Source organism: Mycobacterium sp. RTGN5, from assembly GCF_033804465.1.
Lineage (GTDB): Bacteria > Actinomycetota > Actinomycetes > Mycobacteriales > Mycobacteriaceae > Mycobacterium.
This window is the reverse complement of record NZ_JAPZLA010000004.1, coordinates 1-56831: the sequence shown is the minus strand read 5'-3', so window position 1 is coordinate 56831 and position 56831 is coordinate 1. Positions and strand designations below refer to the sequence as shown.

The window sequence follows — 56831 nt, the reverse complement described above, 5'->3', positions numbered from 1 at the left end:
AGAGGCCTTCGATATCGTCGTCGGGGGTGATGCCGACCAGTTCCAACAGTGTCGGCAGCAGGTCCACGCCGCTGAACAGGTCGTCGTAGACAAGCGGGCTGCTCTGCAGGCGCCGTGGCGGGCGGATGATCGTCGCGATACCGGTGCCGGCGTCGTAAAGGGTGGACTTCGCGCGAGGGAATGCGGGGCCGTGGTCGGTGAGGAACACCACCCACGTGTTGTTGTCGAGCCCGGTGTCGGCGAGGGTGTCGAGTAATCGGCCCACCGCGGCGTCGGCTACGGCAATCGAGCCGTAGAACTCGGCGAGGTCGCCGCGTACTTCCGGGGTGTCGGGAAGGAAGTCGGGCACGTCGACGTCCGCGGTGGGTGCCGGTTCGTAGCGGTCGCGGGGATAGGGCCGGTGGGTTTCGAAGAAGCCTGCGGTCAGCAGGAAGGGAGTGCCCTGCTCGATTGGCGCGCTGTCGGTCAGCCACTCCTGCGCCCGTTCGACGACGTATTCGCAGTAGGAGTTGGACACGTCGAACTCGTCGTAGCCCAGCCTGGCCGGGAACGAGGTCTCGTGCTGCATGCCGAAAAGTGCTGAATACCAACCATGTTCGTGCAGGATATGAGGCAGCGTGCGGACCCCGGCGCGATACTCGAAGCCGTGGTGAGCCAGGCCGACCAGACCGTTGCTGTGCGGATAGCGACCGGTGAACAGTGAGCCGCGCGACGGCGAGCACAGCGGAGCGGTGGCATGAGAACGGGTGAAGACGATGCCCTCGGCGGCGAGTTGGTCCAGGCGTGGGCTCGTCACTCCTGGATATCCGTAGGCGCCCAGGCAACGGCCCAGGTCATGCCAGTGGACAATCAACAGGTTGTCGCGGTGCGGCTGGCTCACGCAGGATGCCTCCGTTCGGTTTCGTGGGGTCTAGCTTGCCCCGCCGTGTGACCGTGCCGACATCCGGTACACCGCACAAGGGTTATCAACAGCCGGAATCTACGGATTGTGTGGCACTTCGACTGCGCGGTAAACATATTCGGGTGGGACGTCAAATGCCAGCTGTCTGGACGGTAGTCGACTGAGTACATCCTCGGGAATGTCCACCTTGTACGTCAGCGAGAGCTGGCCGCTGAATTGCGGGTCGACAGTGGCCACATCGACTTCCAAACTGATTCCGCTGCCCGAGATTTGAACCTTCACCGCGCCGTGTTGCGGATCGTCCCACCGCACATCCATCGTGCGGCCGGCCACTTTGGGCACGCTCGAGAGCGTCGCGACCGCATGCTGCGACGTGAACACCAATGATCCGACGTAGCTCGCGAGACTTCCGCTGGCGCGCAGTCCTGGCACCTTGCCGGTGAACCGGCGGGTCACCGGAACGTACTCGGCGAGGAAGATGATGCCCTCACTCTCGAACTGCTCGCGCATCTCGCGCGGCAGCTTGCCGATTCCGAACAACCGCCGCAGGAATATGGCCACGCGCAAGATCGTGCCAGATCTCGTGGTACTGAAGTAGGGATGGCGTCGAGAAAATCATGGTTGATCGCGTCGGTTGTGGTCGCAGTGCTGGTCTACGCCGGGATGTGGGTCGGCTATGTCCAGAACTGGCCGTGGCTGGATGCCGCCGACACCCGGTTGTTGCAGACGTTCCACACCATCGGCGCCACACGCCCCGGATGGGTGTCGTTTTGGGTGGTGTTCTGCAGCGCGTTCGGGCCGAGTGGTTTTCGACTGATCGCGCTGGTGTTCGTGATCGTCGCGCTGGTTCGTCGCAAAGTGGCGACGGCGTTGTTCCTGGTGGTCAGCGTCGGACTAATGGGGGTTCTCACCGAGGGCGCCAAGTTCATTGCAGGCCGGCCGCGGCCGGCGACGGCCCTGGTCTACGGCTGGGGGACGTCGTTTCCGTCCGGGCATGCCCTGGGCGCGATGGTCGGGGTGTTGGCGCTGCTCACGGTGCTGTGGCCCAGCCTCACCCCCAGATGGCGCACGGCCCTGGCGGTTCTGGGCGGGGTGCTGGTCGTCCTGGTCGGCTCGGCGCGGGTGGTGCTCAACGTTCACCACCCGTCCGATGTGCTGGCCGGATGGGCGCTCGGGTACCTCTACTACCTGCTGTGCATGCGGCTGGTAGCGCCGCGCGGGATCACGGCAACGGCCGAAAGACGGGCAACGCCCGGTAGCGCGCAGTGAAACTCGCGCGGTCGTAGGTGTCGCCGACCTCCCCGTCGCGCGCCAGCGGCGTCGGTCCGTCGACCGCTTCGAACGAGAATTCCGGTACCTGCATCTCGTGGTAGAGCGGGCTGCGTTCCAGACGGCCCAGCACGAGTGCGGTGAGAATACGCAACCTGTTCCACCGTCGACCGGTTTCCAACATGCGGACATCGATGAGCCCGTCGTCCATGCGGGTACGGCGCGACGGCGCGAAACCCGAAGGGAGATAGACGGAATTGCCCAGAAAAAACAACGATGTCTCCAGGGTCTTGTTGTCGTAGCGGATGCGCACCGGCCTCTCGCGGCGCAGCGTGTGCAGCATGGCGTACATGCCGGCCAGCGGCTTGCCGATCTTGTGCTCGAGCTTCTCGCGGGTCCGCACGAACTGCGGGTAGGCGCCGATGCTGGCGGTGTTGATCACCATGTGGTCTTCGTTGAGGCAGACCAGGTCCACACACGATGCGCTGCCCGAGCGGATGGCCGAGACGGTGCGGTCGACGGTGTCGCAGCCGATGTCCTTGGCGAAGTGGTTGAACGTGCCGGCGGGGAAGACCGCCAGCGGCAGACCCGTAGACACGGCCACCGCGGCCGCGCATGCCACCGTGCCGTCGCCGCCGCCGATCCCGAGCACCTCGGCGCGCTCGGCAGCCGCCCGCAGGACGGTCTCGGGGTCGTCGTTTTCACCGAGCTCGACGATCTCGGCCTTGGGCAGCTTCGCGCGAACCTCGTCGATCACCCGAGCACCGGTCCCGCTGCCCGACGCCGGGTTGACGACCAGGACGACGCCCTCGCCCTCGGGGCGCTCGGGGGTCTCGATCAGCAGCGGCTCGGTCGTCGGCAACTTGGCCGCCACGATGGGGGGAACCAGCCGCCCGCCCAGCACCGCGATCGCGGCCCCGATGCCGAAGCCGGCGAACACGTCGCCGGGATAGTGCGCCCCGGTGGCCACCCTCGATAAGCCCACCAGGCCGGCCAGCAGCGCCAGGCCCAGGCCTAGCGGTGGGCTCTCCAGGCCGACACTGACGGCGAAGGCGGCGGCGCTAGCCGAATGTCCGGACGGAAACGAGTTCGATGTCGGCATTCTGCGTGCCCGTCGCACCAGGGGCACCAGGGTGCCCGTGGGCCGGGGGCGCTTCCACACCCGCTTGGCGACCTGATTGGTCACCAGGCTGGTTACGGCCAGCGTGACCACCCCACGGCCGGCGCCGCGGCGCGCCGAGGGTGATCCCGTCGCGGCCAGGCCGGCGGCGATGGCGAACCACAGCTTGGAATGGTCGGCGGCGCGGGTCAAGATCGGCATCGCCTTGTCGAGCAGTACGGTCGGTGACTCGGCGACCGCCTCGAACACCTCGCGGTCCAGCGTCCCCAGTCCGCCCGTGATCTGACGGATGCCCCGACCCTCGAGCAAGCTTCGCGATGTCATCAGCCCAACGTAGCGGGGTCAGGTCTTGGGGTCCCCGGCCGACTCGTCGTCGGGCTTGCTGGTGGGCAGCAGGATCCGTTTGGTGGCCACGGGCTTGCCGTCGACCTTCTTGGCGACCTGAGGACTCGGCGGCGGTGTGGTGATGCGGCCCTGAACCGGCGCGCCGTTCTTCACGGTCGGGACGGACACCCGTTTGGTGTCGGGCTTGGCATCCTTCTCCGACCCGCCGGCCCCGTGCATCGCGCCAGGCGGAATCATCGGCATACCGCCCATGCCGCCGGACGGAGCTGATGTTGGCGCGGCCATCCGTGGCGGCGGCGTCGCGGTGTTGGCTGACGACGGCGATGTGCCCGCCGACGGGACGGGAGGCGGTCCCAGCATCGCAGTCGGTGTGGTGCCCCCGCCGCCGGCACCCCCGCCGCCGGACCCACTGCCGCCGGCACCGAATTCGCCTGGAGTTTCACCGAATTCACCGAGGGGGTCCGACAGGCTGGCTTTGTCGAGCATTGCCGATTCGCCGCCACCCTTCATCATGCCCATACCGGCCTGCATGGCCTGCTGGGCACCCTGAGCAACCTGCTGCGGGATCTGGGCCAAGGGCTGCAGTGCGCCACCCATCGCGCCAGCCAAAGCGCCGGCCAGCTGGGAGGCCATCTGGGGGAGCTGCTGGGCCATTTGGTCGCCTTGACCTTGCCCGGCAACACCTTTCATCTCCGCGCCGGCCTGCTCGTCCTGGGCGGGGAACTTCGCGGCTGCCTCGGCGGTCTTGGAGTCGCGCTTGGCGTGTTCTTCGGCGCTTTCGGTGTTGTCTTTGGGGTCACCGAGATTGGCGCTAAGTCCGAGTACTCGCAGCAGCTGCTCGATGGGGGTCATGCCGGCGACGAGCGGATCGGAGCTGATGGGCGGCGGGGCCAGGTTCGTGCCGTTGGCCGCGAGATAGTCGCTCGCGTTTGCGCTGAGCTGTCCACCACTCATCGGTGCACCTCTCCCTTCAGTGCCAGGCTCAGAGCCTGGAACCACGCAAAGTGGTAATTGGCGGCGGTCTTTTCGTTCTTGATGAGCGCGTCGATGGTCGCCAGCAGCTGCCAGTTGCCGACCTTAGCGGCGTCAGAATGATCGGGGTAGTCACCCAGCACGTGGTTGGCGACGGTCGCGAGATGCTCGCGCAGCAGCTCGACTTCGGAGTCCAAATAGCCGGTGCGGGTTGATGCGGCTTTGGCCAGGGTGTGGGCCAGGCGCGGCAGTCCGTCACGCCATTTGGTGGCTTGGGCGAGTTCCCAGCCGAGTTCGTCGACCTCGTGGGTGTCGCGGGCGCGGATGGACATCTGTGGGGGTTCGGCGTCGTCGGCGGGCGGCAAGTATTGGCCGGGGGTGTACGTGGCGGTCAGGGTGGTCTCGCCGAGTAGCGCTTCGAGTGTGCGGCTGCGCAGGCGAGGGGCGAGCAGTTTGACGCCGGTGGGGATTTCGATGTGTTGCGGGATCCAGCCGCTGGCGAGGTCGGTGGTCAGGACGGTGGTGCCGTCTTCACGGTCGCCGATTGCCCAGCGCAGCTGGGGTTCTTGGCGGGCGACAGCGTCGAGGAGGCGCTGCAGGCGCTGCTGGGCTTGGGTCTGCGCGGCGCTGGCACCGGCGACTGCGCCGGTTCCGGTTGCAGCGACGGCACTTTCGGTGAGGCCGGTGGGCGCGTGGGCTACCGGTGTTGCGGCGGGCGTTTGGCGGACGACGGCGGGCTGGTTGAGCGGGCTGCCGCTCGACGGGTGGACGGGCGCCGACGCCGGAGCCGCCGCCGAGGGCATCGGTTGGGCTGCCGGCGCGGTCGCGGCAGGAGGGCGAAGGTCCGCGCCGTAGGCGGGCAGCGGACCAGCCGGTGCTGCAGGGGCGGCGGTTGACGGCATGACCGGTGCTTGGCTGGCTGGTGCGGCCATGTAGGTCTGGTTGGCGTCGGCCGGGGGAGCGACGGGGGCCTGGGCGGTGTCGAACGAGCTTGCGGCGTGGGCATTTTCGAATATTGGTGTGCCGGACGAGGGCGTTGTGTACGCCGGCGGCGCGGTCATGCCCTCGGGGTGGATCGGCGCCTGTGGCTGCATGGCGTGGGCCGCGCTGCTGGACAGTCCCTCGGTGCCAGCCGCCATCGGATTGCCAGTCTGCGCACCGGAATTGAAGTTCTGGGCGAAGCCTTCAGGGGAGAGGGCGTTTGTGGGGGCTGAAGTAGCAGAGGTCATAGGCGAGTTTGATGTGCCGGTTGGTGCAGGAGGTGAGATCGACGGTCCCGGCGGGGACGGGCTGACAAGATTGCTACTTGGATTTTGCAGAGTTCCGCTAGGAGGCAGAGTTGGTGGGGGTGGGGGTTGACTTTCAGTGCCAGACAAGAGCCGTGAGGGCGGTGGTGTACCGACCGTGGGATCCGGCTGTGAAACTTCGAGTGGCGTCCGATCGCCACCAGTGAGCAGCCCTCTTGCCGGTTGATCCGCTGCCGCGTCGGGTATCGGAGCCGAAGCCGGAGCCGGAGCCGGGGGCAGATCCGATTCGTGCGCTCCGAGCAGATTCGATTGGGAATGCGTATCGGATAGTAGCTTCGACGAACTTGGGGACTGATCAAGCATTTGGGTGACTTGGTGCTTGACCGCGTCCTGATTCGGTGACCGGAACGCTCCATCGAGGTCGACACCGTTGCCTTTGGCGAATTCACGTGCAGACTGACTCGAGCCCTGGCCATCGAGGATCTTCTGGATATCGTCGAAGATACGGTCACTGCAACTGGCAGCGCGGCTATTCGCCTGAGACTGTGCGTCCATGACAGCGTTGACAATTTTTCCCAATTTGATCGGGGCAGGGTCTTTCGACCGCTGGATTTCTTCAATCGCTGAGTTGCCGTGCTGTGCAATTTCACTCAGCTGTGTCCGGAGATGTTGAGTTGATCGATGCGCGGCGTCATACGAGTGCTGATTGACCGCATTCTTCTCCGAGACTGCCCTGGCCGATGTCTCGCCAGCCTGGAACGCGTCCCGAGTATCGTCAGCCGTCGCCCCCTCTTGTGGTGCCAGCGGCCCAGTTCGGATTGATTGCAAAATGTCTGCATAGCCGTCAAACGCTGTGCTGATCGAACCGCGGCTGGATGCCGCCAACGTGAGGGTCATGAGCGAATCGACTCCGGGCCATTGGTGGCCCACGAGCAATTCTGACCATTCACCAGGAGGCAAATCACTCATTTGCAAGTCTCTGTAATGCGAGATGCTGCTGCGTCGGCTGACTTATAAATCGGATCGAGCTTCGATTTGTCGGACTGAGCTATCTGAGCGAGAGTGGCTCGTTCATAGGCCGAGGCCAGTTCTCCGGCTGCTGCTGCCAGTTCAGCAGGTGCTGCAGGGTTTTCAGCAATCTGGCGGTACAAGTATTCACCACCCGCATGAGAGGCCAGCCGGCCATTAACGGATAAGACGAACTTCTGCATTACGTCATTGGGATCAGGCGGCGCTTGGTTTGAGCTCGCCTCTAACGTTGACTGGACGGTCTCGAAAGCATCGCAAATCTTTTGCTTCGCGTCTGCGACCTCCTGCTCGCTGTACGTCTTCGCCGCGGGAGTCTCGGGCTTAGGCGCCGGCCTGAACCACGCACCGATGGCGACGGCGACCGCGATCACCGCGATGACGATGGCGATGATCGTGGGCAACCGCGACGGGCCACCTGAAGGAGGCGGTCCCGCCCACGGAGCTGGTCCTGCAGTCCCGGGTCCGTATGGCACTTGCGACATGTCGAAAATGGTATCCCTTGCGTTTGCCGGAGCGCTATTCACCAACAGCAGCAATACCCACTCCGACCAGCACGTACACGCAGTTCACGCGCACCTAGGACTGGCGTCACGCCATCCCAGCCGTCCACACATCGTTAGCTGGCCCAGACACAACCGTGGCCCAACCTTGACTTGACCCGCATGAAGCCGGACAGACACCATGAGTCGATGCGCCGAATCGTCGTTTCGCTCAGTGCTGCCTTCAGCGCGGCACTGCTGGCGCTGTCTTCAGCCCCGCCCAGCCATGCCGAAACCCCGTGGTTTCAGGCCAACGTCGGCGACGCCACCCAGGTGCTCTCCGTCGTCAGCACCGGCGGTGCCACCGCCAAGATGGACGTCTGGCAGCGCGGCGCCAACGGCTGGCAGCCCGTCCTGGTCGGCGTCCCCACCCACGTCGGCGCCAACGGCATGGTCCCGCAATCTCACGACGGTGAATCGAAAACGCCGATGGGCATCTTCACCCTCGACTTCGCCTTCGGCACCAAACCCAACCCCGGCGGCGGCCTGAAGTACGTCCAGGTGACCCCGGACTACTGGTGGGACGGCGACATGAAGAGCCCGACCTACAACACCATGCAGGTCTGCAAGAAAGCAGACTGCGCCTTCGACACCAACCCAGCCAGCGGCACCGAGAACCTCGACATCCCGCAGTACGCCCACGCCATCGTCATGGGCGTCAACAAGGCTCGGGTGCCCGGCAACGGCGGTGCCTTCTTCGTCCACACCACCGACGGCGGTCCCACCGCGGGCTGCGTCTCGCTCGACGACGCCACCTTGGTCAAGATCATGCAGTGGCTGCAGCCCGGTGCGCTGATCGCCGTCGCGAAGTAACGCGCCGAGCGTGGGCGTTGTCGTTGACCCCGGAGAGGATCGTCACCGACAAGCCACACGCTCGACGGCGCACCACTAAGGAGAAAAAGTAGCGACGGCCTTGCCCGCGGTCGCCTTGAAGTTCAGGTTCTCCGTCGACTGCGTGATCTCGTACGTGCGGTCGTATCCGGTCTTGCTGATCTTCCAGCCGTCGGGCGTCTTGCGATAGCGGTCGCGGTAGAACCCGGCCCCCATCAGCATGAAGTTGTACTCCGGCACGATCACCCGGTCCTGCAAGTACCAGATGGCCTCGGCCTCGTCGCCGTCGACGGAGATCTCGGGATGCGTGACGCGATGCTCGGTGAGCACGCCGGCCGGCATCGACTTCTCCATGAAATCCACCAGATCCTTGCGGTTGGTGAAGTGGTGCTCCTCGCCCAGCGACGACCCGTAATCACCGATGATGTCCTCGGTCAGGGTGTCGGCGAAGTCGTCCCAATGCTTGGTGTCCAGCGCCCGCATGTAGCGGTACTTCACCTGTTTGATCGCTTCGATTGCATCCGCATCAGCCATGCCGGTCATTGCAGCACACCGAAAGTGTCGACGGACAGAGTTGTCCCGGTGACAATGTTGCAAGCCCGGAGGGCATGTCAACGATCAGGAGTCGCCAATGTCTGGACCGGATCAGCCCGAGGCCACGGACCCCGACGCCACCGTCCAACAATCCAATTTCATCGACGGCTTCCTACGATCGCCGTTCTCGGGCATCGCGCCCTGGATCCTCATGGCCATCATGTCGGGGCCTGGCCGCTTCGGGCAGTCCGCAGCCGCAGCACTGACCCTGACCCTCATCGTGATGTGGGCGAGCAGCCGACGCGGCATCAAGGTGCATTCCCTCGAAGTGTTTGGCGCGGTGGTCTTCGCGACCTTCGTCGCCTTGGGAATCGTGGGCTCCCCGACAATGGTCGGCTGGCTGGAACTGTGGGCCGGCGAGATCACCAACGGCGCGCTGGCTGCCTACGCACTGACCACGCTCATGATCCGTCGTCCGTTCACGATCTCCTACGCCCGCGACACGGTCGACCCCGAGCATTGGAACAGCCCACTATTCGTTCGCGTCAACTACGTACTGAGCGCAGTGTGGGCCGGTGCGTTCGTGATCAACACGGCCGTCGGCACGTTCGGCGATGCGGTGTTGCGCGACGGCGACAACTTCTGGACCGGCTGGATCGTTCAGCTGGCGGTCACCTTGGCTGCCGTCGCCATCACCGAGTTCTATCCCGATTACGCGCGGGCGAAATTTCTGGCCGCCACCGGCCAATCGTCCGATAGCCCACCGCCACTCGGGAAGCTGTTGGAGTGGCTGCCCGGCTTCGTCATCGGCGTCGGCATCGCCGGTTGGGTCAGCGATTCATTCTCCGCCGGGGTGGGCATCGCGCTGATCGCCGTCGGCATTGTCGCCGGTGCGGTCATGCAAAAGCTGTTTCCGGTGGAGGAAGGCGGTCAGTGACCGGCGTCTTCGTAGCGCTGGGCGATGGCTACGAGTTCCTCGCGAACCGTTGAGGGAGGCAACGCGTTGATGCGTGCATACAGACGGCGGCGGGTCATGTTCCGCTTCATATCGTTGCGAAACTGCGCAATCGACATTGTGTTCTCAACTCCTTGATCGCCCCTGGTTCAGCAGGGGCATATTTTGCTGTTTGACGTTCACCAATCAGGGATCGCCTGTCTGAGGAACCCCTTGATCGTTGTTGTTAATTTCAGGTAAATCAACTTTTGACCTGTGAGATTGCCTACAGCACAACGTTTTCCCAGCTCGGGTGCCGGCGGCGCTGTGACGCCTGACACTGCAGACGTACGGGTGTGACGAGGCTCGCTAGCTGTGCGGGACGCGCGGGCTCAGCCCTGCAGATACTTCGTGACCATGTCGACCAGTAGCTGACGTTCACGCTGCCACTCGAAGTGCGAATCGACGATCATCTCGACGAGGACCATGCCGCGCAGCGACGACCAAATCACCTCGGCCACAACCGGATCGTCGGAAATCAGCCGTCCTAGCTGATTGATCGCCGCGTTGATCTCCAGCAGATGCCGGGTGGCGCTGTCGCCGTGGGTGCCACGGGTGGCGCGCAGAATCTCGAAGGCTGCCAACGACGTCGGGCTGCTGTAACAGCGGAACGCGGTATCGACGACGACCTCGATCCGTTCCCGCAGCGCGAGGTCGGCGACGTCGGCCTCGCCGAGGCTTTTGAGCAGTCCGGCCACGCCCTCGTCGACCACCGCCATGAGCAGGCCGTTGCGGTCACCGAAGTGGTACTGGATCACGCCCCAGGTGACGCCGGCGCGCTCGGCGACGTGCTTGGCCGTCGCGGCGGGAAACCCTTCCTCGACCACGCAGCGGACCGTCTCGTCGATGATCAACGCCCGGGTGTCATCGCCCCGCTTGCGTGGCGACTGGGTTTGTCGCGTGGGAGCAGTGCCGGGCGCCTTCACATCGTTGACTTTATAACATTGACCCGACTATGTTTCGCATTATGAGCCAGCCCCTCAGCCGATACGCCCAGTTGTCCAGGGCAGAACTTGCCGTCCTTGTGCCCGAACTGCTGCTGATCGGCCAGATGATCGACCGCTCCGGCATGGCGTGGTGCATTCAGTCGTTCGGCCGACCCGAGATGCTCCAGATCGCCATCGAGGAATGGGCAGGTGCCAGCCCGCTCTATACCAAGCGCATGCAGAAGGCCCTCAAGTACGAGGGCACCGACATCTTCACCATCTTCAAAGGTCTGCAGCTCGACATCGGTGCCCCGCCGCAGTTCATGGACTTCCGCTACACCGTGCACGACCGCTGGCACGGCGAGTTCCACCTCGACCACTGCGGCGCCCTGATGGACGTCGAACCGATGGGCCCCGATTACGTCAAGGGCATGTGCCACGACATCGAGGACCCCACCTTCGACGCCACCGCTGTGGCCACCAACGCCAGGGCGCAGGTGCGCCCCATCCACCGCCCGCCGCGGATGCCCGCGGACCGCTCGCCGCACTGCGCGTGGACCGTCATCATCGACGAGTCCTACCCCGAGGTGACCAGCATCCCGGCGCTGGACATCGTGGCCCAAACCAAGGCCGCCAATTGGGAACTCGCGCCGATCGATCCGAATGATGAAGGTGAGCCGGACTATTCGGGCCCGCTGCTGTCCGACGTGGACTTCGGGGCGTTCTCGCACTCGGCCCTAGTGCGGATCGCCGACGAAGTCGTGCTGCAGATGCATCTGCTGAACCTGTCGTTCGGCATCGCGGTGCGGGCCCGGGCCGGCGACAACACCGAGCTGGCCACCGAAATCTGCACCAAGCAGCTCACCGGCATCGCCGGAGTGGCGACCGAACGGATCAAACGAGCTCTCAAGCTGCCCAACGACTTCGACGGGCTTGCCAAGGTTCTCGAGCTGCACCCGCTGTTCAACCCCGCCGGCTATGTCGTCGCCGAGGTCGAAGGCGGTCGCCTGCACGTGCACCCGTCGCCGTCGCACGACGACGCGTCCTGGGTGTCGCTGTGTTCGCCCGCGTCGCCGGCGCCGTTGCAGGCCATCGCCACTGCCGTCGACCCGCACATCGCGGTGCGGATCTCCGGAACCAGCGATGACTGGACCGCCGAATTCGAGAAGACCGACACAGCGGCCAAGGACTCGCCCGAGGTGGAGGTCACCAAGTTCAGCCAGGGTGTCACCTTCGAGTTCGAAGAGCGGCTTTCCCTTCCGCTGACGGTGGTGTAGCCGATGGCCTACCGCGTCGTGCAATGGGGCACCGGCGCGGTGGGCGTCGAAGCCATCCGCGGCATCCTCGGCCATCCGGACCTGGAATTGGTTGGGGTGAAGGTCTATTCGCAGGAGAAGGCCGGGACCGACGCCGGCGTGCTGGCCGGCGGTGAACCGATCGGGGTTGCCGCCGCCATCGAGGTCGACACCACCGACGTCGACGCCGTTCTCTACGCTCCGCGTCACCCGTCGGTCGACGAAGCTGCGGCCATCCTGGCGTCGGGCGCCAACCTGATCACCACCGCGTTCGCCTTCCATCCCGCCCGGATGGCACCCAGCGACCGTGAGCGACTGCGGCAGGCCTGCACCGACGGCAACAGCTCTCTGCACGGCACCGGACTGAACCCGGGAAACCTCGGCGTTGTCGTCCCGCTGGCGCTGACCGGAATGTCACGGACCATCGAGCACATCAAGGTCCAAGAACGTGCCGACTGGTCGGTGTACGACAGCGTGGAGATCACCTTCGACCAGATGCACTTCGGCAGCCCGCTGGACGAGGTCGATGCCAAGACCGACGGGCTGCGGTTCACCAGTCAGCTTTTCCAGGAACAGGTTTGGCTTCTGGGGGACGCCCTGGGCCTCGGCGTCGACGACGTCACCACCGACCTGGAGGTGATTCCGGCCAGTGCCGACTACGACGTGTGCGGCCGTACCCTGCGCGCCGGCACGGTCGCGGGTCAGCACTGGCGGTGGTCCGGTCTGCGCAACGGCGAGTCTGTCGTTGAGGTCGAAACCCTGTGGACCGTAGGCGAACCGCAACCGAAGCACTGGCCGAGGCCTCAGCACGGTTGGACCGTCACCATCGAAGGTACGCCATCGATGCAAGCACATCTGATGACACTGGCCAGCTTTCGTCGTGACGTTCCATTGGCCGAGCACGTCCGGTCAGCCAGCGTGGCGACCGCGATGCAAGCTGTGAACGCTACTACTGCGGTGTGCAACGCTGGCGCCGGTTTTGTCACCATGGCCGACCTGCCGCTGAGTCTTTACCGCCGCTGAAACCGGTTGCCCGGCTGCGGCTCTGATGTTGGTGATGGCGGTGTTGACCGCCGAGCTCACCTGGGTGCGCGCCACGTTGAGCGTCGAGCGAGCGGATTCCACCCCCGCCGATATTGCCGCGCGGACATCGTGGGTACTCGCCAGGGTGGTGGCCGTGGCGTTGGCGGATTGCACGACGCCCAGCAGAGCCGTTTCGAATGCCTGGAATGCCACCGCGGAGACGACGTTAATGGCCTCGACGGCGGCGACCTGCAGGAGGCCATGCGCCCCAACCGGAATCGTCGGCGTTCCCGGCGGCTGGTTGAGTGCCTGCAGGATGGTGTCGCGCGCGGCGCCAGGTGTCGTCTGGCCGGATGTCACGTTCATCAGCGCTACGACGGCGACCTCAAGAGTGTTCTGCGCCTTGGGCAGCACCAGATTCAGGTCGTTGCCGATGATGCCTTCGGCGGCCGCGTCGGCGGGGACCGTCACTGCGGAGGCTAACGCGCCGAGTGACCCCGCGAGATTGCCGGTCCGCAGCAAGGTTTGGAGGAAGGCGGCCGGCGCCTCGGCCACGCCGATCGGAACCGTCACCGCACCCTGCACGATGAACGGACAGATCAGGCTGCAGAACGTCAGCTGATTTCGCAGGAATGCCAGGGGTATCGCCCCGATCGGAGCGGCGGCCAATTCGATGTCTGGGGCGGTGACGGTGGCGATGCGGGCTTCGACCGGCGGCGCCAGGGGAGCAATAGAGAGCGCCACGATCGCGGTGGCCGCCGAGCTGCTGAGGAAACGAGTTCGCACGAAAGCAGACATGTTGGGGACACGGTTTCGCTGGCCGCGAAGTTCAACTTGTCGACGGGACCGCGAACTGCGAGCACACTGGCAGCTATGGAGAACAACGGACCGTTCGGGTTCGATCCCGACGATATCGATCGTGTGGTGCGGGAGGCCAGCGAAGGCGTTCGCGACGCCTTCGGGCGATTCCTGAACACCTCAGGAGGGGGCGCCGGATTCGGCGTGCTGTTCGACGAGTTCACCCGCCGTTCGCGGCCCCGTTCGCAGCCGGAGACGGCGGGGGAGGCCGGCGACGGGGTGTGGGCCGTCTACATCACCGACCCTTACGGCAAGGCGCGCGTCGAGCAGGTCTACCAGGGCGAGCTCGACGCGCTGCGTGCCAACAAGCGCAACACCGACACCAACCGCAGCGTGCGGTTCCTGCCCTACGGCATCGACGTCAGCGTCCTCGACGGACCCACCAATAGCGACGACGAGGCCGACGCAGCCGAGTAGCTACGTCGTGAGGACCATGCGATAGCGCGCCCGGCCCTCTTCCATCGCCGCGTAGGCCTCGGCGGCCTGGGCCAACGGCAGCTCCTGGATGCGGGCCCGCACCCCGGACAACAGCGCGAAATGCAGGGTGTCCTCCACATCGGCCGACGTGCCCGACGGATGCCCGACCACGCTGTAGTTCGCGAAAAGCAGATCACCCGGAGTGATCGGCAGCGGATCGAAGGTGGCCCCGACGAGCACCAGCTCGCCCTGAGGCGCCAGTCCGCCGAGAGTGGCCCCCATGGCCGCCGAGTTCGCCGCCGTGGCCAGCACCACCTGCGCGCCACCGAGTGCCTGCAGTGCCTCGGCGACGTCACTGGCGGTGGAGTCGATGTAGTGGTGGGCACCCAGCTCCTTGGCGTCGTTCGCCTTACCCGCCCCGCGGGCGATCGCGATGGTCTCGAAGCCCATCGCCCGGGCCCACTGCACACCAAGATGTCCGAGTCCGCCGATGCCCAAGACGGCGACGCGATCCCCGGGCAGCGCCTTCGTGTGGCGCAGTGCGTTGTAGGTGGTGACTCCCGCGCAGCCCATCGGGGCGGCTTCGGCGAACGACAACTCGTCGGGAATGCGGGCCAGCGCGGTGCGCGGCACAATCACCGACTCGGCGTAGCCGCCCGGGTAGTTCCAGCTGGGCACCTCGAGGTTCACGCATTGCATGAATTGGCCTCTGCGGCAGGGCAGACACTTGTTGCAATTGCCGCCGAACCAGCCCACGGCCACCCGGTCACCGACCGCGAATCCGTCTACGCCCTCGCCCAATTCGGCGATCGTGCCGGCGATCTCGTGTCCGGGGGTGACGGGAAAACTCAGGTTGGGCAGACCGCCGTTGACGATGGCGTGGTCGGTGCCGCACACTCCGCAGGCCTTGACGGTGATGCGCACATGATCCGCGGGCGGCGACGTCGTTTCAACCTCCGCCAGTTCGAGTGACGCTCCGGGTGATTCCACATGTACCGCGCGGTGGGTCGGCATCGCTCTCCTCGGTTGGGCCTGGGTCTGATCAGCTTAACTCAGATCCGCGGGCAGATAATCTTCAATCGAGGATGCGCCGGGCGACGTTGGTGCTCACCAAGTCCAGCAACTCGTCGGCCCGGCCGGCCAGGATGGTGCGGATCGCGTACAGCGTGAATCCCTTGGCCTGTTCGGCGGATATCGCTGGCGGAATGGACAATTCCTGACGCGCGACGACCACGTCGACCAAGGCAGGGCCGTCGTGGGCCAGTGCGTCGGCCACCGCCTGCTCCAGATCCGCGGGATGCTCGACCCGGCGTCCGAACAATCCGATGGCCTGCGCGACAGCTCCGAAGTCCGGGTTCTTGAGCTCCGTGCCGAAGTTGACCACCCCGGCTGCCTTCATCTCCAGCTCGACGAAGTTCAGCGACGAATTGTTGAAGACGATCACCTTCACCGGCAGGTTGTTCTGCACGAGGGTGAGCAACTCCCCGAACAACATCGTCAGCCCGCCGTCACCGGCCAGTGCGATCACCTGTCGTCCCGGGTAGGCGGTCTGCGCGCCGATCGCATGCGGTAGCGCGCAGGCCATCGTCCCGTGGGTGAACGATCCGCTGATTCGTCGCTTGCCGTTCATCGTCAGATACCGTGCGGCCCAGATGGTCGGCGAGCCGACGTCGAAGGTGAAGACCGTGTCGTCAGCGGCGAGCCGATTTGCCACTCCGGCAACATATTCCGGACGGATCGGGGTGCGGTCGCGATCGTTGACCGCCAGCGCGTCCAGCGATTTGCGCGTGCGCTGATAGTGGTTGAGGGACTTGTCCAGATGCGTTCGATCCAGCTTGCGCGACAGGAGCGGCAGCAGCGCGTCGATCGTGTCCTTGACCGAACCGACCAAACCCAGATCGACGGGAGTGCGACGCCCGAGGTGGCTACCCCGAATATCCACCTGGATGACCTGAGCGTCGTCGGGATAGAACTGCGAGTACGGGAAGTCGGTGCCCAGCATCAGCAGGACGTCGGCTTCCTTGATGGCCTTGTACCCGGAGGCAAAACCCAGCAGTCCCGTCATTCCGACGTCGAACGGGTTGTCGTATTCGATGTGGTCCTTGCCGCGGAAGGAGTGCACGACCGGTGAATTCAGCGTGTCGGCAAGCCGGATCAATTCGGCATGCGCGCCTGCGGTTCCCGCGCCGCCGAGGATGGTCACCCGCGAACCCGCATTGAGAATGTCTGCGGCCCGGCGCAGCGACTCGTCGTCGGGCCGCAGTACCGAGCGAGTCGGCAGCACCGGTCCGGTGTTCCATGCGTGGTCGGGCATCTTGGCCAGGAACACCTCGCCCGGAATCACCAGTACCGCAACGCCATTCTCCTCGACAGCGGTCCGCATCGCGATCTCGATCAGGCGCGGGGCCATCTCCGGCGTGCTGACCAACTCGCAGTACACGCTGCACTCGCGGAACAACTCCTGCGGATGCGTCTCCTGGAAATAGCCGGTGCCAACCTCGTTGAGTGGAATGTGGGCGGCGATCGCCAGCACCGGCACGCGCGTGCGTTGCGCGTCGTAGAGGCCGTTGATCAGATGCGTATTGCCGGGCCCGCAGCTGCCGGCGCAGACCGCCAGCCGACCGGTCAGTGCCGCATCGGCGGTCGCGGCGAAGGCTGCTGTTTCTTCGTGGCGCACGTGCTCCCAGGTAACTCCTTCGGAGCGCCGGATCGCATCGGTGAACCCGTTGAGACTGTCGCCGGGCAGTCCGTACACCCGGCTGACACCACTGGACTTCAACGCCGACAGGATGTGCTGTGCGACGGTCGGCATGTTAGATCTCGGCGGTATTGGTCAACGCTGCTTCCGAGCGCCGACGGTCGGCGACGAAGCAGAGCAGGCTGGCCAGAAAGGCGACGACGGTAACGGTCGCCGCCACACCCGAAGCGCCAGGGTTGGTGGCCCCCAACGTGCTCAGGAACAGCGCGAACGCCACGATTGCGGCGAGATTCAGCACGAGTCCCAGCGTACGGAGAACTTCGCCCGCAGCGCTATCCTCACCGTCCATCGATTCCCCCGTGTGTCGAGTTGTGCCGACTTGATACCCCACCGAACGGCCCGTCGAAACGTATTACCTGCTACCTGCAACAGCCGGTTGGGGGTCAGCTCCAATGACGCTGACAGCGCCGCGGCGGATAACTGGAGGTAGCACGCAGTTCGCGTGGACGAAGGAAGTCGATCATGAGGATATCCGTCATCGTTGTGACCATCGCCGGAGCCCTGACGATGGGGCTGGGTTCGGTCGGCGTTGCCGAAGCCGCCGACACGTCACCGTCGTGCCCGACGGCGTATCAGTGCTACCAAGACGGCACCGACCCCCAGGTGCCCTCCGGCACCGACCCGTCCGTCCCCTATGGCGTCGGGAACTGGAACAACCCAGTCCCGTTCGGGCACGGCTCCAGTTCATACACGGGCGGTGCCTCCTGAGTTCGCTTGAACTCAGGCGGTTTTCAGGCCCGAGTGGCCCGGCACGTGCAGGTAGCCGTGGGGGTCAGCCTCGTCCCACACCTCGGCGTAGATCGCTGCCTTGAGGGCCTGTCCTTGGTCTTCGACGTTCAGCAGATCGGCAAGCTGGTCGAAGCCGTAGTACAGGATTGACAACGCCGTCGTGGCCAACAGCACATTGTTGATCGCAACCTGCGCGGTCTCCCGGTGGCCGAGTGCGGCCTGGTAAAGGGCGGGCAGCAGTTTGGCGATCGGGATCACGGCGCTCAGGCCGGGGACCATCTGCTGTACCCGCCAGCTGGCTTCGTAAAGCTCGCGTACGTACGGTCGCGACTCGGCGGGAAACAGTGCAACCAAACCCTTTTCGGTGTTCCACACCGCGGTGGGCATTCCGAGCGGCTTGGGATCATCGGCCCGGAAGGGGTCCGGCGCATCGGGCACGTCGATGGGCGGCAACGCGGCGGCGCTGGCCGACGGCGTCACCGCGGCGGCGAGCGTGGTGGTGGCCGCAGCCTCTTCAGTTACCTGATCCGGCGGTGGGGTGGTCGTCGAGAGCGGCAGCCCGGCCTCGCCGCGGACATGCAGTAAGGCGAACGGGTCGAAGAGGTTCCACAACGAGGAGATGAACCAGGTCTGCAGCTGCAGGGCCGGTGCTTCCAGGTTGAGGACGTCGGCGACCTCGTTGTAGCCGTAGTACAAGATCGCGATCGGGTTGATCGTGACGATCAGGTTGTTGATGACGCGCTGCGCGGCCGCCTTGTCGCCCGCCAACGCGTCGGGAAGTTCGGTGATGATGTTCGTGAACGGGATGATGATGTTGACCCATGGGATCGTCTGGGTGAGACGGTAGCCAAGCTCGAATCCTTCACGGGCAACGGCCTTGATCTGGTTGGGGAACACGGCCATGAAGGACTGTTCGAGGGTCCAGATCGGGCCCGGCATGTCCTGCGGCGCGGGCTCGGGCGGCATCCAGCGGAACGGGTTCCAGAACGCCGTCGCGGGATTGATGGTGGCGGCGGCGGTCGCCGCGGCGGTGCTGCTCGCCGTGGCGTCGGTGCTCTCGGTGGCTGCAGCGGCTGCGGAGGGCTTCGCCGCCGCCGGGCCGGCGAACAAGCCTTTGAGCTTCTTGACCTGGGTGGCCTCGAACTCGACCGCGGAGGCCTTGGCGCTCGTCGCCGTCAGGGCGACGGACTTGGTGTCGGAAGCGGCTGCGCTGCTGGGCTTGTCATTCGCCTTGGCTGCCGGCTTGGCGTGCTTGGCGTTGCCGGTCGCGGACTTCTTCGGACCCGCATCGGACTTTGCCGAGTTGGACGCGCTCGATGAATCGGATTTGCCGGTGTCAGCGCTTGCTACGCCTTGGCCTGCAGCGGCGACAGCCGCGCCCACTCCGACCGCAACAGCGACCCCGCCGACGTAACCGACGTACTTATTCGACCCCATTTGCTGCCCCTTCGCTGGTTCATGGGCATAGTAGACGAGGGGGCAGGTCAGGACCACCCCAAACGGTGAATGGCGCGCTTCTGAATGCTTGCCCTCATCCGACGAGCTGGTTACTTGGCGCCGTCACAGGGAGTCGCGGCAGCCCGCTGATCTGGCGTAGAGCCCGAGGTCACCGCGTGTTTGCGCGGGCCTTGGCGGGCGACGTCGCGATTGTGCGAAACCACGACACGGAATGACGCAGCGATCGGACGCCTGCGGCGTGGCGCCGTCGCGACACAGCACAGCTCTTTGCTAGCTGGCAGGGTGGCCCCCGGGGAGATGTTTGCACAGCTCAGCGAGCCTTTTGGTGGACGTTGAACAGACGGTTAACGGCAAAGGTGACTTCGCCACGCACCCAGGTACAGCTGCTCCGGGGATTCGCCTCTATGGTTTACCGGTGCCTGATATTGATCGCCGAAGTCTGATGCTGATGGCGGGATTCGGAGCAGTCGCCGCTGCCCTGCCCATGCCGATCGCGGGAGCCACGCCGACCCGCCCGCAAGCACCGCCGGCCAACGCCGCGGCCCCGCCCTACCTGTTCCATGACGAGTTCGACGGTCCGGCCGGCTCGGCCCCCGACGGCGCAAAGTGGCACATCGCTCAGAGGCGCGAACTCATCAAGAACCCGGTGTTCTGGGACCGGCCCGAAAACATGGGGCAGTACCGCGACGATCGCCAGCACGTCTTCCTGGACGGCAAGTCGAACCTCGTCATCCGCGCGACTCGCGACAACAACAAGTACGTCAGCGGCAAGGTCGTCGGAAACTGGTGGGGCGGAATCGGAACCACCTGGGAAGCTCGGATCAAGTTCAACTGCCTGACCGCGGGCGCCTGGCCGGCCTGGTGGCTGATGAACGACCACCCTGAAGTGGGCGGTGAGGTCGACCTCGTCGAGTGGTACGGCAACGGTGAATGGCCTTCGGGGTCAACCGTTCACGCCCGTCTGGATGGCACGTCGTTCGCCACTCAGCCCCACGGGGTGGACGGCAACTGGCACACCTGGCGGGTCACCTGGAACGACTCCGGGATGTACTTCTGGCAGGACTACGTCGACGGCGCCGAGCCGTACTTCACCGTTCCGGCGAACTCCCTCGACGACTGGCCCTTCAATTTCCCCGACTACCGGATGTTCCCGGTGCTGAACCTGGCCGTGAGCGGCTCGGGCGGCGGGGATCCGGGGCCGGGTACCTATCCGGCCGAGATGCTCGTCGACTACGTGCGGGTCTGGTAACGCGACGCTGCGCGTAGGGCTCGCCGGTTAGTTCATCCCCGCCGAGATCGCCTGATCTACTTCGAGGGCCCGGCTGGCCATCTCGGCGTGCGCCTGGTCCAGCGACTCGGCCTGATCTTCATCGGCCTTCATCAGTGCCTCGATGTCGAAGCCGCCCATTTCCAGAACGCCCATGTCCGAGAACGCCTTCTGCACTTTGTCGCCCCACAGCCCGATGTCCTTGACGATCGGCACGATGCGACTGAACAAGTGCGAGCGGAACTGGATCATCAGCGGTGACGTGTCGACCCACTCGGCGCACTCCTTGACGTTCAGGCCGAGCGTCTCGAAGACCTCCTCGCCGCGGAACCGGTCGCGCATGAGGTAGCACGCCTCCACGACGAACTCCTCTCGCTCGTTGCGCTCGGAATCGGTCAGTGCGGAGTAGTAGTCCTTCAAGGAGATTCGGCCGAAGGCGACGTGCCGGGCTTCGTCCTGCATGACGTAGGCGAGTAGTTGCTTGGCCAGCGAACCTTCGGGCGCCAGATCACGCTGAACGCCGAAGGCGGCAAGGGCGAGTCCTTCGATCAACACCTGCATCCCGAGGTAAGGCATGTCCCAGCGCGAGTCGCTCAGGGTGTCTTCCAGGAGGGAGGTCAGGTGCTTGTTGATCGGATAAACCAGACCGATCTTTTCTTGGAGGAACCGCGAGAACACCTCGACGTGCCGGGCCTCGTCCATCGTCTGGGTAGCCGCGTAGAACTTCGCATCCATGTCCGGGACGACCTCGACGATCTTGGCGGCGCACACCATCGCCCCCTGCTCGCCGTGCAGGAACTGCGAGAAGTTCCAGGCCTGATTGTGCTGGCGCATCTCGGATCGCCGCTTTTCGTCTGCTGACTCCCACGCGGGGCTGCCGAACAGCGGATGGAACTCGTCGGGCACGCCGATCGGGTTCATCGGGTCGACGTCCAGCGACCAATCGATGCGCGACTGGGCGTCCCACTGCTTGTCCTTGCCCTTCTGGTACAGGGACAGGAGCCGCGCGCGTCCCTCGTCGTACTCCCAAGTGAAGCGGGCGTCGCCGCCACTCGCGACATCCCAGGACAGCGGGTCGGGAACCTCGGTGTACATGTCCTTTGTGGTCATGAGCTGCCGCCTTTCTCCCCAATATGACGAGAATCACACTGCGCTGCAGTTGGCGGTGCCGTCAAGGACCAACGGAGATTGGGGTAGCCGACTACTCGCTGCCGCCATTAGCCTGGGGGGCAATGCAACTTACGGAGGAGTCAATAATGGCGGTTCAGCACAAGCGGACGGCCATGCGGCTGGCGTTCACGGGGATGGCACTGGTGCTCGTCGTCGCCGGCTGCGGTAAGGACGAAGCTTCTTCGTCAAAGTCCTCGTCGGCAACGTCGTCGGCAGCCACCTCTGTTGCGTCGTCCGCGACTTCGTCGGCCGCGGCCCCTAGTACTTCCGGTGCTGCGGCGCCCGCGGCAGGGGATTTGACCGCACTGGTGATGAAACCGGAGAGCATCCCGCCGACCCCCGCGGGACCGTGGGTCGGAGACGGGGCGTCGGTGGACCCGACCCCTGGCAACCCGCCAACCGCCGGTCAGTTCTACAAGTCGGGTGATAACAGCATCCAGAGCACGGTCATTCTCGCTCCCGACGCCGACCAAGCCGCCAAATCCGTTCAGGACACCCTGACGGGCACGGCTCTCACCTCTCAGATCAAGGGCACGCTCGCGCCGGCACCCAATGTCTCCAAGAACGCACAGGTGGTCAACGGAATGTCGGCAGACGGCTCGGCGTCGATGTCGATTTTGATGTTCAGCGAGGGAAAGGTCATCGCGCAGGTGACTTTCATTGGGAAGCCGAATGATCCGGTTTCGGCCGACTATCTGGACACCGTCGGCGTCATCCAACTGGATGCGATCCAGCAGAACCTGTCGAAAGTCGGGGGATAGCTCAGGCGATCGGTTCCGCGCGTGGACCGGCGCGGAACCATCCCGCTTTGATCAGCCTGTCGTGGGCAACTTTGTACTGAGCGCGCGCGTCGGGTGCGGCGGTCATTGGGGTGCTCGGTATGCGTTGAATCGCCGCATCGACCATTTTGGCGTGGTAGTCCAGTACACCCTTCGCCTTATCCCACAGGTCGTTTGCATCCATGGCCTCGACGATGAATGGCAGGGCCCACAAAAGCACGAAATAGCAAGCGACGGCGCCATCTTCGTCATATCTCGCTGTGTTTCCGCTCAAGTGAATGATGTACAGATCATGGCGGGCCTTGGCGATCTCGCCCGTCGTGAGCCTTGCATAAATGTCGTACAGAGCGAGATGAGCGGCTCGTTCACGGTTGCGGCGTTGAATTTGATACCCGGAGTAAGCGACCACTAAGCCGATCATTGCGGCAGTCGCGCTGAAAGCTGCTGCGACTGCTGACCACTCAGCGGGCGTATGAGGCATCGATACGCGATTCCGAGGCTACTTCCAGTGCTCGTCGAGCAACGTCGACCAAGCATGGGCGAGCTGCTTCCACTCTTCGGGGCACCCCTTCGCGCGATCCTCGGGGAGCCCACCGCTGCTGACGATGTCGGCGTTGGCCTCAGGGTTGGATCCGTAGATCCAGCACTGCAGGTTGTAGACGCGCTGTTGGTCCAAGGAGTGAACGTCGGCCATATTGTCGGCCCGGCCCATCTGGGCCTTCAGCTCCGCGTACGCGGCGAAGGTGCGCGCGAAATCCTTGACGGCCTGGACTGACTCCGCGTCGACTTTGCCGCTATCGCCGGGTGTCAGGAGGATGTAGGCGGCGAGCTGATCGGCGGCGTCCTCTTCCTTGCCCGTGATCGGCAAGTCGTACAGGGTGACCGCCATGTGGCCGGCCTCGTGATAGAAGGTCGCGTCCTCGGAGCCGATGGCCGATGTGTCGGGATCCTTGTCGCCGGCTTTGACGAAGATCTTCTGGCTCAGATCCGCATCCTCGTAGCAGATGGTGATGGACTTTTTGCTGGGACTCCAGAAGGCGTTTGCCTGATCGCACTGTGATCCGCGCAGCGGGACGTCGACGGGCAGCTTCAACGTCTGATTGATATCGGCGGCAAGGTCTTCGAGAACCTTGTTGTCCTGCAACAGCTTTTTCCCGTTGACCGCCTCAGGACTGGTCGCGTCGTCGTAGACGACGGTCATCTTCCCGCCGGCATCCGCTGTTGCAGTGTCGTCGGGGCCCTTGGCTTTTGACGTGCCCGAGTCCGCGGCGCCGCTGCCAGACGAGCCGGCCTTCTCCTGGCCGCCGCCACCGCATCCGGCCACCAGCAACCCAACCGCCAACACCGTCAGAATTCGAGTCTGCATGGCCCCAACCTTTGCTCAACCGACCCAGTAATTGACACGGTGGCAGATTCACCGGCCGAGCGTGGCTTCTTGGACCAATTAGCTGGCGTTTCGACACCGAAATGAGCGGGCCGCCAACATTCGGTGTACGGCAGGAATTGGCCGCCACCTGGGCTTACATTTAGCCGGATCCGCGGTTCGCGGTCGGCAACGGAGGAGCTAGATGGCCACTCAGGACGCAGCACAGGATGGGTCAACAGCCGTGACTCCCGATGCGATCATGCGCTTGGGGACGGCGTACTGGGGGTCGAAGACGCTGCTGAGCGCCGTCGAGTTGAAAGTGTTCGGGTTGCTCAGCGAGGCCGGCCCGCTGAGCGTCGATGAGCTGGAAGACAGGCTGGGCCTGCATCCGCGCAGTGCACGAGACTTCGCCGATGCCTTGGTGGCATTGCGCATGCTCAACCGCGACGACGGCCGCTACAGCAACACTGCAGAGACCGATCTGTTTCTCGATCCGGCGAAGCCCACCTACGTGGGCGGGATGCTCGAGATGGGAAGCACCCGCCTGTATGGGTTTTGGGGATCCCTCACCGAAGCCCTGCTGACGGGCCAGGCACAGAGCGAAGTGAAGACCGGCGGCAGCTTCTTCGAGACGGTCTATTCCGATCCTGACAAGCTCGTCGGCTTCACCGCCGCGATGAGCGGGCTGAGTCGTGCTGCGGGGGAGGCGATTGCGGCGAAGTTCCCGTGGCGCCACTACAGCAGCGTGATCGACATCGGCTGCGCGCAAGGTGCTGTCCCCGTCGCGATCGCCCAGGCTCACGACCATGTGGCGGGCGGCGGGTTCGACCTACCGCAGGTCGAGCCGATCTTCAACACCTATGTGGCGAAATATGGCTTCTCCGACCGCCTTACCTTCACCGCGGGTGACTTCTTCGCCGACCCGCTACCGAGCGCCGACGTGCTCATCATGGGCCACATCCTGCACGACTGGGGCCTCGACGAGAAACGTCAACTCCTGCAAAAAGCGTTCGACGCCTTGCCCGCCGGTGGTGCGCTGATCGTGCATGAGGCCCTCATCGACGATGACCGGCGGGAGAACGCATTTGGTCTGCTGATGAGTCTCAACATGCTGATCGAGGGTTTGGGGTTCGACTTCACTGGGGCGGATTGCCAGGGTTGGATGGCTGAGATCGGCTTCACCAGAAGCTACGTCGAGCAATTGGCCGGGCCTGACTCTATGGTGGTCGGTATCAAATAGATCGGGAGATCGAAGTGCAACCGACCCTGCAGGTCCTTTCCGATCGCCGCGACGCCCTCGGCGAAGGGCCGTGGTGGGATGCCGAAGACGAGACGCTGTACTGGGTAGACAGCACCGGCGGCGCCATTCACTGGAGTCGCCTTGACGGGGGTGACGTCAGCTCGCTGACAACACCGGGCGAGGTGGGCTTTGTCGTGCGAACCCACTCGGGCGGACTCCTCGCCGGCTGCCGCGACGGGCTCTATTCCATCGACGACACCGCCAGTGCGAGTTGGCAGTTGAGGTGGCAGGGGACCTGGGATACCGCCGAGCTGCGGATCAACGACGGAAAGACCGATCGCCAAGGGCGGCTCTGGTTCGGGACCATGCACGAGCCCGAAACCGAGTCGGCCGCCCACCTTTACCGTGCCCACGAAGACCTGCCTCAGTCGCGGCTTGACGGTGTCACCGTCTCCAACGGACTCGGCTGGTCACCGGACAGCGGGCTGATGTACTACGCGGACTCAGCCACCCAATCGATCCGAGTCTTCGACTACGACGCGACGACCGGCGAGTTCCACAACGGCCGGGTCTTCGCGACCGACTCCGCGCCGTCTGATCCCGACGGTCTCACCGTCGATGCGGACGGGTGCGTCTGGTCGGCGAAATGGCAAGGACGGAAGGTTATTCGGTACACGCCAGACGGCCGAATTGATCGTGAAATCGACGTGCCCGTCTCCCGGCCGACCAGCTGCATCTTCGTCGGGAGTGATCTACGCACACTCGCGATCACCTCGGCGCTCCCGGATGAACCCGACACCGAACCACTGGCCGGCGCAGTCTTTCTGGTCGATGTCGGCGTCCAAGGTCTGCCTGAGCGGCGATTCGACGATCGGCACCTGCCGTTCGCGTGACGCGCTAGCCCAGGCTGCGTTGGTAGCGGCGCATCCCGGCGATCCACCGCTCGTAGTCGGCGCCCTTCTGCTGGTACATGGTGAGCACTTCGGGGTGCGGCAGCACCAGGAATGTCCCGTCGGTGATGGCTTGGACCACGAGGGCGGCCACGGTGTCCGGGTCGATTACCGCACCGGCACTGGTGACGGCGGCGCCGGCGACCCGAATCTCCGCGTCCGGCGAGTCGGACATGCCGCGCAGCAGTGGAGTGTCCACCCCCATCGGGCACACGCAGCTCACCCCGATTCCCTTGTCGCCGTATGTGATGGCCAACCATTCGGCGAACCCCACGGCGGCGTGCTTGGTCACGCTGTAGGGCGCCGCACCGAGCTGGGTCAGCAGTCCGGCAGCTGACGCGACGGCGACGAAATGTCCGCCAGCACCCTCAAGCCACTCCGGCACAACAGCTTTCGCGGCACGGATGTGGGCGCGCAGGTTGATGTCGATGATCCGGTCCCAGGCGGCTTCGTCGTCGCCGAGGCCGGGCTGGCCGGTGATGCCGGCGTTGGCGACGTAGATATCCACCGGGCCGAACGTCTTGCGTGCGGTATCGAGCAGGGTCGCGATGCCGTCGGTGCTGGAGGCGTCCGCGGTCGCCGCGACGCCCCCGATCATCGCAGCGGTCTCGGCGGCCGAGCCGGCGTCTATGTCGCCGACGACGACCGAGGCGCCTGCCGATGCCAGCGCCGTCGCAATGGATCTGCCGATGCCCGAGCCGGCGCCGGTGACCACTGCCACCGATCCGTCGACCTTCACGGGCACATGTCTACCGCTTCGGGAGCGCAGCCGCTAGTGATCAGCAGCGGACAGTCTCCGAGTCCATCGGTAGAGACCGGCCACGAGGGCGACGAACGCCACCACGCCCAGAATCTCGGCCCAGTTCCCGAATTCCTTGCCCACGATGGCCAGCGGAGAGTCGCTGCCGGAGCCGGCAACGATGCCCGCGAACACCACACCGAACAAACTCTCGCCGACGATGAGACCCGTTGCCATCAGAACGCCGAGGCGCTTCTTCTGCTCGACGTCGCCGCCAGTGCGGTCAGCCCACTTGTCGTAATAGCGGCCAAGGAGCGCGCCGATCGGGATCACGATGGTCAGCGACATCGGGAGGTACATGCCCATCCCGACCGCCAGCGGCGGCAGTGCGAACTTCGTCTTGCGCTTCAGCACCTCGTCGATGAGGATCACCACCGCGCCGATGGCGACGCCGAGACCCAAATACTTCCAATTCAGATCGCCACCGAAGACGCCTTTGGCCAGCGAGGAGATCAACGCCGCCTGCGGTGCGGCCAGGGCGTTCTCCCCGGCGCCTGGGGCGCCCGCGAAACCGAACGCACTATTGAGAAGGCTGAGCACGGGGGGAATCACCAACCCTCCGAAGACGACGCCGATCACCAGCGCGACCTGCTGCCGCCACGGTGTGGCGCCGACGAGCTGGCCGGTCTTGAGGTCCTGAAGGTTGTCGTTGGAAATGGTGGCGATACCGAACACGATCGCGGTGGCGAACAACGCATAGGCCACCAGTCCCGCCGTCTGCGCTGCGTCGTCGCTGCGCCCGTGCGCCAGCACCAACACCAGCGACGCGATGATGACGACCAGGATGCCGAGACCCGATATCGGGCTGTTGGACGAGCCGATCAGGCCGGCCATGTAACCCGCGACGGACGCGAGAACCGCCCCGATCACGACCACGAATGCCAGCGTCACCGCGATGAGAAGTGGCTTGTTGCCGCCGATCTGCGTGGTCTCGAGGAACCACCACAGCAGGAGCCCGATGGGGATCAGCGACACCGCGATCGTGCCGCCCACGACCCAGATGGGCAGGTCCCGCTCAGTCAGCTCGACGTGCTGTCCATCGCGGCGTGCGCGAGTTGAGACTGCGGCAGCGCGGATTCCCCGAACGATCGGGCCGACGATCTTGAGAAGCGTCCAGATGGCCGCGATGCCGATGGCGCCGGCTCCGATGAACCGGACGTCATGGGAGAACGTGCTGGACACGATGTCCTCGACGTCGCTGCCGGAGATGTCGCCCCACGTCAAGGTGGGTAACAACACGAAGTACGAGAGCACCAAACCGACGATCATCGCGAAGCCGACGGTGACACCGACGAGGTGGCCGACACCGATCAGTGCCAACGACAGGCTCGCGCCGATCGTCGAACCGCCGGCGCCGAGGCGGAAATATACGGATATGTCGCTCAGGATCACCTTTGTCGCTGCGATTAGTGAAAACCCTGCTGCTGCAAGGGAGCTCACGAGAATCGCGCGCAGGCTTCGCTTGTTGCCCTCGCCGCCGTCGACGGCGGCCTCACCGACTTGGAGCACCTCGGCGGCAGCGACACCCTCCGGGTACGGCAGGTCCGAACCGGTGACCAGGGCGCGGCGCAAGGGCACGGAGTACATCACGCCGAGGACGCCGCCCACGATGCACACAGCCACCGTGATCCAGTACGGGAAACCCGTCCACCACCCGATCATGATCAGGCCGGGGAGGACGAAAATGATTGCGGCCAGCGTGCCTGCGGCCGAGGCGATGGTCTGCACGATGTTGTTTTCGAGGATGGTGTGCCCCCGGAAGTACCGCAAGATCGCCATCGAGATGACTGCCGCCGGGATCGCCGTGGCAAATGTCAGGCCGACTTTGAGGCCCAGATACACATTGGCTGCCGTGAAGACGAGCGTGATGACGCCGCCGAGCACCACGCCCCGAACGGTGAGCTCTCGAATGGACGGAGCGGTTGCCTCCGTGTCGTCGAGCTTGGTCATCAATGTCTCCCACCCGCTCAAGAGTCGCGTACTCGTGTTGGGCGATGCTAACCGGTGATCCGACGCTTTTCAGGGTGTTGGCTACCGCCTATGAATCTGGCTGTTATGCAAAGGAATTCCAGGGCTATGACAGTGACCCGAGGCTGACTGATAGTCCGTGAGCTAGCGTTCACACGCGGGCACGCCAGAATGACGACCTGCAGAAGGAGAAGTAGATGCGCGTCCTGGCCCTGTTCCGCGTCCACAACGGCGAGGACGTGTTGCCGCGGGTGCTGGATTCCCTGGCCGGCTGGTGCGATGACATCTACGCGGTCGATGACCGCAGCACCGACGGTAGCGCGCGAATCCTGCAGGAGCACCCCGCGGTCACCAACGTCGTGCGGGCCCGGGCCGATCTCCCGTCGACACCGTGGCTGATCCCCGAACCGCCGGGGCTCGAATTGCTGTACCGCATGGCGGATTTCTGCCGCCCGGACTGGATCTTCATGATCGACTCCGATCAAGTGGTCGAAACCGACATCGACATTCGCGCAATGCTTGCGGCCGTCCCCGACGATGTCGCGGCGCTGATGTCCCCGATGATCCCTAGCTGGGACGATCCGGACTACCCGGACTTGATCCCGATCATGGGCACCGCCGAATCGATGCGGGGGCCGTTCTGGCGCTGGCGCCCTGGTCTGCGTGCCGGGACGCGCGAGATCCACAACCCGCACTGGCCGGCGAACATCTCCGAACACGGCCGCATCGGGGTCGCCAACGACGTCCGGTTATTGCATACGGGGTGGGCGACGCTGGCTGAACGGATCGGCAAGGTGGAGCACTACCGCAAGCTTGACCCAGACTCGGAGTTGAACTACGGCGTGCCCTACGACCGCGCTCTCCTGTTCGGGTACGCGTACGACGAAATCGAACTCCTCGAGTCGGACTATCAGCGACGCGTGCGGGGCGAGTTCGAACCTGCCGAACCGGGCGCCAGGGTGCCGGTGGACCGCGATCGCCTCGCAGTGGCGTCAGGCTACGGTCGCCGCCCCGCCGGGTTTCACCCCGGCGTCGACTTCGCCGCAGCTCCCGGTACACCGGTCTACGCCGTGACGTCAGGCGCTGTTAGCCGCGTCGAGGGCCTCGATGACGAGGGACTTCGATCTGTGACGATCGCGGGACCGCGCTGTGAAACCGTGTACGCCTTCCGGCCGGGTGACGACCGTCAGATCGACGTCGGCTCCCGAGTCGAGGCGGGTGAAGAACTCGGTGTCCTCCGGAGAGAGGACGGATCTGCCGATGGGTTCGTCCATTTCGAGGTACGCGTCGACGGCGAGCACACCAGCCCCGTGCGCTACCTGGGGAATATGGGCCTGAAGCCGTGGACGCCGCCAGGGCGTCCGCGTCCGGTGGCGGGTACCTTTCCGCCGTCGTCGCCGTGCACGATCACCGACTGAGCTGATCCTCCAGGGCTCGCGCGGAGCGGATCGTCGAACGCACTTCCTGGAGCAGCTTGGCCGGATGCTGTTGATCCAGAGCGCTCAGCCGGTTGTATTGTTCGACGCCGAAACCCGCTGATTCCAGGCGTATCTCATGCCGCAACGCCAACGTGCGCAGTGCCTCGAAGTGCAGGTACGGCACCAGCGGCTGACCCGTCACCATCAAACACGACGAGCCGCGCATGCCTGCCGTCTGCGCCGCGAACGTGTAGGTGTCGGCAGAATTGGCGCGGCGGTGTTCGGGGTCAGGTGACGGCGTCTCGAGCAGCATGATTGGCAGCCCTAATTCGTTGCTGTCTGGCGGAAAACGCCATACCGTCTCATTGCGCTGCACCTGGTCGACGCGGCGCTTCACATGCTCGGAGACCTCATCGACGTCGAGCCCGAACACGTCACGGGCGGCGGCGATCATCAGCTCGAATTCAGTTCCGGCGCCCGGCGCACACACCGCGACGGCGTCTTGTTCGGAGTCCAGCAACCGTCGCGATGCGGCCGCCAGGACGACATTGCCAATCCGGCGACCTGCCGCCATCTCGCGTGCGTAGCGGGTTCGAAGCAGGTTCGTGTAGCGCCCGCCACCTATGACCATGACGTGATCGAATTCATGTGCACTGGGCCGTAATTCGGCGATGAGCCCCAGCTCACCCGCCAAGTGTTCGATCTGCTCAAGCTGCGTATCGGGCAGGTCGAGACGACGGATCAGCCACCTGACCGCTCCACCCGCATCCTGGTTGGTGAGACGGGTCGCGCTCTGCTCGCGCCCCTTGGCCCGGTAGTCCCACACTCCGCTGAATTCGTCCAGGAACGCGAGCCGTCCGCTCAGCGCGAGCCCCGGCGGAATGCTGCCGCCGAACATGCCGACCAGTTCAGCGAGGGCCGGATGGGTGCACCACGCCTCGATCTGCCCCAGATAGTCAGCCGCGACGTTGCTTTCGACACGGCCGCCTGCGGGACGCCCGCCGGGGACACCACTCATGCGCCATTCCTGTCGACTCTCGACACCGAGACCCGCATGAGGCTCAAGCGCGGGAGAAGACTGTCTGGACCATTCGTGTGCCGCCAGCGGCGCTGGGTGGTAACCATGATGCGGCACATATCGTCGGACGGGAGCACTTTGCGGTGAGGATTCTCGTTACCGGCGGCGCCGGCTTTCAAGGCAGCCATCTCTGCGAAGCACTGCTCGCCAGAGGACATCGCGTGACGGTCCTCAACACCTTCTCCATCACCGGCAAGCAAAATCTGTTGCACGTCGTGGCGAATGAGCAAGCCGACATCGTCTTCGGATCGGTCACCGATTGGGAATTGGTCAGCAAGACGGCGCGCGATCACAGCGTCATCTTCCATCTGGCGGCGAACGTCAACGTCGACAAGTCGCTCAGCGATCCACGGAGTTTCGTCGGCACCAACGTGATCGGCAGCCAGAACGTGCTGGAAGCCGCCCGCCAATACGGGGCGCGGCTGATCCTCGCGTCGACCTGCGAGGTGTACGGCGACGGACATGTTCTCAGCCCGGGCACCTTTCTGGACGAATCGGCTGAACTCAAACCGAACAGCCCGTACGCGGCGTCGAAGGCTGCCGCCGATCGTCTCGCGTACTCCTACTACCGGTCGTACGGGATGGACATCACCATCGTCCGGCCGTTCAACATCTTCGGCGAACGCCAGAAGAGCGGCGCCTACGGTGCGCTCATTCCCATCCTCGTCCGCCGGGCTTTGCAGGGCGAGGACCTCGTGGTCTTCGGGGATGGTAGTGCCACCCGGGATTATCTCCATGTCAGCGATCTGGTGCAGGCATACGGGCTGGTGTTGGACACACCGGAATTGGCAGGCAGCGCTATCAATTTCGCGAGCGGCACGAACACGCGCGTCCGCGATATCGCGGACTACATCGCGGACAAACTCGGAACGAAGGTGGTGAACGGACCCGCGCGACCGGGGGAGGTGACCCGTTTCCCCGCGTCGATCGAGCGTGCGCAGGGCATCGGATTCGCGCCCAAGGTGGAGATATGGGAAGGGATCGATCGCTATATCGACTGGGCGCGACAGCAGCCCCCCGAGCTGGCGCTTTGAGGTAAGAACCGCACGCCTACAACGGCTTACGCGCCTCGACGAGAACGCGCGTCGGGTGAGTGACGAACCGGCCGTTGGCCTCGATGTGTTCGTGCAGCGCCCGCAGGCGTGTCAGGTATGGCTCCGCCGTGAAATCCGGCACCGCCCAGATCAGCTTGCGCAGAAAGTAAACGACCGCGCCGATGTCGAAATACTCCGCGGTGAGCGTCTCGATTCGCATGTCGACTACCTGCAGCCCGGCCGCCCGTGCCTGCTCGGCTTGGACGGAAGGCGCCATGTGTGCGCCCAGCTCCGGCATCGGACCCAGGACTGCTTCGATCAGCTCGATCGCGGTCGCCGGGCCCGGGTGTTGGGCGAGATAGGTGCCGCCCGGCCGCAGGACGCGGGCTATCTCGTGCCACCACACCGCAATTGGGTGACGACTGGTCACCAGGTCGAACGCTTCATCGGCGAACGGGAGTGGGGGCTCGTCGCGGGTCAGCACCACCACCACGCCGCGGGGGTGAAGGAGGCGAGTCGCTCGGGCCGCGTTGGGTGGCCATGATTCGGTGGCCGCCATGGTCGGCGGGAATCTCTCTATGCCGGCGAGCACCTCGCCCCCGCCGGTGTGGAGGTCCAGCGCAGCGGACACCTCGGCCAACCGCCGGCTCAGCAGGCGCTGGAAACCCCACGACGGCCGCTCTTCGGTGGCACGGCCGTCGAGCCAGGAAAAGTCCCAGCCTTCGACGGGGACGGCGACAGCTTCGGCGATGAGTTCCTCGAACGACTGGTCCATCGGTGATCACACCACCGCCGGGGTGCGGCCCGGTGCGCGCAGTGCCGCCGGGACACCGAGTCCGCACAGCACCAGGACGACGAACACCGGCCAGATCGCGGTGACCTGAGCCAGCAGTCCGAAGCCCGCGCCGAGCATCGCGATGACCACCGCGGTGAGTGTCGCGGCGAAGCTGATCAGCACCGCGCGTTGTTCGTCGGCGGCGAAGGCGCTGATCCACGACACCGTCGCGGCGGCAAGCGCGGCATTCGACAGCACCACGAGGAAGAAGACGACTGCGTATGCCCAAAGGTGCGGTTCTCCCGGCAGGAGTTCATTGGCCGCGCAGAGTATCGCCGCGACGCAGCTGATGATCGCACTCGATACGAGCATCCCGCGAACGCCAAACCTACGGAACACGCTGCGCCACAGGAACGAGCCAGCGACCAGACCGGCCGCGGAACTGATCACGAGGGCGTGCAGGCTGCCTGCTGTGTCGGCGTGTGCGAGCGAGGTGCGGAGTGCGAAGAACGTCTCGTTGACGGCGATCGGGACGAATACGAGCTGCGCTGTCAGGAATACCCGGTACCAGCGGGTCGTGCGAACCACGGTGAGTCCTTCGCGCATGTCCTCGATGATCCGACGGGGTGGGCTCACCGTCCCTGACGTCGTCGGCCCGACCGTCATCGCGGCCACGAAGGCAACCGCCATCGCGGCCGCACCGAACCAGAGCACATTGAGGTGTCCGTCGGGAGTGTCGTGATTGGGCAGCATCGGAACGATCAACAGCGTGGCCGTGACGGTCAGAATGCCCCCCAGCGCCTGTTGGTTGAGGACCAGGTCGTTACGCCGCGTTCCGGCGAGCATGCGCGAGATGATCTCGGCGTAGGCATTATTCGCCACGCCCATCGTGCCGCCGATGAGGATCGAGGCCGACAGGAACACGTAGACGACCAGCGCATCGTGCAACGCCGCCACGGCGATGACTGCGGTCAGGACGGCGATGGCGGCCGAGGCAGCCGCGATGATGACGTGCTGGCGACGCCGTGATCGCTTAACCACCAACGCAGACAACGCGTTTCCGATGATGAAGCCGACGCTGAAGGTCGGGACGACGAGACCGGCTGCCCAGTTGATGCCCTCCGCCACCAGGAGAAACGGCAGGACCGCGAGCACGCTGCTCAACTGCGCGCCCATGAAGTAGAAGGCACCGAACCCCATCAGCGCCTGATACCGGCTTTCGGCGATGGCCACCCCGATCACCCCGCCGCCGGGGTGCGGCCGGGCGCGCGCATTGCCACTGCGCCGGCGAGTACGCCGAGCACCAGGACGACGAACACCGGCCAGATCGCGGTGACCTGAGCCAGCAGGCCGAAGCCCGCGCCCAGGATCGCGGTGGCCACTGCCGCGAGTGTCGCGGCGAAGCTGATCAGGACTGCGCGTTGTTCGTCGGCGGCGAAGGCACTGATCCACGAGACCGTCGCGGCGGCAATGGCCGCGTTCGACAGCACCACGAGGAAGAAGACGACCCCGTAGGCCCAGAGGTGTGGTCTGGCCGGGAGGGCTTCGTTGGCCGCGCAGAGCACCGCCGCGACGCAGCTGATGATCGCACTCGATACGAGCATCCCGCGCACTCCGAACCTGCGGAATACGCTGCGCCACAGGAACGAACCGGCGACCAGGCCGGCCGCCGAACTGATCACGATCATGTGCAGGCTGCCTGCTGTGTTCACGTGCGCGAGCGCCGTGCGGAGCGCGAAGAACGTCTCGTTGACGGCGATCGGGACGAACACGATCTGCGCCGTCAGGAATACCCGATACCAGCGGACCGTGCGGACGACAGCGAGTCCTTCGCGAAAATCCTCGGTGATCCGGCGGGGTGGGCTCACCGTTCCCGACGTCGTCGGCCCGACCTTCATCGCGGCAGCGAAGGCAATCGCCATCGCTGCCGCACCGAACCACAGGAGATCGAGATGTGAGTCGACGGCGTCGCGATTGGGCAGCAACGGAATGAGCAACAGCGTGGCCGCGATGGTGAGGATGGCCCCCAGCGCCTGTTGGTTGAGGACCAGGTCGTTGCGTCGCGTTGCGGTGAGCATGCGCGAGATGATCTCGGCGTAGGCATTGTTCGACACGCCCATCGCGCCGCCGACGAGCATCGACGCCGACAGGAACACGAAGGCGACCATGGTGTTGTGCAGCGCCGCCACGGCGATGGCTGCGGTGAGGACGGCGATGGTGGCCGACGCCAGCGCGATGATCACGTTCTGGCGGCGCCGTGACCGCTTCACCACCAGAGGAGACAACGCGTTTCCGATGATGAACCCGACGCTGAAGGTCGGGACGACGAGACCCGCGGCCCAGTTGATGCCCTCACCCACCAGGAGAAACGGTAGGACAGCGAGTGCGCTGCCCAACTGCGCGCCCATGAAATAGAAGGTGCCGAACCCCATCAGCACCCGATAGCGGCTTTCGGCGATGGGCAACGCGTATCCACCTCTCCTGCTGGCGTCGAATGTGCTGATTAGGGGGAGTGTCAGTGAGCGTTCGCCGGCTGATTCGCGAGTTCGACCGCGCGATTGAGTGTCTCGCGGTCGACGACGTCGGCGGCATTCATCGGTTGGGTGAGTACGCCCGACTCGGTCGCGATGTCGATCATGAACTTCACGCTGTCGTCGGAGAGGCCGCCGTTTTCAGTCCAGAACGGATACTGCTGGATGAGCGCAAACAGCTCCCGCAGTGATTCTTCCGACGGCGGCGCGTCGGTGTATTCGTTGACCGCGGAACGGAATAGGGCGAAGTCACCCTTGAGTGCTTTCATCGCGCGCAGCGTGGTCGCGCAGTACCTGGCGGCGAGTTCGCGGTTCTGTGCGAGCCAATCCGCTCGGGCGGCCTGGGCGACCTTGATGAAGCCGGGAGCGTTCTCGTAGAGGGTGGCGATCTCCACCGGTCGGTCCACCCTGGCTTGGGCGCTGTCGTACTGCGTGTCGTGAATCACCGTTGCATCGAGCTTGCCCTCGGCCCACGCTTCCGTTCGCGCGCTTGAGCTTTCGATGATCTGCTGATTCGGTAGTGCGTCGACGTCGCGGGGCTCGCCGATGCCGCTCAACAGCGCGTTGAGGACGATGGCGCCGGCGCCGCCCGGGCTGTCGATGCCCACCCGGGTCGACGGGTCGAACAGCTGACCGGCGTTGTTCACACCGTGGGCGCCGGCCAGGACGAAGTCGTCCATGCTGACATAGGGGCAGAACATCTTGACGTTCTCGCCCGCCTCACGGGCATCCAAGATCGCGGAGAACGACGTCGCCATGACCTGGGCCTTGCCGTTGAGCAAAGTCTGCACCGCGTCGGTGTGGGAATCGAATTTCGTGATGTTCTGCTCGACGCTCATTGCCAGCCCGAAGTCGCGTCCGTAGTTGCCTACGCCGTAGAGCAGCGGGATCTGCGACGCCTGAGGATTCGAACCCAGCACGATGCGCAGCGATTCCCCGGTGCTTGGCTCTTCCGCCCATGCGGCACCGGAGCTGAAGCCGGCGAGCGTGAGCGCACTGGCGGTGCCGATGGCGATCAAGCACGTCGCACGTTTTCGATAATTCCTGGGTGACATGGGATCCCCTCATCCTTCGTCGGTATGTCCAGCGGCAAAGGCAGAATCCCTGGGCCTTGGTAGAGCTGACCGTACCCGTCGTGATCAGGTCAAATGCGGGAAACGGCCGACCCGAGCTGGATCCGTCTCACGAGTCCCAGATCGGCCCGAAGGAGTTCGGGCTCGCGATCATCGTGGTCTCCAACTTCAGAGACGTGGGGCGGGCTATTTTTTGCGGATGGCTTTCTCATATGACCCCCGTGGATTGATCGAACGTGCGGTCGGCGCCGCGCGGATGGGTCTCGGCGTGTACAGCTGGGCCGAGGAGCAAGTCGTCGGAGCTATCCGGCACGGACTCGACTCACTCGACCCCGCCGAGGCGCTCGAGGATGCCTCACCCGAGGCACTGTCGGAGGCGCGAGTGCCAGACCCCGACTCGCTCAGCGGGAAGATGGGCCGGCTGTTGGACCGAGCGCTCGACCAGAACACCAGGGGCAGTCAAGTCGAGCTCTACCACCACCTGCTCGATCAGCTGGTCGCCGACGAGGCGCGCATCCTCGGTGCGCTGTCCGACGGGTCGTCATCGCCGATGGTGAACGTCTACACCTGGCTCAGTCCACGCGTTCCGGGGCGTGCCGCGTTGGAACATGCCTCTCTCATCGGGCGAACCGCGAATGTGGCTTTGCCGCAGATGGTTCCGCAATACGTCAGCCATCTGCTGTCCCTCGGCCTCGTCGAATCGGGTCCGGAAGACCCCGCGCTGGCCAGTGAGTACGAGGTGCTGATGGCCGAGACGGCGGTGCTTGCGGCCGTCAAGAGTGCATCGCGAGGTCCACTCGCCGCAAAGGTCGACAAGTCGACGCTCACGCTGTCGTCGCTCGGCGCGTCGCTGTGGGCCGCCACCACAGGGGGAGTCGAGCAGTGAGCTCCGCGTCGCCGGACCTTGTGCTCGCCCTCTCGAATTGGACCGAGATCAAGGCTGACTTCAGCGCCTACTGGATGGTGTACCTGTCGATGCCGTTCGTCGCGGCCTTCGTCGGGTGGAGCACGAAGATTGTGGCACTCGAAATGCTCTATCGCCCGGTCGAATTCAGGGGTTGGGGCCCCTTCGGATGGCAAGGCATCGTACCGCGGCGGGCGGGCAAGGTCGGCTCGAAGACCATCGATCTGCTGACGGCCAACTTGTTGAAGCCCGAAGAGCTATTGGACCGCATCGACGCCAACGACGCGGTCGACGCGCTGCGCGGCCCACTCGCCGCAGCGGTCGACGACATCTCGCGTGACCTCGCCGAGGAGATTCGCCCGGGCTTATGGGACGCGCTGCCGGAATCCGCTCGACGCGGGATCCAGGAGCGCATACAGAAGCAGGCGCCCCGGATCGTCGAGAACATGCTGACCGAGATGAAGGCCGACCTTCCGCGCTACCTCGATCTGCACTTCATGGCTGTGACGGCGCTGGTGCGCAACAAGGAGAAGCTCGTCAAGCTGATGCGCAGCGTCACGACCGATGCGATGGCGTTCGTGCGGCGCAGCGGCATCTACTTCGGTCTGGTGATCGGTCTGGTCCAGATGGTGGCGTGGGCGCTGTTCAAGAACCCATGGATCATGCCTGCCTTCGGTTTCGCGGTCGGCTTCATCAGCGATTACATCGCGTTGAACATGCTTTTCCGGCCGATGCGGCCGCGAAAGCTACTGGGTTTCATCCCATTTCAGGGGTTGCTGCACGCCGAGCGCGACAAGATCACCCGTGACTACGCGAAGATCCTGGCCGAGGATCTGTTCTCACCCGAGCTCATGTTCGACGCGATTATCAAAGGCCCCGGCTCGGACAAGCTGTTCGCGTTGGCGGCCAAGGAAATCGATGCCGCCATCGACGCCCAGACCGGGGTTGCGCGACCGATGGTCACACTGGCGGTCGGCACCAAGCGATACCGGGCACTGAAGGACCACGTCGTCACCCTGGTGTTGGAGAGGCTGCCGGACACGTTGTTGGAGGCACAGGAGTACGCGGCGAACGCGTTGGATCTCGAGCAACTCGTCATCGACAAGATGAGTCAACTGACCGATGAGGAGTACGAGTCGATCCTGCGTCCGGTGTTCAAAGACGACGAGCCGCTGATGATCGGGGTCGGCGCGGTGCTCGGCGGCGTGGTCGGTGAGCTTCAGGTGCAGATCATCGAATTCTTCACCCACTGAGGTGGAGAGGTTGACGATGGGGACCGCCGCGGGCCGATGGGTACTGCTCGCCACGGTGCTTGGTACCGCGATGGTGATGATCGACGGCACCGTGGTGAACGTGGCGTTGCCGCACATCGCCCGTGATCTGAATGCTGATTTCGGTGGGCTGCAATGGATCATCAATGCCTACACGCTCACGCTGGCGGGATTGATCCTGCTCGGCGGTTCTCTCGGGGACCGCTTCGGGCGTCGGCGCGTGTTCCTGGTCGGGGTGGTCTGGTTCGCGGTCACCTCTGCGGCGTGCGGGTTCGCGCCGAACGTCGACCTGTTGATCACGGCCCGGGCCTTGCAGGGGGTGGGCGGGGCGCTGTTGACGCCCGGCAGTTTGGCGTTGATATCGGCGTCGTTCCGCGGCGTCGACCGGGGCGCCGCTATCGGTGCATGGTCGGGCCTGGGCGGTCTGGCCGGTGCGGTGGGACCGTTCCTCGGTGGCTTTCTCGCCGAATGGAACTGGCGCGCTGTATTTCTCATCAATGTTCCGCTGGCAGTTGTGGTCGTCGTGGTGTCGGTGTTGCGGGTGCCCGAGAGTCGCGACACCCAGTCGCCGCCCGGTCTGGATATCAGTGGCACGGTGCTTGCCGCGTTGGGTCTCGGTGCGTTGACGTATGGGTTGACGGTGCTCGGCCGCGGCGGTGCGACGGCGAGTGGTCTGGTGACGGTCGGCGTCGGTGCGTTGGCATTGGTGGCGTTCGTCATTGTGGAGCGACGGTCCCTAAATCCCTTGGTCCCGCCATCGCTGTTCGTCGACAGCACATTTCGAGTCGCCAATGCCATGACGCTGTTGATCTACGGCGCCCTGGGAGTGGTCTTCTTGGTGTTGGTGTTGCAACTGCAGACCGTCGCGGGATTTAGTGCAGTCGCGGCGGGGGCGGCGCTGCTTCCGGTGACGGCAATGATGCTTCTTTTTTCCGCGCGGGCGGGCGCTCTCGCCGCACGGATCGGCTTGCGCCTGCCGATGACCGTCGGTCTGGTGCTCGCGGCCGCCGGGCTGTTGCTGATGCTGCGGATCGGTACGGGCGCATCCTGGCCTTTCGACGTACTACCCGCAGCGCTGGTATTTGGGGCCGGCCTGTCCCTGGTGGTGGCACCGTTGACCTCGGCCGTACTCGACTCTGCGCCCGACCATCTCGCCGGCGCGGCGTCGGGTGTCAACAATGCCGTTGCTCGCGCCGGAGGGCTACTGGCCGTGGCCGTGATACCAGGTCTGGCCGGTATCAGCGGTGCCGATTACGCCGAACCAACCGTGTTCGACGCGGGGTTTCGCATTGCCATCGTGATTGCAGCGAGCGTGTTGTTGGTGGCGGCCGCGCTGGCGGTTACCGGGATCAAACCCCACCCCACCCGCAGAAGCGCGAGCAGCCGCATACTCGTCGAGCAGTGTCCGCATTGCGCGATCAACGGGCCGTCGCCGTATCCCCCAGAGTGTGTCGGTCACGAGGACGGCTGACTGCGACCGCGTGATCACCCTGATGGGCGCGCGTTAGCCCCCGCCGCCCACTTCATGTGCTTGATACGCGTTGCTCGCCGCGTTGAGCTGCCCGAGGAAGGCATTGTGATCGACGTACGTCTCGTTTTCGTCGTCAGCCATTTCGTCTAGGTCGTCGGCCAGCTGATCCGCCAGTTCGGGATTGGCATCGGGCGAGATGTCGTTGGCGGGTGCCGAACCGATTTTGGAGGTGGGCGCGCCGCCCGAATCGCCAGTGCCCGGCCCAGCAGCGGGACCTGAGCCGGTGTCATCAGAACCGCTTCTCGACGCCGAGTCTCCGCCTGCGGACCCAGAATTGCGGCCCGACGCCCCGCTGGAATTCGAGTTTGAATCGGACGGTTCGGCGACCGCAACGCCCTGGGCCCATACCAGCCCCAGACTCACCAGAACCGCGACCGCGCCCGTACGCGCTGAGTACATGGTTCCCCCGACTGTCCCCGGGATGCCCGGATCCCTGGGAGTGTAGACCTGGCACCGCAAACTCCCCACCTCTCCCAACAACCCGTCCATCGGCCCCGCTGGGCCTCCCGGCGGCACCGGACTGAGCGGCGGCCACGGCGCAACCGGGTTGGTCGGCCCGAGCGCCAAGCCCGGCCGCACCCGTATACCAGCAACGTCGGCGCAATAACAGCCTTCTCCTGGTTGAATGACTGCGAGTAGGCGCTCGCGACCAAGAGACAGGGTTATCAGCACCGATGGATGACACGGTCATAGATGGCGGGGACGCCACTGGAGGCGAGGACCTGACCGGCGGCGGTGACGCCACCCAAGGCGAAGTGCCGACCGGGAATTTCGGGCGCTACGGGCTGCTGTCAATGCTGGGCGCGGGTGGTATGGGTCAGGTGTGGCGGGCACGCGACTCGCAGACCAATCGGGTGGTCGCGCTGAAGGTGTTGCCCGAACACTCCGCCGACGACGACGAGTCGCGCGAACGATTCCGGCGCGAGTGCGAGGCCGTGGCACAACTGACCGAGCCGCACATCATCCCGATCCACGACTTCGGCGATGTGGACGGTCGGCTCTTTCTGAACATGCGACTGGTCGACGGCAAGGACCTGCGCACGCTGATCAAACAAGAAGGTGCGTTACCGCCGACGCGTGCGGTGGCGATCATCGTTCAGGTCGCCGGCGCATTGCAAGCGGCTCACGACGTCGGGCTGGTCCACCGCGACGTCAAACCGTCGAATATCCTGGTGTCCGACAACGACTTTGCCTACCTCATCGACTTCGGGATCGCGCACGCGTCCGGAGACCACACGCTGACCAAGGCCGGTGAAACCATCGGCACCGCGGTCTACATGGCGCCTGAGGCCATCGGCGCCGCAGTCAAAACCCACTCCCGGGTAGACGTCTACGCGCTGGCTTGCGTGCTGTACGAGTGCCTCACCGGCGGGCCGCCGTTCGTCTCCGACGTGGGCGTGCAGGGGTTGATCGCCCATCATCTGCACACTCCGCCTCCGCAACCCAGTGTCACGAACTCCGATGTACCTGCGGCCTTCGATGAGGTCATCGCCAAGGGGATGGCCAAGAACCCCGACGACCGCTACGCCTCCGTTCACGAGCTCGCGACGGCCGCCCGGGCTGCGGCGGGCGATCCGACACTGCCCGCCATGGAAGCCGTCAAGCCGCGCTCTGAACAGCGAAAAATGCTGTCGCGTAAGGCTATCGGTGCGCTTGTTGCGGCGGTTGTGGTGGTGGCGGTCGTGGTCGCGGGGGTCGTGATCGTGGGGCGGCAGTCGTCAGGCAGCAGCAGTACGTCAGCGTTACCGGTCGGCCAAGGTTATTCGTCACAGATCACACTGCCGTTCACAGACATTCGCGTCGCCGGCGGGGTCGCGGTCGACACTGCCGGGAACGCGTACGTCACGGCCATCGGCAGGGATCGGGTGCTGCGAATGGAGGTCGGCGGGACTGCGGCGACCCAGCTGCCGATCAGCGGGCTCAGGAACCCGCGCGATGTGGCGGTCGATGCGAAGGGCGGCGTTTACGTCGCCGACTCGAGTAACGACCGGGTGGTGTGGCTGCCTGCGGGCTCGTCGGCGGCGGCCACGCTGCCGTTCACCGGCCTCAACGATCCCCGCGGCATCATCGTCAGTCCGGCGGGCGACGTTTATCTCGTCGACAGTGGAAACGATCGGGTGCTGTTTCTGGCCGCAGGTGCGACGGCGGCGGCCACGCTGCCGTTCACCGGCCTCAACGATCCGCGCGGCGTTGCTGTCGATGCGGCAGGCGGCGTCGTCGTCACCGACGCGGGCAACAACCGGGTGATGCAGCTGGCGGCAGGCTCGACTGTGGCCACTGCGCTGCCGTTCACCGGCGTCAACGAGCCCCAAGGCGTGGCTGTCGACTCGAAAGGCAATGTCTACGTCACCGACCGCGGTAACGCCGCGGTCGTCGAGCTCCGGCCTGGCGCGACGGCGGCGATCCCGCTGCCCTTCACCGGCCTCAGCGACCCCCAAGGGGTGGCAGTCGACGGGGCGGGAAACGTCTATGTCACCGATCTAGGCCCCCACCCTGTGGTGAAACTCGTAGTCGGCCAATGACATCGGGTCTGGATTTCGGCCTCCTGGGTCCGTTGCAGGTGCGGGTGAACCGCGAGACGGCGCCGCTGGGCACACCCAAGCAGAGCGCAGTATTGGCGCTGCTGCTGATCAACCGCAATCGTCCCGTTCCGAGGGACTCGATCATCGCAGCGATATGGGACGAGGATTCGCCGCAAGCCGACGCGATACACAACCTGCACGTCTACGTGGCGAACCTGCGAAAGGTACTCGGCTGCAACGGTGTTGACCCGAAGACCGTTTTGGCCAGTGCCAGACCGGGCTACCAGCTCAACGTGCCCGACGCGGCCTGTGATCTGGGGCGGTTCAACACCGAGAAGGCGGCCGGAGTGCAAGCGGCGGCAGCCGGCCGGTTCGGACAGGCCAGCGACCGTCTGTCAGCCGCCCTGGCGCAATGGCGCGGTCCCGTCCTGGACGATCTGCGCGAGTTCCGCTTCGCCCAATCGTTCGCCACCGCACTGGTCGAGGACAAGTTGGTGGCCCACGTGGTACGCGCGGAATCCGAAATCGCCTGTGGTCGAGGCGGTTCGGTGATCAGTGAGCTCGAAGAACTCGTGGCAGAGCATCCCTATCGGGAGCCCCTGTGGACCCAGTTGATCACTGCCTACTACGCGGCCGAGCGCCAGACTGATGCCCTCGACGCATACCGGCGATTGAGATCGGTGTTGTCAGACGAGCTGGGCATCGAACCCGGGCCGACGCTGCGCGCTCTGGAGCAGCGGATCCTGCGTCAGGAGCCGTTGGACGTCGCGCAGATCGCGCAGAACGACGCGTCCGAAATCCTCACGACGCTCGAGCGGCACACGACGATTTCGGCCCCCGCCGGGTCGAGCCGGGCGCAGCTGCGCGACGCCGCCGGCCGCTGCTATCCGCTGGAGACGGTGACCACCGGGATCGGTCGCCGGGCTGATAACGGCGTCGTGCTCGACGACCCCAAAGTGAGCCGATACCACGCCACGATCATCGATACGGGCGCCAACTTCGTGATCAACGACCTGCGGTCGGCAAACGGCGTTCAGGTCTCCCACCAGCGCATTCGCGGCAGCGCGACGCTCAGCGACGGTGATGTCATCGGCATTGGCGGCAACCAATTCACGTTCGAGATGGCACCTGCCGAGCCGCCCGCCCCTTGACCGTTTAGCAGTGCGTCGGCGGCATTGAGGTTCCATTGAGGGCCGCGTCCGATCCTTCTCTTATCAGCCACACCAAGTGGCCACCAGGAAAAGGAACTCAGATGATCAAGAACCGGATCGCCACCACCGCCGCCCTCGCCGCCTTCGGCCTGGCCTCCTTCGGCGGAATCGTCGTCGCCATCGCCGCACCGGCCAACGCCGACACCGGAACCACCACCACAGTCGAAGGCACCGCGATGACCGGCACCGCCGGCGAGGCTGTTGGCGATGCCCGCGAGGTCACTGAAGAGCTCGAGGGTGCGACCAGGGGCTCGGATGTCACCAGCGTGCCGACCCCCGGCAGCGCCGCCACCGGAGTTCACATCGCCTTCCCCATGGCGCCGGCCAGCCCCCACGATGGCCAGGGACACAAGGGCGCCAACAATCTGCCCCACTCGCACGGCCACTGAGACCGGCCCGCACCCACGCCGATCCACAGAAGACACTGACCGCAGTGAGGCGATCCGCGCCACGGTCGCGGCATTGAGGTTCCATTGAGGGCCGCGTCCGATCCTTCTCTTATCAGCCACACCAAGTGGCCACCAGGAAAAGGAACTCAGATGATCAAGAACCGGATCGCCACCACCGCCGCCCTCGCCGCCTTCGGCCTGGCCTCCTTCGGCGGAATCGTCGTCGCCATCGCCGCACCGGCCAACGCCGACACCGGAACCACCACCACAGTCGAAGGCACCGCGATGACCGGCACCGCCGGCGAGGCTGTTGGCGATGCCCGCGAGGTCACTGAAGAGCTCGAGGGTGCGACCAGGGGCTCGGATGTCACCAGCGTGCCGACCCCCGGCAGCGCCGCCACCGGAGTTCACATCGCCTTCCCCATGGCGCCGGCCAGCCCCCACGATGGCCAGGGACACAAGGGCGCCAACAACCTGCCCCACTCGCTCGGCCATTAATTCCCGCAGACTTGTCCGACCTGGACCCCGCTCTGTGGCGACCTGTTTCACGAAGACATCGGACTACCAACCGTTCCTGTTCTCCGTGACTGAGTTAAGTGCTCGCTCGCTCGATCCTGTGCCCCAAGTCGTCTAGTTCGTCGAGTACAAGGCTCGCTCCCCCGTGGACGCACCAGAGGCTGGGGTTTCGCCCTCGGTGGTCGTCGTGACATTCAGGGCAAGATTCGAACGGATTAACCGAGGCGATTGTGCTGATCAACGTCGAGCCGATGACAGGAATCGAACCCGCGTATTCAGCTTGGGGATTTTTTCTGGGGTCGAACTACGGGCGTACGGGCGTACTGCCCATCGGCGTAGCCAAACTCGTACGGGAACCTCGGATAGCCCGTAGCTTGTCGCGTTTGTCCCTCGTGGCTGGTTTCGGCGGCGTAAGTGAACGTGAGTGAAGTCGTGATGGTGTCACGCCTGGTCTGTTACGTTCCAGTTCTTCAGCCTCGGCAGCCTTCGTGGGCCCTGTGCCCATCGATGTAGAAACGGGTGAACTGACAATGGCTCTCACGAGAATTGTGCGGGTCACAGCGACAGCGTTCGTGTTGGGGTTGTCCCTGGCTGGGCCTCAAGCCGTGGGTATCGCCGTCGCAGATTCGGGTGACACGGGTTCGACGTCAGCGGTGTCGCCGTCGGCTCCAGCGCAGCGGTCTGCTTCCCATGGGGCGAGCACGCCCCAGGGTTCCCATCGTGGCCGGACGACTTCGTCGTCGCCGGCCCCGCCGGTGGTCCGGGTGTCACCGCCCTCCGCCGCCACAAGGGCTCCCGTCGTGGTCAAAGTTCGCCAAGTAACGATCACGGGCGCGGCGGGGACAGGTTTCACTCCGCCAATCAGTCGTACTCACGCCGAGCAGTCCTTGCCCGCACCGATCTCGCGGATTGAACCCCAACAAGATGTCCGGTCGCCAGTCTCTGGCGTAACTGCCTCCGCGGCACCGACAGGCTCGACGGCCTCGACGATCGCGGTGCTGGCTCGTTCTCCCCAATCTGCCTCCGTTAGTTCTCAACCGGTGTTGACAGCGGCCACCCCAAAGTCCGCCGCAACATGCGTGACCTGCTCGGCGTCCACGGCGTCTACCCGTCATCCTGTTATCCAGCACGTGGTCGCCGAGATCGACCGCGTCCTCGGCACCGCAATCAACTGGCTCTCGAGCCTGCCGACCAACCCGTTTACCGGGTTCGTCGAAGGCGCGCTTGAACAGCTGCGGCGCGCATTCGCGGAAATGTTCACGTGTCCCCCCGCCCCCGTTACTCCGGAATACACGACGAGCAACCAGCTACCTCCTGGGGACACGATCCTGAGTTCCCCTTTAGAGCCCACGAGAATCGGCGGACTACACAGCTTTCTCGAAGACTCATCAGGGGTTTCCATCACCTACATCCCGGCGTCGAAGGGCGGCACCACATTTTCCCTCGACGTCCTGAATGTGCCCGAAGGAACTTCCCTTTACAAGGCTTTGAAGATCCCGCCATCCGGGCTGCTGCCCCAAGACGATCCCCTCAATCGCTTCGCGTTGACGACGAATTGGTACAGCAGTTACGCAGTCGCTCAAGCCTATGCCGATTCCGACTGGGGACAGAGTCAGGGCTATCAGGTCGTCCAGTTCGCGACGCCAAAAACACTGCAACTGATCGACCTCGGCGACGATGACACCCTCGGCTATATATGGGCGAGTCTTGAATCAGATATTTCGTTCCGCAATTCGCAACTGGCAGCACTGCAGGGAAACAACCCGCCGACTACCAACCCGGAAGCGATTGTGGTCGTTTCGCAGAAGCTTGCCGAGCTTCACCGCGATGAAGAAATCGTCCAACTGACGACCGGTTACCACGCCACGTATGCCACACAACTCGATCTGCTTCGCAAATATGGCGACGCGGTCACGAATGATTTCACTTACAATCCCGACACCGAGATTGCAAACCGGGGGATTTCGGGCACGGACACCTTCATCGTAAAATCTTCGACCACTCCAAACGCGTGGCAGGCTGCCACGTTGGTGACTGGGTCTGCGACTGGTCCCGGCGGTGAAACCATGTGGGGAGGAGGGTTCGACGATCTCAATCGGATCAGTTTTACGACGGACATCGACAAAGAACTCACGTCAATTCTCGATGACTACTTGAATGTCGACGGCTACTACGCCGGGGACTTGCCCGGTCTTTTCCACCGCAATGGCAGCCTCGTTGAGGAGGTCGGCCTCTTCATTCCGCGCGACAGCAGCGTCATCGCCCAGAGCGACCTGGCTGCTCTTCTTGGCAGCGAATTGCTCGCCGCCTAATCAGATCGGACACCCGCCAGGGACGCGCGCCGTTCAATCGAACCAGCGGTCGTGTTGGTAGGCGAGTTGGGGTCGCGGCGGGGTCGGAATCCTCGGGGCATTCGCGTCGCCCGGGCGATATGCCCTGGTTACGTGGAGCCGATGACGGGAATCGAACCCGCGTATTCAGCTTGGGAAGCTGATGTTCTGCCATTGAACTACATCGGCCTGGTGCTGACGAAGGATAGCAACCGCGCCGCCCGCCGCGCGCCAGTACGCTCGTCGCGTGCTGCTCTCCGATCGTGACCTCCGCGCCGCCATCGCCGATGGACGCCTTGGCATCGACCCCTTCGACGACAGCCTGGTGCAGCCGTCGAGCGTCGATGTCCGGCTGGACAGCCTGTTCCGGGTCTTCAACAACACCCGCTACACCCACATCGACCCCGCCAAGCAGCAGGACGAGCTGACCACCCTGGTCCAGCCTGCGGACGGCGAACCGTTCGTGCTGCATCCCGGCGAGTTCGTCCTCGGCTCGACACTGGAGTGCTGCACCCTGCCCGACGATCTCGCCGGCCGGCTGGAAGGCAAGTCCTCGCTGGGCCGGCTGGGCCTGCTGACGCACTCCACCGCGGGCTTCATCGACCCGGGTTTCTCCGGGCACATCACCCTGGAACTGTCGAACGTCGCCAACCTGCCGATCACGCTGTGGCCGGGCATGAAGATCGGCCAGCTGTGCCTGCTGCGGCTGACCAGCCCCGCCGAGAACCCGTACGGCAGCGCCAGCGTCGGCTCGAAATACCAGGGCCAACGCGGACCCACCCCGTCGCGTTCGTATCAGAACTTCATCCAGTCCCGGCCCGGCGAGTAACCTCGGAACTCCAGGGTCAGCTGTCAGCCATCAGCTAACCCGTTCGGCTGTAACGGACCCGCCACCTGCGGCGATGAAACTTCTAGTCGAGCGGCTCAAACAGGGTGGACCGCAGCAGTGGGTCGGGGGACCCAGCAAACAAACCTTGGAGGGGTAGTGGACATCGCACTTGGTGTGTCCATGACGCCAACGACGGTGCGCATAGTGCTGGTCGAAGGCGAAAAAGCAGACGGCGTAACCGTCGACAACGACACCTTCGACATCGCGACCGACGAAGGTGCAGCAACCGCGGCCGAGCAAGTGGTCGCGGCGATTCTCGGTACCCGGGAGAGCGCCACCGAAGGCGGGCACCGCCTGGTGTCCACCGGTGTCACCTGGACCGACCATGCCGCCGCGGCAGGTCTGCGCGACGCGCTCAAGGCCCGCAAGATCGACGACGTCGTCCTGGTGTCTGAACTGCACGCCGCAGGCGCGTTGGCCCAGGCCGTTGGACAGGCAGTCGACTACGACCGCACAGCGCTGATGTTGCTTGATCGCGACACCGCGACCGTGGCGGTGGTCGAGACCGCCAGCGGAGCGATCGTCAAAGTGCAGACCGAGAGCCTGCACGCCCAGGACGCGATCGCCGAACTGCAGCGCATGGTCGCCGGCCTCGAAGGCCTCGACCAGCCGCCGCAGGGCCTGTTCGTCCTCGGCGCCGGCGTCGACGTCTCCGCGGTGAAGTCACAGCTCGCGCTCGGCACCATGCTGCCCGTGCACGCTCCCGAGGAAGCCGAACTGGCCCTGGCGCGCGGTGCCGCGCTCGCGTCGGCCGCGGCGCCTCGCTATGAAGCCTCGACCGTCGGCTTGGGCTACGGCCGGGATCCCGACGGCACCACCGCCGGTAAGGCCTACCCCGCCGGTGCGGACACCGAGATGTCGGCTGCCGGCCTGTCGGAAGCCGGCACCCAGATGGCCGCCGCGGGCTACATGGCCCCGCTCGGCTACAGCGAAGTGCTCGACGAACTGGACGGGGACCTCGACTACGACGCGATTCCCGCCGATCCCGATTTCGCCGTGGACGAGCCGGAGCGCAAGCCGTTCTTGCTGGTCGGCAGCGCGCTGGCGTCGGTCTTCGTGATCGGCGTCGTGGCCCTGGTGATCTCCCTGGCTGTCAGCATCCGGCCGACCGTCAACCAGCGGCCCAGCCCGGCCGAGAGTGTGATCGTGCCGAGCAGCCAGCCCGCCGCGCCGGTGGTTCCCGAGGCGGCCGCGCCGCCCGCGCCGTCGCCCCCGTCGGTGCCGGACACCATCCAGGAGCCGGTGCCCGTCGTGCAGCAGGCGCCCCGGACGGTCTACGTGACCCCGGCGCAGGCCCCCGCGCCTGCTCCCGCGGCACCTGCACCGGCCCCCGAGGCGCCCGCGCCCGCTCCTCTTCCGGAGGCGCCGGCACCTGCCCCGGTTGCGCCGTACATTCCGCCGCCGATCATCGCCCCGCCGGTGATCGTCCTTCCGCCGCTGTTGCCGCCGTTCCTGCGGCCGCCGCGGGCGCCGCACTATCCGTCGTATCCGTCCTCGCCTAGCTATCCGCAGGAACCGCAGGGGCCGTCGTACCCGTCGAATCCCTCGACGCCGTCGTACCCGTCGAATCCCTCGACGCCGCAGCTGCCACAGGAGCCGTCCTCGCCTCCCTCGCAGCAGCAGCCGTCGGCCCCAGTCATCACCGAGGCGCCGAGCGCACCCAGCGCTCCCAGCGCGGCCGCCGGATCGGGCGGTTATGGCTCGGGTTCCGGCGGTGGCTCCGGATCGGGCGGCTCGAGCTCGCGGTCAGGCTCCGGGGGTGGTTCCCACTCGAGTGACTCCGATGGCGGTTCCCGCAGTTCAGGCGGGGGTTCGCAGAGCCCGTTGTGGCCATTCCCGAGTTTCGGGCACTAGCCGCCAGGCCCGAGTTCACCCGACGTTAGCTTCGCGCTCAGTGTCGCGATGCGGTGACATCATCGGGGCTGCCTATAGAGGGCAGTATGCGATGCACAGTCTTTGGCACCGGTTATCTAGGAGCAACTCACGCCGCGGGCATGGCCGAACTCGGTCATGACGTCGTCGGGATCGACATCGACCCCGGCAAGATCGCCAAACTGTCGTCCGGCGAGATCCCGTTCTACGAACCCGGACTGGCAAAGGTGTTGCAGGACAACCTCTCTGCCGGTCGCCTGCGGTTCACCACCGACTACGACGCCGCGGCCGACTTCGCCGACGTGCACTTCCTCGGCGTCGGCACCCCACAGAAAAAGGGCGAATACGGCGCGGATCTGCGCCACGTCAACGCCGTCATCGACGAACTGGTGCCCCGGCTGACCCGGCCGGCCGTGATCGTCGGCAAGTCAACGGTTCCGGTCGGCACCGCCGCCGAGCTGAGCCGGCGCGCGCGGTCGCTGGCCCGCGGCTGCGTGGACGTTGAAATCGCCTGGAATCCCGAATTCCTACGCGAGGGCTTCGCCGTGGAGGACACCCTGCACCCGGACCGTATCGTCGTTGGCGTACAGCCTGATTCGACGCGTGCTGAGGCGGTGTTGCGGGAGATGTACGCGCCGCTGCTCGCCGAGGACATTCCCTTCCTGCTGACCGACCTGCAGACCGCCGAACTGGTCAAGGTATCGGCCAACGCCTTTCTGGCGACCAAGATCTCCTTCATCAACGCCATCTCCGAGGTGTGTGAGGCGGCCGGCGCCGACGTACGTCTACTGGCCGACGCGTTGGGCCACGACCCGCGCATCGGACGCCGATTCCTCAACGCGGGGTTGGGTTTCGGTGGTGGCTGCCTGCCCAAGGACGTTCGCGCCTTCATGGCCCGTGCCGGCGAGCTGGGTGCCAACCACGCGCTGACGTTCCTGCGTGAGGTGGACAGCATCAACATGCGCCGACGGACTCGGATGGTCGAATTGGCCACCACCGCCTGTGGCGGCTCGCTGCTGGGCGCCAACGTCGCCGTGCTCGGCGCGGCGTTCAAGCCCGAGTCCGACGATGTGCGGGATTCCCCTGCGCTCAACGTCGCCGGCCTGTTGCAGCTCAACGGCGCGGCCGTGAATGTCTATGACCCCAAGGCGATGGAGAACTCGCAACGCCTGTTCCCGACGCTGAACTATTCGACCTCGGCCCTTGAAGCATGCGACCGAGCCGATGCCGTCCTGGTGCTGACCGAATGGCAGGAGTTCGTCGACCTCGATCCGGACCAATTGGCGCAGCATGTTCGGGCCAGAGTCATTGTGGACGGCCGTAATTGCCTCGACGTCGCGCGCTGGGGGAGCGCGGGTTGGAAGGTTTACGCGTTGGGTCGCCCGGTGGTGACGTAGGTTCTCCTTCGTGGACTTCACGACCGCCTTGATCGCCGAAAACGCGGCATTCGCTGACCTTCTGCGCGACGCCGATCTGTCGATTCCGGTGCCGACCTGCCCAGAGTGGACGCTCGAACAACTGATGCGCCACGTGGGGCGCGGCGACCGGTGGTGCGCCCAGATCGTCGCCGAAGAGTCGATGGACTACATCGACCCGCGCACGGTCGCGGGCGGCAAGCCGCCGGCAGGCCGGGACAACGAGATCGAGTGGCTCCAGGCCGGTCCGCGGCAGCTCATCGATGCCGTCGCGCAGACCGGTGCCGAGACTGCCGTGTGGACGTTCCTGGGGCCGCGGCCCGCCGCATGGTGGATCCGGCGGCGCCTGCACGAAGTCCTGGTCCATCGGGCCGACGCCGCCATCGCGTTGGGAGTGGACTACGACGTGGACCCCGCGCTGGCCGCCGACGCCATCAGCGAGTGGCTGGAGCGGTCGGTGATCGAGGCCGATCTGGAAGGCCCCGCCGGCGGTGACCGGCCGGTGGGCGACGGCCAGTCACTCCATCTGCACGCCACCGACCCCGGCCTGGGCGAGGCCGGCGAGTGGACCATCCTCGGGCGGCCCGACGGCATCGCCGTCGACCACGAACACGGCAAGGCCACCGCCGCGCTGCGGGGACCGGCACGCAGCCTGCTGCTGGCCGTCGTGCGTCGGCGCACCGCCGCCGAGGAAGGCCTGGAGGTATTCGGCGACCCGGGTGTTTGGGACACCTGGCTGGCACGCACGCCGTTCTAGACCGGTAGTTTTAGCTAAATGAGCACTTCGGAGATCGCCACCGTTCTGGCCTGGCATGACGCGCTGAGCACCGCGGACGTCGACACCCTGGTCTCGCTGTCCAGCGACGACATCGAGATCGGCGACGCCGGCGGCGCCGCACAGGGCCACGCCGCGCTGCGGGAGTGGGCACAACGTTCAGCGGGCCCCATCGAGGTGGGCGAGATCTACTACCGCGACGGTGTCGTCGTCGTCGAAGAGCGGCTGACCTCGGCCACCGATCCGTCCGACGTCCGCACCGCGGCATCGGCCTTCCGGGTGGTGCATGACCACATCACCTCGGCGTTCCGCCACGACGACCTGGCGGCAGCCCTGGCCGCTACCGAGCTGTCCGACGAAGATCTGCAGGCCTGACCGACTTGCGCGGGATCATCCTGGCCGGCGGGTCGGGCACGCGGCTGCATCCCATCACGATGGGTCCCAGCAAGCAGCTGCTGCCCGTGTTCGACAAGCCGATGATCTACTACCCGCTGTGCACGCTGATGATGGCGGGCATTCGCGACATCCTGGTGATCACCACTGGCCACGACGCCCCGGCCTTTCATCGGCTACTCGGGGACGGCTCACGCCTTGGCGTCAACATCAGCTACGCGGTGCAGGATCGGCCCGACGGACTGGCGCAGGCATTCCTGATCGGGGCCGACCACATCGGCACCGGAACCGTCGCACTTGTCCTGGGCGACAACATCTTCTACGGACCCGGTGTTGGCACCAGCCTGAACAGGTTCCGAGATATCCAGGGCGCGGCCATCTTTGCCTACCGGGTGGCGAATCCGTCGGCCTACGGTGTGATCGAGTTCGCCGCCGACGGCACCGCGCTGTCGCTGGAGGAGAAGCCGGCCTCGCCCAAGTCGAACTACGCGGTGCCCGGGCTGTATTTCTACGACAACGACGTCATCGAGATCGCCGCGGGGTTGCGGCCCTCGCCGCGGGGTGAACTGGAGATCACCGAAGTCAACCAGACCTACCTGGCCCAAGGCCGGCTGGCGGTCGAGGTGTTGCCGCGCGGCAGCGCCTGGCTGGACACCGGAACCTTCGATTCGCTATTGGACGCAAGCGATTTCGTGCGCACCATCGAATACCGCCAGGGACTCAAGGTGTCCTGCCCCGAAGAGGTCGCCTGGCGGATGGGCTTCATCGACGACGAGCAGCTGGCCCGCTGTGCCGCGGAGCTGGTCAAGTCAGGCTATGGCGGTTACCTGCTGACGCTGCTGGACCAGGGGTAGCCAGTACCGCGGCGATCGCGGTGGTCAGCGGCACCGACAACGCCAGCGCGATACCGCCCACTGCTGAGCGGGCGATCTCGATGGCCACGCTCTCGCTGGTCAGCACGTCGAACAACGAGCGATTGGCGACGCTGAACAACAGCAGCAGGGGTAGTGAACTACCGGCGTAGGCCAACACCAGGGTGTACACCGTGCTGGCGATGTGGTCGCTGCCAATGCGCATGGCGCGCACGAAGATCTGTCTGCGCGAGCCACCGCCGACGTGGGCGAGCTCGAATACCGCCGACGCCTGGGTGATGGTCACGTCGTTGAGCACACCCAGCGAGCCGATGATGAACCCGGCCAGCAGCAAGCCCTGGATCGACACGTGTCCCATGTACGCCGCGACCTCGTTGTTCTGATCCTCCGACAAGCCGGTCAGATGTACGAGTCCGATTGCCGCCCAGGATAATCCCGCTGCCAACAGCATCGCGGTCAGCGTGCCCAGCAGAGCCGCGCTGGTGCGCAGGCTGATGCCGTGCGCCAGGTAGATGACGGCAAAGAGGATGACGGACGAGGCAACCAGCGCGACGGGAATCGCTGCGGCACCGTCCCGCAACGCCGGGAGAAGGAAAACCACCAGCACCCCGAACGCGACGACGATCCCGACCAGAGCCCGCAACCCACGCCACCGTGCCACCGCCACAATGACGATCGCGAACACTGCCGCCAGCGCGATCAGCGGCCAGGTGCGCTCGTAGTCGTAGAACCCGTAGCTGGTCGTGCCCTGCTCATCGACCTGGCGGAAGATGCGAATCGTGTCGCCCGCCAACAGATTCGGCTGACCCGGGCCGGGGGAGAACTCCAGCATCGTGGACGCGCCCCGGTTCGGTCCGCTCTCGATCGCGACGACCGTCTGCACGCAGGTGCCGCTGCCGGAGATCCCGGGGGTAGGCGATGCGGTGAGTACCTGACCGGCCGACGGGCTGCCACAGTCGGCCAGGCTGCTGGACACCACGTGACCGCCCTCGGTGGTGACCGCGCCGCCTTGGCCGTTCTGGAACGGCAGGGGGATGTCGACCTTCGAGCCGCTCGGCCACAGCAGTACCGCGCCGATCACCGTCGCCAGACCGATCACGGCCAGCGCGACCACCACGATCCGGGCGGCCAGCGGACTCAGCGGCGCCGGGCCGGTGTGTGAATGCGAATGCGTCACCCGGACAGGGTAGAGCCGCCGGCCTGGGTACTTACTGCCGGTAGCTGGCCAGAAAGTTGCCTAGCCGTTCGATAGCCCTTGACAAGTCGCGTGCCCACGGCAGCGTCACGATCCGGAAGTGATCGGGAGCCGGCCAGTTGAACCCGGTGCCCTGGGTGACCAGAATCTTCTCTTGCAGAAGCAGATCCAGCACCATCTGCTCGTCGTCGTGGATGTCGTGCACCTCGGGGTCGAGCCGTGGGAAGGCATACAGCGCGCCGGTGGGCTTGACGCAGGACACCCCGGGGATCTCGTTGAGCTTGCTCCACGCGACGTCGCGCTGCTCGAGCAACCGGCCGCCCGGCAGGACCAGATCGTCGATGCTCTGGTGTCCACCCAGCGCAACCTGAATGGCATGCTGCGCAGGCACATTCGGGCACAGCCGCATATTGGCCAAGAGGCTGATGCCCTCGATGAAGCTGCTGGCGTGTTCCTTGGGTCCGGTGATGACCAGCCAGCCCGACCGATAACCGGCCACCCGGTAGGCCTTGGACAGCCCGTTGAACGTCAGTGTCAGCAGGTCCGGTGCCAGCGAGGCAAGGCTGATGTGCTGGGCGTCGTCGTAGAGGATCTTGTCGTAGATCTCGTCGGCCAGCAGCAGCAGCTGATGCTTGCGTGCCAATTCGACCATCTGCTGCAGAACTTCGCGGCTGTACACCGCACCGGTCGGGTTGTTCGGATTGATCACCACGAGCGCCTTGGTGCGGTCGGTGATCTTGGATTCCAGGTCGGCGACGTCGGGCATCCAGGCGTTGGTCTCGTCGCACAGGTAGTGCACCGGGGTGCCACCGGCCAGCGCGGTCGATGCCGTCCACAGTGGGTAGTCCGGCGCGGGGATGAGCACCTGGTCGCCGTTGTCGAGCAGCGCCTGCAGGGTCATCGTGATGAGCTCGGAGACCCCGTTGCCGAGGTAGACATCGTCGATGTCGAAGCGGGGAAAGTTCTCGACCAGTTCGTAGCGGGTGAACACCGCGCGGCGGGCGCTGACGATGCCCTTGGAGTCCGAGTAGCCCTGCGCATCGGGCAGCGAGGCGATCATGTCGCGCATGATCACGTCGGGCGCCTCGAAACCGAACGGCGCGGGATTGCCGATGTTGAGCTTGAGGATCCGGTGACCCTCGTTCTCCAGCCGGTTGGCGTGCTCGTGGATCGGCCCGCGGATCTCGTAGAGAACGTCCTGCAGCTTGGTCGACTGCGTGAACGTGCGCGGCCGAGGGCTCTGGCTCGTGCCGTGCCACGGTAACTGGTGGGTAGTCACCGGTTGATTCTCCCATTCCTACGCAACTTGGTTTCTTCTGTGACCGATTGTGGCTTTGCTGTGACGTGCGGAAGTCACGATTGAAAGACACCTCGGATACAACTGTGACTCCGCTGTGTAGGCGAGGGTCTCTGGGTCGAACTGACTGCTAGCTTGGGTCGTCACCACCGGTCCGACGGCGCAAAGGGATGAACGTGAAGATCACACGCACATTGACGACTGCTGCCGTGCTGGCGGCGACCGGCGCGCTGGGCTTTGCTGCCGCTGCGGGTGCCGATCCGGCCGCGATCAACGGCACCTACTCCGTCAGGGGCGGGGACGAAGGTGCCGTCGTGACGGCGGCGTCGGCATGCGCTCCCGTCGTCAACGGATGCACCGCAAACCTCAGCAGCACCTTGGGCTGGACCAGTGTGGCCACCTTTACCGACGGCCGGTGGAACTTCACTGTCACCAAGCCCGACGGGATCGTCTGCGACAACGGCGCCTACGCGCCGGTGCGGATCGCCTACTCAGTGGACGCCGTCACCATGACAGGGACAATCACGGCGGACTCCAACGGTGACTGCCCGGGCGGGCAGATCACCTCGGTTCCGTTCCAGCTGAACAAGATCGGCTGATTCGTCGCCACTTCGCCCACGCTGTAGTTATCGCGCAATCGTGCGACTTGGCTTCAAGGGGTGATTGCAACACTTCGTGATTGGGGTGTTGATGCCGCGGAGTCCGTTGTTGTCGGTTCAGGTTCGTTTTTGGGAGTTGGTATCCGCGGGGCTGATC

General features: G+C 65.1%; 54 protein-coding genes and 1 tRNA gene (1 of these 55 running past the window's edge). 28 read left to right on the top strand and 27 right to left on the bottom strand.

Going from position 1 to position 56831, the window contains the following annotated elements; all coding sequences use genetic code 11:
• On the bottom strand, positions 1 to 880 hold the 5' portion of the coding sequence (locus SLQ31_RS20530) for a sulfatase (RefSeq protein ID WP_319435898.1). It extends 512 nt beyond the left edge of the window; the window shows 880 of its 1392 coding nt (coding positions 1-880); the start codon lies at positions 878 to 880; the stop codon falls past the left edge of the window.
• Between the two features lie 99 nt (positions 881 to 979).
• Positions 980 to 1462: a hypothetical protein gene (locus SLQ31_RS20525; RefSeq protein ID WP_319435897.1), complete on the bottom strand. Its 483-nt coding sequence runs from the start codon at positions 1460 to 1462 to the stop codon at positions 980 to 982.
• 39 nt (positions 1463 to 1501) lie between these two features.
• Between SLQ31_RS20525 and SLQ31_RS20520 the strand changes: the two genes are divergently transcribed.
• Positions 1502 to 2170, top strand: a complete 669-nt coding sequence (locus SLQ31_RS20520) for a phosphatase PAP2 family protein (protein WP_319435896.1) — start codon at positions 1502 to 1504, stop codon at positions 2168 to 2170.
• On the opposite strand, the gene SLQ31_RS20515 is transcribed toward SLQ31_RS20520, so the two are convergent.
• The 4 genes from SLQ31_RS20515 to SLQ31_RS20500 all read right to left on the bottom strand — a co-directional run bounded on the left by SLQ31_RS20515 (position 2124) and on the right by SLQ31_RS20500 (position 7284).
• Positions 2124 to 3614, bottom strand: coding sequence for a bifunctional phosphatase PAP2/diacylglycerol kinase family protein (locus SLQ31_RS20515; protein WP_319435895.1), 1491 nt, complete (start codon positions 3612 to 3614; stop codon positions 2124 to 2126). The genes SLQ31_RS20520 and SLQ31_RS20515 overlap by 47 nt on opposite strands.
• Before the next feature lie 18 nt (positions 3615 to 3632).
• Complete coding sequence (locus SLQ31_RS20510) at positions 3633 to 4589, bottom strand: hypothetical protein (RefSeq protein WP_319435894.1); 957 nt, start codon at positions 4587 to 4589, stop codon at positions 3633 to 3635.
• On the bottom strand, positions 4586 to 5746 hold the full coding sequence (locus SLQ31_RS20505; RefSeq protein ID WP_319435893.1) for a DUF5631 domain-containing protein: 1161 nt from the start codon (positions 5744 to 5746) through the stop codon (positions 4586 to 4588). Before SLQ31_RS20505 ends, SLQ31_RS20510 begins: the two co-directional genes overlap by 4 nt.
• A 1073-nt stretch (positions 5747 to 6819) precedes the next feature.
• Entirely contained in the window at positions 6820 to 7284 is a 465-nt protein-coding gene (locus SLQ31_RS20500) for a hypothetical protein (protein ID WP_319435892.1), read from the bottom strand.
• A gap of 288 nt (positions 7285 to 7572) precedes the next feature.
• Here SLQ31_RS20500 and SLQ31_RS20495 point away from each other — a divergent pair, with 288 nt between their 5' ends.
• Positions 7573 to 8235 (top strand): L,D-transpeptidase family protein, encoded by a 663-nt coding sequence (locus SLQ31_RS20495; protein ID WP_319435891.1) that lies wholly within the window; start codon positions 7573 to 7575, stop codon positions 8233 to 8235.
• A gap of 75 nt (positions 8236 to 8310) precedes the next feature.
• On the opposite strand, the gene SLQ31_RS20490 is transcribed toward SLQ31_RS20495, so the two are convergent.
• The gene (locus SLQ31_RS20490; protein ID WP_319435890.1) at positions 8311 to 8796 is read right to left on the bottom strand and encodes a nuclear transport factor 2 family protein; all 486 of its coding nucleotides are present in this window, start codon (positions 8794 to 8796) and stop codon (positions 8311 to 8313) included.
• An 88-nt stretch (positions 8797 to 8884) separates the two neighbouring features.
• On the opposite strand from SLQ31_RS20490, the gene SLQ31_RS20485 reads away from it, so the two are divergent.
• A complete protein-coding gene (locus SLQ31_RS20485; RefSeq protein WP_319435889.1) occupies positions 8885 to 9724 on the top strand; it encodes a hypothetical protein in 840 nt (279 codons plus the stop codon).
• A 389-nt stretch (positions 9725 to 10113) separates the two neighbouring features.
• Here SLQ31_RS20485 and SLQ31_RS20480 read toward each other — a convergent pair whose 3' ends face one another.
• The gene (locus tag SLQ31_RS20480; RefSeq protein ID WP_319435888.1) at positions 10114 to 10707 is read right to left on the bottom strand and encodes a TetR/AcrR family transcriptional regulator; all 594 of its coding nucleotides are present in this window, start codon (positions 10705 to 10707) and stop codon (positions 10114 to 10116) included.
• 41 nt (positions 10708 to 10748) lie between these two features.
• On the opposite strand from SLQ31_RS20480, the gene SLQ31_RS20475 reads away from it, so the two are divergent.
• Together SLQ31_RS20475 and SLQ31_RS20470 are read left to right on the top strand one after the other, a co-directional pair.
• Complete coding sequence (locus SLQ31_RS20475; RefSeq protein WP_319435887.1) at positions 10749 to 11984, top strand: hypothetical protein; 1236 nt, start codon at positions 10749 to 10751, stop codon at positions 11982 to 11984.
• A gap of 3 nt (positions 11985 to 11987) precedes the next feature.
• Positions 11988 to 13025: a dihydrodipicolinate reductase gene (locus SLQ31_RS20470; RefSeq protein ID WP_319435886.1), complete on the top strand. Its 1038-nt coding sequence runs from the start codon at positions 11988 to 11990 to the stop codon at positions 13023 to 13025.
• Here SLQ31_RS20470 and SLQ31_RS20465 read toward each other — a convergent pair.
• Positions 12912 to 13823 (bottom strand): hypothetical protein, encoded by a 912-nt coding sequence (locus tag SLQ31_RS20465; RefSeq protein WP_319435885.1) that lies wholly within the window; start codon positions 13821 to 13823, stop codon positions 12912 to 12914. The two genes, SLQ31_RS20470 and SLQ31_RS20465, sit on opposite strands and share 114 nt — an antisense overlap.
• Before the next feature lie 75 nt (positions 13824 to 13898).
• Between SLQ31_RS20465 and SLQ31_RS20460 the strand changes: the two genes are divergently transcribed.
• The gene (locus tag SLQ31_RS20460) at positions 13899 to 14300 is read left to right on the top strand and encodes a hypothetical protein (RefSeq protein ID WP_319435884.1); all 402 of its coding nucleotides are present in this window, start codon (positions 13899 to 13901) and stop codon (positions 14298 to 14300) included.
• Here the strand turns inward: SLQ31_RS20460 and SLQ31_RS20455 are convergent, their stop codons facing one another.
• The 3 genes from SLQ31_RS20455 to SLQ31_RS20445 all read right to left on the bottom strand — a co-directional run bounded on the left by SLQ31_RS20455 (position 14301) and on the right by SLQ31_RS20445 (position 17296).
• Entirely contained in the window at positions 14301 to 15314 is a 1014-nt protein-coding gene (locus SLQ31_RS20455; RefSeq protein ID WP_319435883.1) for an alcohol dehydrogenase catalytic domain-containing protein, read from the bottom strand. It lies immediately after the preceding gene.
• Positions 15315 to 15375: 61 nt separating this feature from the next.
• Positions 15376 to 17112, bottom strand: coding sequence for a ubiquinone-dependent pyruvate dehydrogenase (poxB, locus tag SLQ31_RS20450; RefSeq protein ID WP_319435882.1), 1737 nt, complete (start codon positions 17110 to 17112; stop codon positions 15376 to 15378).
• Between the two features lies 1 nt (position 17113).
• A complete protein-coding gene (locus tag SLQ31_RS20445) occupies positions 17114 to 17296 on the bottom strand; it encodes a hypothetical protein (RefSeq protein ID WP_319435881.1) in 183 nt (60 codons plus the stop codon).
• Between the two features lie 224 nt (positions 17297 to 17520).
• Between SLQ31_RS20445 and SLQ31_RS20440 the strand changes: the two genes are divergently transcribed.
• Positions 17521 to 17766: a hypothetical protein gene (locus tag SLQ31_RS20440; RefSeq protein ID WP_319435880.1), complete on the top strand. Its 246-nt coding sequence runs from the start codon at positions 17521 to 17523 to the stop codon at positions 17764 to 17766.
• Between the two features lie 12 nt (positions 17767 to 17778).
• On the opposite strand, the gene SLQ31_RS20435 is transcribed toward SLQ31_RS20440, so the two are convergent.
• Positions 17779 to 19224 (bottom strand): hypothetical protein, encoded by a 1446-nt coding sequence (locus SLQ31_RS20435; protein ID WP_319435879.1) that lies wholly within the window; start codon positions 19222 to 19224, stop codon positions 17779 to 17781.
• 445 nt (positions 19225 to 19669) lie between these two features.
• Between SLQ31_RS20435 and SLQ31_RS20430 the strand changes: the two genes are divergently transcribed.
• Positions 19670 to 20494: a glycoside hydrolase family 16 protein gene (locus SLQ31_RS20430; RefSeq protein WP_319436230.1), complete on the top strand. Its 825-nt coding sequence runs from the start codon at positions 19670 to 19672 to the stop codon at positions 20492 to 20494.
• A gap of 27 nt (positions 20495 to 20521) precedes the next feature.
• Here SLQ31_RS20430 and SLQ31_RS20425 read toward each other — a convergent pair whose 3' ends face one another.
• Complete coding sequence (locus tag SLQ31_RS20425; protein ID WP_319435878.1) at positions 20522 to 21622, bottom strand: ferritin-like domain-containing protein; 1101 nt, start codon at positions 21620 to 21622, stop codon at positions 20522 to 20524.
• 146 nt (positions 21623 to 21768) lie between these two features.
• Between SLQ31_RS20425 and SLQ31_RS20420 the strand changes: the two genes are divergently transcribed.
• Positions 21769 to 22443, top strand: a complete 675-nt coding sequence (locus SLQ31_RS20420; protein ID WP_319435877.1) for a hypothetical protein — start codon at positions 21769 to 21771, stop codon at positions 22441 to 22443.
• A 1-nt stretch (position 22444) separates the two neighbouring features.
• On the opposite strand, the gene SLQ31_RS20415 is transcribed toward SLQ31_RS20420, so the two are convergent.
• A complete protein-coding gene (locus tag SLQ31_RS20415; RefSeq protein WP_319435876.1) occupies positions 22445 to 22882 on the bottom strand; it encodes a hypothetical protein in 438 nt (145 codons plus the stop codon).
• Between the two features lie 78 nt (positions 22883 to 22960).
• On the bottom strand, positions 22961 to 23827 hold the full coding sequence (locus SLQ31_RS20410; protein ID WP_319435875.1) for a DUF4344 domain-containing metallopeptidase: 867 nt from the start codon (positions 23825 to 23827) through the stop codon (positions 22961 to 22963).
• A 202-nt stretch (positions 23828 to 24029) separates the two neighbouring features.
• Here SLQ31_RS20410 and SLQ31_RS20405 point away from each other — a divergent pair, with 202 nt between their 5' ends.
• Together SLQ31_RS20405 and SLQ31_RS20400 are read left to right on the top strand one after the other, a co-directional pair.
• Complete coding sequence (locus SLQ31_RS20405; protein WP_319435874.1) at positions 24030 to 25067, top strand: methyltransferase; 1038 nt, start codon at positions 24030 to 24032, stop codon at positions 25065 to 25067.
• A 14-nt stretch (positions 25068 to 25081) separates the two neighbouring features.
• Positions 25082 to 25960 (top strand): SMP-30/gluconolactonase/LRE family protein, encoded by an 879-nt coding sequence (locus SLQ31_RS20400; RefSeq protein ID WP_319435873.1) that lies wholly within the window; start codon positions 25082 to 25084, stop codon positions 25958 to 25960.
• A gap of 4 nt (positions 25961 to 25964) precedes the next feature.
• Here SLQ31_RS20400 and SLQ31_RS20395 read toward each other — a convergent pair whose 3' ends face one another.
• Positions 25965 to 26756, bottom strand: coding sequence for an SDR family oxidoreductase (locus SLQ31_RS20395; protein WP_319435872.1), 792 nt, complete (start codon positions 26754 to 26756; stop codon positions 25965 to 25967).
• 33 nt (positions 26757 to 26789) lie between these two features.
• Positions 26790 to 28766: an OPT family oligopeptide transporter gene (locus SLQ31_RS20390; RefSeq protein WP_319435871.1), complete on the bottom strand. Its 1977-nt coding sequence runs from the start codon at positions 28764 to 28766 to the stop codon at positions 26790 to 26792.
• Positions 28767 to 28981: 215 nt separating this feature from the next.
• On the opposite strand from SLQ31_RS20390, the gene SLQ31_RS20385 reads away from it, so the two are divergent.
• Entirely contained in the window at positions 28982 to 30202 is a 1221-nt protein-coding gene (locus tag SLQ31_RS20385) for a peptidoglycan DD-metalloendopeptidase family protein (protein ID WP_319435870.1), read from the top strand.
• On the opposite strand, the gene SLQ31_RS20380 is transcribed toward SLQ31_RS20385, so the two are convergent.
• A complete protein-coding gene (locus tag SLQ31_RS20380) occupies positions 30192 to 31220 on the bottom strand; it encodes a hypothetical protein (RefSeq protein ID WP_319435869.1) in 1029 nt (342 codons plus the stop codon). The genes SLQ31_RS20385 and SLQ31_RS20380 overlap by 11 nt on opposite strands.
• Positions 31221 to 31363: 143 nt before the next feature.
• On the opposite strand from SLQ31_RS20380, the gene SLQ31_RS20375 reads away from it, so the two are divergent.
• Positions 31364 to 32314 (top strand): dTDP-glucose 4,6-dehydratase, encoded by a 951-nt coding sequence (locus SLQ31_RS20375; protein WP_319436229.1) that lies wholly within the window; start codon positions 31364 to 31366, stop codon positions 32312 to 32314.
• A gap of 16 nt (positions 32315 to 32330) precedes the next feature.
• Here SLQ31_RS20375 and SLQ31_RS20370 read toward each other — a convergent pair whose 3' ends face one another.
• The 4 genes from SLQ31_RS20370 to SLQ31_RS20355 are packed head-to-tail and all read right to left on the bottom strand — an operon-like array spanning position 32331 to position 36639.
• A complete protein-coding gene (locus tag SLQ31_RS20370) occupies positions 32331 to 33089 on the bottom strand; it encodes a class I SAM-dependent methyltransferase (protein ID WP_319435868.1) in 759 nt (252 codons plus the stop codon).
• Positions 33090 to 33095: 6 nt separating this feature from the next.
• Positions 33096 to 34322, bottom strand: coding sequence for an MFS transporter (locus SLQ31_RS20365; protein WP_319435867.1), 1227 nt, complete (start codon positions 34320 to 34322; stop codon positions 33096 to 33098).
• Between the two features lie 5 nt (positions 34323 to 34327).
• Positions 34328 to 35554, bottom strand: coding sequence for an MFS transporter (locus SLQ31_RS20360; RefSeq protein ID WP_319435866.1), 1227 nt, complete (start codon positions 35552 to 35554; stop codon positions 34328 to 34330).
• A gap of 50 nt (positions 35555 to 35604) precedes the next feature.
• The gene (locus SLQ31_RS20355) at positions 35605 to 36639 is read right to left on the bottom strand and encodes a hypothetical protein (protein ID WP_319435865.1); all 1035 of its coding nucleotides are present in this window, start codon (positions 36637 to 36639) and stop codon (positions 35605 to 35607) included.
• A 253-nt stretch (positions 36640 to 36892) separates the two neighbouring features.
• Here SLQ31_RS20355 and SLQ31_RS20350 point away from each other — a divergent pair, with 253 nt between their 5' ends.
• The 3 genes from SLQ31_RS20350 to SLQ31_RS20340 are packed head-to-tail and all read left to right on the top strand — an operon-like array spanning position 36893 to position 40339.
• Positions 36893 to 37579, top strand: a complete 687-nt coding sequence (locus tag SLQ31_RS20350; RefSeq protein ID WP_319435864.1) for an Abi-alpha family protein — start codon at positions 36893 to 36895, stop codon at positions 37577 to 37579.
• The gene (locus SLQ31_RS20345; protein ID WP_319435863.1) at positions 37576 to 38850 is read left to right on the top strand and encodes a DUF445 domain-containing protein; all 1275 of its coding nucleotides are present in this window, start codon (positions 37576 to 37578) and stop codon (positions 38848 to 38850) included. Before SLQ31_RS20350 ends, SLQ31_RS20345 begins: the two co-directional genes overlap by 4 nt.
• Before the next feature lie 16 nt (positions 38851 to 38866).
• Complete coding sequence (locus SLQ31_RS20340) at positions 38867 to 40339, top strand: DHA2 family efflux MFS transporter permease subunit (RefSeq protein WP_319436228.1); 1473 nt, start codon at positions 38867 to 38869, stop codon at positions 40337 to 40339.
• 33 nt (positions 40340 to 40372) lie between these two features.
• Here the strand turns inward: SLQ31_RS20340 and SLQ31_RS20335 are convergent, their stop codons facing one another.
• Entirely contained in the window at positions 40373 to 40798 is a 426-nt protein-coding gene (locus SLQ31_RS20335) for a hypothetical protein (protein ID WP_319435862.1), read from the bottom strand.
• A gap of 275 nt (positions 40799 to 41073) precedes the next feature.
• On the opposite strand from SLQ31_RS20335, the gene SLQ31_RS20330 reads away from it, so the two are divergent.
• The 5 genes from SLQ31_RS20330 to SLQ31_RS20310 all read left to right on the top strand — a co-directional run bounded on the left by SLQ31_RS20330 (position 41074) and on the right by SLQ31_RS20310 (position 47349).
• Entirely contained in the window at positions 41074 to 42921 is a 1848-nt protein-coding gene (locus SLQ31_RS20330) for a serine/threonine-protein kinase PknD (RefSeq protein WP_413642602.1), read from the top strand.
• A complete protein-coding gene (locus tag SLQ31_RS20325) occupies positions 42918 to 44072 on the top strand; it encodes a BTAD domain-containing putative transcriptional regulator (RefSeq protein WP_319435861.1) in 1155 nt (384 codons plus the stop codon). The genes SLQ31_RS20330 and SLQ31_RS20325 overlap by 4 nt, the downstream gene beginning before the upstream one ends.
• A gap of 101 nt (positions 44073 to 44173) precedes the next feature.
• Positions 44174 to 44521: a hypothetical protein gene (locus tag SLQ31_RS20320; RefSeq protein WP_319435860.1), complete on the top strand. Its 348-nt coding sequence runs from the start codon at positions 44174 to 44176 to the stop codon at positions 44519 to 44521.
• Positions 44522 to 44671: 150 nt separating this feature from the next.
• Positions 44672 to 45019 (top strand): hypothetical protein, encoded by a 348-nt coding sequence (locus SLQ31_RS20315; RefSeq protein ID WP_319435859.1) that lies wholly within the window; start codon positions 44672 to 44674, stop codon positions 45017 to 45019.
• A 1148-nt stretch (positions 45020 to 46167) separates the two neighbouring features.
• Positions 46168 to 47349, top strand: coding sequence for a hypothetical protein (locus SLQ31_RS20310; protein ID WP_319435858.1), 1182 nt, complete (start codon positions 46168 to 46170; stop codon positions 47347 to 47349).
• A 133-nt stretch (positions 47350 to 47482) separates the two neighbouring features.
• Here SLQ31_RS20310 and SLQ31_RS20305 read toward each other — a convergent pair.
• Positions 47483 to 47556: transfer RNA gene (locus tag SLQ31_RS20305), tRNA-Gly, on the bottom strand.
• Between the two features lie 58 nt (positions 47557 to 47614).
• Between SLQ31_RS20305 and dcd the strand changes: the two genes are divergently transcribed.
• From dcd to rfbA, 6 genes are all read left to right on the top strand, one after another.
• On the top strand, positions 47615 to 48196 hold the full coding sequence (gene dcd, locus SLQ31_RS20300) for a dCTP deaminase (RefSeq protein ID WP_319435857.1): 582 nt from the start codon (positions 47615 to 47617) through the stop codon (positions 48194 to 48196).
• 180 nt (positions 48197 to 48376) lie between these two features.
• Positions 48377 to 50110, top strand: coding sequence for a hypothetical protein (locus SLQ31_RS20295; RefSeq protein ID WP_319435856.1), 1734 nt, complete (start codon positions 48377 to 48379; stop codon positions 50108 to 50110).
• Between the two features lie 86 nt (positions 50111 to 50196).
• Positions 50197 to 51525 (top strand): UDP-glucose/GDP-mannose dehydrogenase family protein, encoded by a 1329-nt coding sequence (locus SLQ31_RS20290; RefSeq protein ID WP_319435855.1) that lies wholly within the window; start codon positions 50197 to 50199, stop codon positions 51523 to 51525.
• Positions 51526 to 51535: 10 nt separating this feature from the next.
• Entirely contained in the window at positions 51536 to 52300 is a 765-nt protein-coding gene (locus tag SLQ31_RS20285) for a maleylpyruvate isomerase family mycothiol-dependent enzyme (protein ID WP_319435854.1), read from the top strand.
• Between the two features lie 18 nt (positions 52301 to 52318).
• Positions 52319 to 52693: a nuclear transport factor 2 family protein gene (locus SLQ31_RS20280; RefSeq protein WP_319435853.1), complete on the top strand. Its 375-nt coding sequence runs from the start codon at positions 52319 to 52321 to the stop codon at positions 52691 to 52693.
• A gap of 5 nt (positions 52694 to 52698) precedes the next feature.
• A complete protein-coding gene (rfbA, locus tag SLQ31_RS20275; protein WP_319435852.1) occupies positions 52699 to 53565 on the top strand; it encodes a glucose-1-phosphate thymidylyltransferase RfbA in 867 nt (288 codons plus the stop codon).
• On the opposite strand, the gene SLQ31_RS20270 is transcribed toward rfbA, so the two are convergent.
• Both SLQ31_RS20270 and SLQ31_RS20265 read right to left on the bottom strand, forming a co-directional pair.
• Positions 53516 to 54760 carry a YibE/F family protein gene (locus SLQ31_RS20270; protein WP_319435851.1) on the bottom strand — a complete coding sequence of 415 codons (1245 nt, stop codon included), beginning with the start codon at positions 54758 to 54760 and terminating at the stop codon, positions 53516 to 53518. The two genes, rfbA and SLQ31_RS20270, sit on opposite strands and share 50 nt — an antisense overlap.
• Positions 54761 to 54791: 31 nt before the next feature.
• On the bottom strand, positions 54792 to 56057 hold the full coding sequence (locus SLQ31_RS20265) for a pyridoxal phosphate-dependent aminotransferase (RefSeq protein WP_319435850.1): 1266 nt from the start codon (positions 56055 to 56057) through the stop codon (positions 54792 to 54794).
• Between the two features lie 194 nt (positions 56058 to 56251).
• On the opposite strand from SLQ31_RS20265, the gene SLQ31_RS20260 reads away from it, so the two are divergent.
• A complete protein-coding gene (locus SLQ31_RS20260; protein ID WP_319435849.1) occupies positions 56252 to 56674 on the top strand; it encodes a hypothetical protein in 423 nt (140 codons plus the stop codon).
• Positions 56675 to 56831 lie beyond the last annotated feature (157 nt).

What these genes read in the sequence shown, in the direction of transcription:
- SLQ31_RS20520 (WP_319435896.1), top strand. Translation starts at nt 1,502, where the DNA reads ATGGCGTCGAGAAAATCATGGTTGATCGCGTCGGTTGTGGTCGCAGTG.
- SLQ31_RS20515 (WP_319435895.1), bottom strand. Translation starts at nt 3,614, where the DNA reads ATGACATCGCGAAGCTTGCTCGAGGGTCGGGGCATCCGTCAGATCACG.
- SLQ31_RS20510 (WP_319435894.1), bottom strand. Translation starts at nt 4,589, where the DNA reads ATGAGTGGTGGACAGCTCAGCGCAAACGCGAGCGACTATCTCGCGGCC.
- SLQ31_RS20505 (WP_319435893.1), bottom strand. Translation starts at nt 5,746, where the DNA reads ATGGCGGCTGGCACCGAGGGACTGTCCAGCAGCGCGGCCCACGCCATG.
- SLQ31_RS20495 (WP_319435891.1), top strand. Translation starts at nt 7,573, where the DNA reads ATGCGCCGAATCGTCGTTTCGCTCAGTGCTGCCTTCAGCGCGGCACTG.
- SLQ31_RS20490 (WP_319435890.1), bottom strand. Translation starts at nt 8,796, where the DNA reads ATGACCGGCATGGCTGATGCGGATGCAATCGAAGCGATCAAACAGGTG.
- SLQ31_RS20485 (WP_319435889.1), top strand. Translation starts at nt 8,885, where the DNA reads ATGTCTGGACCGGATCAGCCCGAGGCCACGGACCCCGACGCCACCGTC.
- SLQ31_RS20475 (WP_319435887.1), top strand. Translation starts at nt 10,749, where the DNA reads ATGAGCCAGCCCCTCAGCCGATACGCCCAGTTGTCCAGGGCAGAACTT.
- SLQ31_RS20470 (WP_319435886.1), top strand. Translation starts at nt 11,988, where the DNA reads ATGGCCTACCGCGTCGTGCAATGGGGCACCGGCGCGGTGGGCGTCGAA.
- SLQ31_RS20465 (WP_319435885.1), bottom strand. Translation starts at nt 13,823, where the DNA reads ATGTCTGCTTTCGTGCGAACTCGTTTCCTCAGCAGCTCGGCGGCCACC.
- SLQ31_RS20460 (WP_319435884.1), top strand. Translation starts at nt 13,899, where the DNA reads ATGGAGAACAACGGACCGTTCGGGTTCGATCCCGACGATATCGATCGT.
- SLQ31_RS20455 (WP_319435883.1), bottom strand. Translation starts at nt 15,314, where the DNA reads ATGCCGACCCACCGCGCGGTACATGTGGAATCACCCGGAGCGTCACTC.
- poxB (WP_319435882.1), bottom strand. Translation starts at nt 17,112, where the DNA reads ATGCCGACCGTCGCACAGCACATCCTGTCGGCGTTGAAGTCCAGTGGT.
- SLQ31_RS20440 (WP_319435880.1), top strand. Translation starts at nt 17,521, where the DNA reads ATGAGGATATCCGTCATCGTTGTGACCATCGCCGGAGCCCTGACGATG.
- SLQ31_RS20435 (WP_319435879.1), bottom strand. Translation starts at nt 19,224, where the DNA reads ATGGGGTCGAATAAGTACGTCGGTTACGTCGGCGGGGTCGCTGTTGCG.
- SLQ31_RS20425 (WP_319435878.1), bottom strand. Translation starts at nt 21,622, where the DNA reads ATGACCACAAAGGACATGTACACCGAGGTTCCCGACCCGCTGTCCTGG.
- SLQ31_RS20420 (WP_319435877.1), top strand. Translation starts at nt 21,769, where the DNA reads ATGGCGGTTCAGCACAAGCGGACGGCCATGCGGCTGGCGTTCACGGGG.
- SLQ31_RS20415 (WP_319435876.1), bottom strand. Translation starts at nt 22,882, where the DNA reads ATGATCGGCTTAGTGGTCGCTTACTCCGGGTATCAAATTCAACGCCGC.
- SLQ31_RS20410 (WP_319435875.1), bottom strand. Translation starts at nt 23,827, where the DNA reads ATGCAGACTCGAATTCTGACGGTGTTGGCGGTTGGGTTGCTGGTGGCC.
- SLQ31_RS20405 (WP_319435874.1), top strand. Translation starts at nt 24,030, where the DNA reads ATGGCCACTCAGGACGCAGCACAGGATGGGTCAACAGCCGTGACTCCC.
- SLQ31_RS20390 (WP_319435871.1), bottom strand. Translation starts at nt 28,766, where the DNA reads ATGACCAAGCTCGACGACACGGAGGCAACCGCTCCGTCCATTCGAGAG.
- SLQ31_RS20385 (WP_319435870.1), top strand. Translation starts at nt 28,982, where the DNA reads ATGCGCGTCCTGGCCCTGTTCCGCGTCCACAACGGCGAGGACGTGTTG.
- SLQ31_RS20380 (WP_319435869.1), bottom strand. Translation starts at nt 31,220, where the DNA reads ATGAGTGGTGTCCCCGGCGGGCGTCCCGCAGGCGGCCGTGTCGAAAGC.
- SLQ31_RS20370 (WP_319435868.1), bottom strand. Translation starts at nt 33,089, where the DNA reads ATGGACCAGTCGTTCGAGGAACTCATCGCCGAAGCTGTCGCCGTCCCC.
- SLQ31_RS20350 (WP_319435864.1), top strand. Translation starts at nt 36,893, where the DNA reads ATGGCTTTCTCATATGACCCCCGTGGATTGATCGAACGTGCGGTCGGC.
- SLQ31_RS20340 (WP_319436228.1), top strand. Translation starts at nt 38,867, where the DNA reads ATGGGGACCGCCGCGGGCCGATGGGTACTGCTCGCCACGGTGCTTGGT.
- SLQ31_RS20335 (WP_319435862.1), bottom strand. Translation starts at nt 40,798, where the DNA reads ATGTACTCAGCGCGTACGGGCGCGGTCGCGGTTCTGGTGAGTCTGGGG.
- SLQ31_RS20330 (WP_413642602.1), top strand. Translation starts at nt 41,074, where the DNA reads ATGGATGACACGGTCATAGATGGCGGGGACGCCACTGGAGGCGAGGAC.
- SLQ31_RS20325 (WP_319435861.1), top strand. Translation starts at nt 42,918, where the DNA reads ATGACATCGGGTCTGGATTTCGGCCTCCTGGGTCCGTTGCAGGTGCGG.
- SLQ31_RS20320 (WP_319435860.1), top strand. Translation starts at nt 44,174, where the DNA reads ATGATCAAGAACCGGATCGCCACCACCGCCGCCCTCGCCGCCTTCGGC.
- SLQ31_RS20315 (WP_319435859.1), top strand. Translation starts at nt 44,672, where the DNA reads ATGATCAAGAACCGGATCGCCACCACCGCCGCCCTCGCCGCCTTCGGC.
- SLQ31_RS20295 (WP_319435856.1), top strand. Translation starts at nt 48,377, where the DNA reads ATGACGCCAACGACGGTGCGCATAGTGCTGGTCGAAGGCGAAAAAGCA.
- SLQ31_RS20290 (WP_319435855.1), top strand. Translation starts at nt 50,197, where the DNA reads ATGCGATGCACAGTCTTTGGCACCGGTTATCTAGGAGCAACTCACGCC.
- SLQ31_RS20280 (WP_319435853.1), top strand. Translation starts at nt 52,319, where the DNA reads ATGAGCACTTCGGAGATCGCCACCGTTCTGGCCTGGCATGACGCGCTG.